The organism is Nocardia sp. NPDC050406 (genome assembly GCF_044459025.1).
In the GTDB taxonomy this organism is placed as follows: domain Bacteria; phylum Actinomycetota; class Actinomycetes; order Mycobacteriales; family Mycobacteriaceae; genus Nocardia.
In genome coordinates this window covers 1089199-1144196 of the sequence record NZ_JBITIM010000003.1, presented here as the reverse complement: position 1 = coordinate 1144196, position 54998 = coordinate 1089199, and the positions used below count along the sequence as shown (strand labels likewise).

Genomic DNA, 54998 nt, shown 5'->3' with positions numbered 1-54998 from the left:
CGGGCTTGTTCTTGGTGGGGGAGATCGAGCCGATGACGGAGTTCAGCTCCGATCGGAATGCGCCGAAGCGGCAGCAGGTGGACTACGACCGGGAGGGCAACGGCACGGGGAAGCTGTTGTGGAAGGGCAAGATCATGGACCCGTCGGGCATGGGCGCCAAGAACGCCATGTTCGATGTGACGTTCGTGTCGGACGTGCGGCCGGTGCCCTCGACGCAGCCCATCTCGGATGGCGTGTACCCGGTGGTCCTGGAGGGCTTGCGGGTCAAGCCGAAGGTGATCGGTAACGGCGAGTTCAAGTCGATCGGCTGGAACATCCGGGCGACCGGCATCAAGGGCGATACCTCGGGGGCGAAGCAGCCTCCGGCCGATGTTCCGGCGTCGCGTCCGACCCGCGGTGAGAAGGCGGTGGCGTGATGTCGCGATTCACCGTATCGGCGGAGGCGAAGGGTCTCAGCAAGGTCGAATACCACCCGTCCTACATCTGGGAATCCACCAGCGGGTGCCAGTACCAGATTCCCGCATCGGTGTGGGTCGTGTTCGACGGCAGCGATGTTCGTATGTCGCTGGATATCGCCGACGCCGATGCGTTGATGTCGGCGCTCGCGGTGGCCCTCGTGGAACACGCGGTGGCGCAGCGGGGTTCGAGCTCGGGTCCGAAGGCGGTGGCGTGATGGCCACCATGGAGCAGCGTGCGCGGGCACGTAAGACCCGCAAGACCGGTGACGCGGCGGTCGATCAGGGCGTGAAGCCCTCGCGTCGCCAGATCTCCGGGAAGGGCCGCAAATCCGTCCTCCGGGACATTCCCTCGATGTGGCGGTGTGAGGGACAGCTGTCGATGTTCGATGACGAGCAGGGTGAGCACGATGCGTAAGTTCGTGGCCCGCAAGGGTTCTGACCCGCATTTCGTTGCCGAACGTTCGTGCGCGGGAATGGATACCGAACTGTTCTTTCCGCTCACTCACAGTGACGCCGCGCAAGCCCGGCAGACCTGCGGGGACTGCCCGGTGCTGGCCAAGTGCGCTGGCTGGGCGTTTCGGGCGGGTGTCACCGATGGGGTGTTCGCCTCGGTGTGGCTGCCCGGGGACGGGCATTCGGAGTTCCGCCGCGCGCGCTATGCCCTGTCGCGGGTGGCCGCGACCGGTCGCCCCTACGACGGCGGTCTCGATGACGGATTGGTGGCGGCGTGATGGACACCAAACCCGTGAACGGGTGGCTCGTGATGGCTGCGGTCGTGTCGCCGGTGCTGATGGCCCCGGTCATGTTGCTGGCGTTGGCGTTCGGCGACCGCCCCGACACCGTCGAGGTGGCCCCGGCCGCCCCGGTGGCAACCTTGGTAGCCGCCGAACCGACGACGTCCGGCTGCGTGATGTTCTGCGAGACACCGACTTCCACGGCAACGGACCCGCCTCAACCCGCGCTGGATGCCGACGCTCTGTGCCCGCCGTTCTGCGCCTTCGAGGAGTGGTAGCGATGACTTCGATCAACGCACGCCCGCGTCACAACCGGATCGGCTATGGCGCGATGTCGGAACAGCCTGCGGACGAGTCGGTGATGCGGCAGGCCGAGAACTACTGGGTGCCGCGCGATGACAACATGTACGCGCGGTACACGATCCCGGTCCTCGCGCCGCGCAACCCGGATGCCCGAGAGGTGTTGAACGCCTGGGGCGTCAAGGGGTGGGGAACGCCTGCGGTGCGGTATCGCCACGAGATCGACGGCGCCATGCGCCAGATCATGATGGTCTTCGGGGGCCTGCACTCCTCGGCCCCGGAGGTCCGGTCCCCGGTGGTGTGGATGGACCTCGACACCGCCGAGGAACTCGTGGAGATGCTCCAGGCCGCCATCATCGACGGCCGCCGCGCGAACGGCGCACCGGATGAGTCGATCCCGTTCCGCGACATCACCCTCGAGCCGTGCCGGTGCAACGTTTGCGGCGACTCGGCGCGGAGGTGATCGGCGATGACGCACAAGGCCACGGTCGTGCTCGCGGTGCGGGTGCTGGCCGTGGCCGCCATCGTCGGCGTCGCGGCGGCTGCGTTTCGGCTGTCGTTCGTGGCGCTGCGTGAGTTGGCGGTGGCGGCTCATATCCCTGCCGGGGATGCCTGGCTGTTCCCGGTGATCATCGACGTGTCCACCGCGACCGCGGCGGTGACGGCGCTCCTGGAGGCCGAGCCACGCGCACGTCGCTGGTTCTTCGGGGTGCTGGTGGTCGGCACCGTCGTGTCCATCACCGGGAACGCGGTGCACTCGTTGATGATCGGCCCCTCGGCGCTCGGCTGGGGTGCGGCCGTCGTGGCCTCGCTGCCGCCGGTGGCGCTGTTGGTCGAAACCCACGCTCTGCTGCTGTTGTTCCGCATCGGATCACGTCCCGCCGCTGCGACCGAACCCGTTGCCACTGAAGCCGTTTCGTCCGTCGTGGCCGATGAGGTGACCAAGGAAGCGGTACCGAAGCCCGTGCGGCGGCCCCCAGTGCCCGTCTCATCGGCTGTTGCCGCGACTCCGACTCCGCCGCCCCCTCCGGCCGCCCCTGTCCTCGTTCCCGCCCGTCGCGCTCCGCTGCGCGCTGTTCCGCCTGCGGTCTCGGTGCGCTGAATTCCATTACACCCCATTGCTTTTCGATCCGTAGGAGGTCGCTATGTCGTTGTCGTTCATCCTTCCTACCGTGGTGTCCACGGCGGCCGGTCTGGGCTTCCTGGCCTGGATCACGCCCGGGCCTTGGCATCGCGAAACTCTGTGTGCCACATCGCCCGAAGCGATTGCCGCCGACGCACCGATGGAGTTGCGGACCGCGGTGTTGATCGTGGCCAATCCGGCGCACACCGATCTGATGTTCGCCACGCTCAAGCTCGGCTCCTTCGATTCCGGGGTGCCAAGGGTGGAGGGCTGGGACTACGACTCGTTCGGCCTGCACATCGACGTGCTGATGCTGGGCGGGCAAAGCCTCGAGGATTGGAACAACGACACCACCCGGAGCAGGTTGGCCGCCTATCTGGGTGTCGAGCGGGTGACGGTCACCTCGCCCGCTCCGGCCTGGGTTCGTCTCCACGTGAGGGTCTATGACACCCTCGCCGCGTCGGTAACGATGCCGCGCGCGGTCCCCAATGATGTGGACCTGGAGGCGGTCCCGGTCGGCGTCCGCGAAGACGGGTGGCCGTGGCTGCTGCGCATCCTCTACGCGCACGTGCTGATCGCGGGCGCGACCGGTTCGGGCAAGGGCTCGGTGCTGTGGTCGATCCTGGCCGGGCTCGGCCCCGCCATCCAGTCCAAGCTCGTGGCCGTGTGGATGGCAGACCCCAAGGGCGGCGCGGAATTCGGGCGCGGAGCAGACAAGCTGTTCACCCGGTTCGCTGCTGACGCGGCCAACATCCTGGGGATGCTCACCGAGGCCGTGACCGAGTTGGACGAGCGTCTGGCCCGGATGCGCTCGGCCGGTATCCGCAAGCTCATCCCCAGCGTGGACGAGCCGCTGATCCTGCTCGTCATCGACGAGGCGGCGTCGCTGTCGTCGTACGCCAGCCGCGAAGAACGTGACGAGTTCCGTCGCCTGTCGGGCCTGCTGTTGTCCAAGGGCCGCGCGGCGGGCATCACCGTGGTCTCGGCGTTGCAAGACCCCTCGAAGGAGACCATGCCCAATCGGCAGCTGTTCCCGGTCCGGGTCGGGCTGCGCCTGGATGAGCCGACCCAGAACGCCATGGTCCACGGCCAAGGCGCGAAGGACCGCGGCGCGCGCTGCGACGAGATCTCCGAGACCACGCCCGGCGTCGCCTACGTCGGGGAGGACGGCACCACCGAATTCGTGCGGGTCCGCGCCTTCTACATCAGTGACGAGGACGCCGACGCCATCGTGGACACCTACTCCCCAGCACCCGAGATCACCGGTCCCACCGAGGACTACAGCGACTTCGATCCTGATGACCTTGGCGATGAGAACCCCGAGGACGACGGCCTGGCGGGAGTGGCGGCATGAAAACCGGATTCCACACCGAGACCTGGGTGGCCGCCTACTGCCACGGCTGCGGCGAACCATTCCCCAACGAAGAGTGCGGCCCGGAGCTGTTCCCCTCCATCGAGACGGCCGTCCGTGAATTGACCGCCTACGGTTGGCAGACCGACGGCGACCGCATCACCTGCGACGGCTGCCAACTCGCCGCCCACTGTGCTGCTCATGGCCACGAGTGGACCGAGTGGGAGACCTGGACCGCTCCGCCATCCACCCACACCCGCCGTGGTCGTCTGCGCCTATGCCGACAATGTGACGTTCTCGACGGGGAGCACCAGCGATGACCAACACTGTGCGGCTGCGCCTGTCCGGCAACCTCGCCGACATCACGCGCGTTCTCGCGGCCCTGATCGGCTCCCACACGTTCCGCGTCACCGTGGACGAACGCACCTACCTCAACCGTGATGGCGGCGTGCGCGTCTACGCCGAACTGTCCGAGCTCGATCAGGAGGTGACCCGATGATTACCCACAACCCTCCCCGGCTGTTGGATCTGTGCTGTTGCGCCGGTGGTGCCGGGACCGGGTACCGGCGAGCGGGTTTCGAGGTCGTGGGCGTCGATATCGTCGCTCAACCGCGATACCCGTTCACCTTCCATCGCGCCGACGCCATCGAGTTCCTGACCGCTCACGGGCACGAGTTCGACGCCGTGCACGCCTCCCCGCCGTGTCAGGAATACACCCCCTTGCACGCGCTGCATCCGGAGAAGACCTATCCCGATCTCGTCGCCGCGACCCGAGACGCCCTGGAGGCGCTCGGCAAGCCGTACGTCATCGAGAACGTCATGTCCGCCCCGCTGCGCAAGGACCGCTCGATCACCCTGTGCGGCGGCATGTTCGGGCTGCGCACCTACCGACATCGCCGATTCGAAAGCAACATCGGCCTCCGCGCCCCGTCCCATCCCGCGCACGTGGCCCGCACCGCGACGTCCCGACGTAGGGAGCGGTGGGCGCAGGGCTGGCATATCTCGGTCACCGGCGATGTGGGCCGCTATGTCGGACCCGAGGCGATGGGCATCGACTGGATGACCGGAGACGAGTTGTGCCAAGCGATCCCGCCCGCCTACACCCACCACATCGGCCGACAACTACTCACCGCGATCAACCGAGACGCCGTGGAGGTGGCGTGATGACCGACAACACCGAACCCACCCGGACCCCCGGGAAGCAGTCCGCGGCGACCCGTCGCGCGATGCCGGACCTGCACGATATCGCCCAGGCCGCGGCCGAGAAATACGACGTGTGTCGCCGCCCGGTCGCCATGCGGGTCTTCGATCCCGAGACCGGGACGGTCCGCTACGAGGGCGCACCGTGCAAGGCCACCATCGAATCGGTCTGCCCGGCGTGCGCGAAATCGGCTCGGGCCCTGCGGATTCAGCAGTGCCGCGAAGGCTGGCACCTCGACGCCGAACCGGTGGACCCGAACCCGGAACCCACTGCGGCACAGGTCGATATCCTCGCTTCCCGCGCGGAGATGGCCGATGCCTACCGCACCGCGAAGGAGACCGGTGACATCGAGGCGGCCGACGCTATCGCCGAAGTGGTCGCGGACCTGGATCGTGAGCTTCGTGAATCGGGAATGCGTGGACGGCTGCCCGCGCTGGACGCCACCGCGAAACCGCGCCGGACTCGTTCGACTCGACGCCGCCAGGACGCACCGAACCTGCCGCGCCGCAAGGTCACCAAACGCACCATCGGGCAAGTGTTCGCGGGCAAGTACGCCCCCGGCATGATGATCACCCTCACTCTGCCCTCCTACGGCGCGATCAACCGCGTGGGCGCGAAAGACGCTGAGGGCAAGGTGTGTTCGGACGGCTCCCCGCGTGACTGGCGCACCTACGACTACGCCCGCGCCGCCCGTGACACCATTCACTTCGCGGCGTTGTTCGATCGGTGGGTCAAGAACATGCGCCGCGTCATCGGCTACGACATGCAGTACTTCGCCGTGGTCGAACCACAGAAGCGTGGTGCCCCGCATCTGCACGTCCTGGTCCGTGGCGCGATCTCGCGCGAGTTGGTCAAGCTCGTCACCGAGGCCACCTATCACCAGGCGTGGATGCCGCACTTCGACCACGCGGTCTACACCGACGACAACATGCCGGTGTGGGACGGCGTGACGTTCGTGGACCCGCGCACCCGGCGACCGCTGCACTCCTTCGATGACGCACTCGACGTGATCGGCTCCGTGGACGACATCGAACCCGCCCACACGGTGCGGTTCGGCGCGCAGGTCGATCCGCGCCACATTCAGGGCATCGTGCCCGGCGACCAGGCGAACAAGGCGGTCCGCTACGTCACCAAGTACCTGACCAAGGCTGTGGGTGAGGTGCTGCGCTCCGATTCCGCCCGGGTGCTCGCGCATTACGACCGGCTGCATCAGGAACTGAAGATCACACCGTGTTCGCCGCGGTGCCCGGTGTGGCTGCGCTACGGCATCGTCCCGCGCGGTGCCGGGGAGAAAACCGTCCCCGGGCACTGCAAGGGCAAAGCACACCGCCGTGACACCCTCGGCCTGCCCGGTCGACGGGTCCTGGTCTCGCGTCGCTGGACCGGCAAGACCCTGCCCGACCACCGCGCCGACCGCGCAGAGTTTGTTCGGCAACTCCTGGCCAAGGTCGGCATCCTCAAACCCGACACCGGCCACCTGCGTATCCGCCCGGTGCAGCCCGGCGACGAGGACCGGCCGCTGCGTGAGCACCTGATCATGAGCGCCATCGCGAAACGCACCGCGTGGCGTGCCGAGTACCTACGAGCGCAATTGGCGGAATCTAGTGAGACACAACAGTATTCAGGTTCGGCAAAGGTAGCGTAGGGGGTGGATCGTGAGCACGTTCATGACAGTCCAGGAGGCGGCGGACGAGTTGAAGGTCAGTCGGTGGATGATCTATCAACTGATCTGGGCCAATGAGGTGCGGTCGGTCACCGTGGGACGGTGCCGTCGGATCGTGCGGAAGTCCTTCGAGGACTATGTGTCCGATCTCATCGAGGTGGCGTGATGGCTGCGCGGAAACCGCGGGGGAAGAATCCGAACGGCTCGGGCACCATCGGCGCGCGCAAGGACGGCCGCTACGAGCTCAAGTTGTTCGTGGACGCCCCGGACGGCCGCCGCAAGCGCATCAGCGTCTACGGTGCGACCTGGGAGGAGGCCGACGCCGAACGGACTCGGCTGAAAGAGTTGCAGCGCAAGGGAATACCGGTCGATGTCACCACCATGTCCGTTCGGCAATACCTCGAATACTGGTTGCGGGAGATCGTGCGACCGAGCGCGCGGCCCAAGACCTACGAGACCTACGAGCTGCTGGTGCGGCTGTACATGGTGCCGGGGCTTGGCAAGCGCAAGTTGCGGGGCCTGGAGGCGCGCCATGTCCGTGACTGGCTCAACACCGTGGCCGACCAGTGCCAGTGCTGCGCCCAGGGCAAGGACGCGCGTCGGGCCGCGAAGAATCCGGCCAAGGCCCGCTGCTGTGCCCGGAGTCCTCGGCGATGCTGCGAGCAATTCCCGGGCGTGGGCACTCGCAAGGCGTTGTTGCGGACACTGCGCGCCGCGTTGCAAGACGCCGTGGACGAAGAGGTGTTGTCGCGCAACGTCGCTCGCAACGTGAAGATGCCGACCGGACGCCAGCGCAAGGAGAAGCCGTGGACGGCCGCCGAAGCGGCGACTTTCCTGGAGGCGGCCCGCGATCACCGGTTGTACGCGCTGTGGTCGGTGGGGTTGGCGATCGGCCTGCGTCGCGGGGAGGCCCTCGGTCTGCGGTGGACCGATGTCGATCTCGTCGGCGGCACGGTGGACATCGCGACGGCGCTGTACCGGATCGGCGGCACGCTCGCCCTGCACGAGGTCAAGACCGAGCGCTCGGAATCCACGGTGCCGCTGCCCGAGGAGCTCGTCGTGATTCTTCGGCAACGTCGACGGGACCAGTTGCGGGACAAGGACATCATGCGCGCTAACACCCTCGGGCTGGTGTTCACCAGCCGCACCGGGACACCCTTGGAGCCGCGAAACGTGAACCGGGCCTTCGATGCTCTGGTGCGTCGCGCCGGTGTTCGGCCGATCCGGTTGCACGATCTGCGACACAGCTGCGCGACCTTGTTGTTCGCTCAGGGAGTGGAGGCGGCGACGGTGCAGCGGATCCTGCGGCACTCCTCGATCTCGGTCACCACGGGCATCTACATGCGGGTGATCGAACAGGTGCAGCGGGAGGCCGTTGCGGGCATGAATGGGTTGCTGCGTGGCCCCGGGTTGTCGTCAAACGATGTCGTCAACGAGTAAGCGGAAGGCCCTCTCGCACAGTGCGAAAGGGCCTTCTACCTGCTGCGCGCCCGGAGAGACTCGAACTCCCAACCTTCTGATCCGTAGTCAGATGCTCTATCCGTTGAGCTACGGGCGCAGGATTATTCATTTGTGGGCACCCGGCGAACCGGGCTTGGCGGAGGCGAGAGGATTTGAACCTCCGGTCCCCGTGAAGGGACAACTCATTAGCAGTGAGTCCCATTCGGCCGCTCTGGCACGCCTCCTGGATGCCCCTCTTTCGAGGGTGCCGGTCCTTTCGAACCGCCGGGGCAAAAGATTACACACCACGCGACCAGTAAGCAAAACGGCTGGTCAGCGGGGGTCAGCGGAGGTGGCTGTCGAACCAGTCGAAGATTCTGGTCTGCGCGTCGATGACCGAATCGTCGTCGAGGGCCGAGGGGTCGAAACCGGGTTGGTCGGGGCGGTGGTGCAAGCCCGGATAGGTGACGACGAGGGTGGCGGTGGCGGCGCGGGCGGCGGCGTCGCGCAGGCGCTCGATCTGTTCCACGGGAGTGTTCGGATCGTCGGCTCCGTAGAGGCCGAGCCAGGGGGCCTTGAGGTGTGGGGCGGCGCGGGTGAGGGCATCGGCCTGCGGGCTGATCGGATCGTCGATGCCGGGTGCGGCGATACTCACCGCCGCGCCGACGGGCCGGTTGGTCGCCACGAGCAGTGCGGCCGTGCCCGCGGAGTCGAAGCCCAGGACACCGATGCAGTCGCGGAACACCCCGCGCTGGGTGAGCCAGTCGAAGCAGGCGTCGAAATCGGCGAACAGGTCCGCGCCGAACACCTTGTCGGTCTGGGTGCCGTTGCAGCGGTGGAACAGGTCCGGGGCCAGCACCGTCCAGCCGTCGGCGGCCAGCGACCGCATCAACTCCAGCAATGGATCGGTGAATTCTCGTGATTCGTGCAGCACCACGATGCCGCCACGCGCATGACCATCCGGTTCGATCACGGTGAGCGGCACTCTGGTCGTGTCGTGTACAGGGGCCAGATCTCGGTAAACGCCCGACATAAAGCCAGAGTAGTGAAGCTAGGTAAAGTTCCGGATAAATCCTGCGGCGGACCGGGGCAATCCACAGAAATTTCGGCAACGGCCCGCACCCGGGCAAACCCGACGACACCAGCGGGCATACCGGATGGCCGTCCCACCTAAGGTGGAGGGCGTGAGCGCGCACATTCGTCCGGACCTCGACGCCATCCCGGCCTATATCGCCGGGCGCAGCCTGCCCGGGGTGGTGAAACTGGCCAGCAACGAGACCACCTTCCCGCCGCTGCCGTCGGTCGCCAAGGCCATTGCCGAGGCCGCCGAACAGGCCAACCGGTACCCGGACATCCATGTGAGCGAATTGCGTGCCGCCATCGCCGAATTCCACGATGTGGCGATCGAGCAGGTGGCGGTCGGCTGCGGCAGTGTGGCGCTGTGCCAGGAGATCGTGCAGATCACCTGCGGCCAGCCCACCGACGAGGTGCTGTTCGCGTGGCGGTCCTTCGAGGCGTATCCGATCGTCACGCAGGTCGCCGGGGCGCGCGCGGTACAGGTGCCGCTGAACAGCGAATACGCCCACGATCTCGACGCGCTCGCCGCGGCCGTCACGCCGAACACCCGGGTCGTGTTCGTCTGCAACCCGAACAACCCCACCGGCACCGCGCACCGCCGCGCCGATATCGAGCGCTTCCTCGACGTCGTCCCCGACACCGTGCTGGTCGTCCTCGACGAGGCGTACTACGAATACCTGCGCTTCCCCGCCGACGAGCACCCGAACGGCGTCGAGCTGGGCCGTGGGCGGCCGAATGTGCTTGTGCTGCGCACCTTCTCGAAGGCGTACGGGCTCGCGGGCCTGCGCGTCGGCTACGGCATCGGCGATCCGGCGGTGATCACCGCGCTCATGAAGGTGCGCGTCCCGTTCAGCGTCAACCGCATCGCCCAGGCCGCCGCCATCGCCTCCCTGGAGGCCCGGCACGAACTGCTCGAGCGCACCGATGCCGTTGTGGCCGAACGCGATCGCATGCGCGATGCCCTGGTGGCGGCGGGCTACCGGGTCGCCGCGAGCCAGGCCAACTTCCTGTGGCTGCCGCTGGGCGAGCGCAGCGCGGAGTACGGCGCGGCCAGCGCCGAGGCCGGAGTCCTGGTGCGCCCCTACGGAACCGACGGCGTGCGCGTCACCGCGGGTGACTCGCACGAGAACGACCTCTACCTGCGATTCGCCACCGATCCGGCGACCGTGGAGCGCTTCCTGAACTGATCCGGCCCGAGCGGTCGCGGTCGCGATCGTGATGCCCCCGAGTCGGCTCGGGAATTGAATCGTGTCCGCTTCCCTCGGCGATCGTGCTGTCCGCCCGGTGATAATCGAGCTGCTTCCTGCTTCGGGACATGGGGGGGCCTCAATGGCGGACAGCGGAATGGCAAGGTCGGTAGGCGATTTCGTTCGTCGCCTCGGTATCGGCCTCGCGGGGGTGGTTCTCCTGGGTGTATTCCTGCCGGGGTGTGTGCGGGAAACCATCACCCCGCGGGATTTCTACCCGGCCGCATTGGCGCGGTTCTATACCCAAGTGCCGCGCTGGGGTTCGTGTCTGAGCATGAGCGAGCGCGAGGACCGGCTCAGCTCCGCGGCGCAGTGCGCGAGGATCAGCGTGCCGTTGGATTACGACCAACCCGACGGCCGCACCATCCTGTTGGCGGTCGCGCGCAAACCCGCCACCGGACCCGACCGGATCGGATCGCTGCTGATGAACCCCGGCGGCCCGGGCGTGCGCGGCATTCCGCTGGTGGGCACCGCCGACGGCACCGATCTGGCCCGACAGTTCGACCAGGTGGGCTGGGATCCGCGCGGGGTCGGCGCGTCGGAACCGCGCATCGACTGCGGTGCGGACGACGAGGCGGGCGGCGACTCCCTCACCGTGGCGGAATGGCGGCCCCACCACGAACAGCAGTGGCGCGACTACGCGGCCGAATGCGTGCGCGGCAGCGGCGCGGACCTGCTCGCCCACATCGGCACCCGGGAAACGGTGCGGGACATGGACGTCCTGCGCGCCGTGCTCGGCGACAAGCGGCTCACCTACCTCGGCTACTCCTACGGCACCCGGTACGGCTACGCCTACGCCGAACGGTATCCGCACCGCGTGCGCGCCATGGTGCTCGACGGCGCCATGGACCCCGATGCCGACCGCTACACCGAGTCGCTGGAGGAGGCGCAGGCGTCGCAACGGACCTTCGACGCGTTCATCGGCTGGTGTGTGCGGCAACAGAACTGCGCACTCGGCGGCGATCCTGCGCAGGCGCTGGCCAGATTCCACGTATTGGCGCAGCCGCTGGTCTTCGAACCGCTGCCCTCCCGCGCGGACCCCGATCGCGCCCTGTACTACGACGATGTGCTGGACGCGGTCGAGAACGCGCTGTACCACTGGCGGAACTGGACCGACCTCAACCTCGCGCTGAGCGCGCTGCGCGACGGCGATCCCGATCCGATTCTGCGGCAGTCGGAATCGGATTCGGGTCGCCAAAACGACAGCGACAACAGCGAAGCCGCGAAAACGGCCGTGCTGTGCGCGGATATGCCCGCGATCACCGACTACGCGGTCCTCGACCGGCTCTCCGCCGAAATCCGCAGGGTCGCACCTCTTTACGACGACGGAGCCCCGGAATTCCCGGCCCCGATGGGGGAGTGCGCGTTCTGGCCGGTGCCGCCGACGAGTCAGCCGCACGAGCTGGCCATCGCGAACCTGCCGACGGTCCTGGTGGTGTCGACCACCAACGATCCGGTCACGCCGCACGGCGCGGGCATCGACCTGGCGCGCCAACTGCGGGCGGTGCTGTTGACCTTCGAAGGCAATCAGCACGCGGTCGCTCTCAGCGGTGAATCACCCTGCGTCGACACCAAGGTCGTGGCGTATCTCGCCACGCTGGCCCTGCCGCCCGCGGAAACCCGCTGCGTGTGAAGTTCACTTCCAGGCGGACAGTTCCGGGATGTCCCCGGTGAGGTCGGAGCCGTCGGAGCGGCCGATGAGCCAGCTGGCCAGCGCGGCGGCGGTGCCGGAGATCGTGGTGACCGGGGCGGAGCCGACCGTCGCCGTGTATCCGGTGTCGGTGGCCGACACGGTGAATCCGGGCCCGTTGGGGTCGATCTTGCGGGCTTGATCGGCCACGGACTCCGTCAGCAGGCGATCGGTGAACGCGCTCGGCCAGTCGGTCGGGGAGTAGCCCCGGGCCAGGTCGACGTGGTGGATCTCGACCTCCAGCAGGCGCATCCACGGCACGCGGGTGGCCGGGATCTCGCCGCCCTGGCGGTTGCGGACCAGTGTGGTCCAGCGGTCCTCGGGCATGACCCGGGCCAGGGCCAGCCAGCGGTCGGCGGAGGCGCGCAGATCCTCGAGCTGTTCGCGCAGGGGGCGCGGGGCTCCGGCCTCGATATCGGCGTCGCGCAGGTAAGCGCTCGCGTACTGCGGGGTTTCGATGCCGGTGCGGGCCCACAGCAGCAGATTCACCAGGCTGTCGGCATTGCGGGACACATGGGCCAGAACGTGGCCGCGGGTCCAGCCGGGCAGCAGCGACGGCTCCACGAGGTCGGCGTCGGTCAGGGCGGCGGCGGTGTCGAGTAGGCGATCGGTCGCCGCGGCGACGTGGTCGAGCTGGGTGGGGATCTCGGTGTAAGCCGGTGCGTCGCTGGTCACATCACCCGACACTACCGAGGGTGGCGGCCGCTCGCCCGCTCTGCGACAGCGATCTGCGCACCCAGCGTCACCAGCCACAGCGACATCGCGCCCACCTGGATGCGCTGTGCGATGCCGAGGCCGTAGTCGCCGGAGAGATTGTCGGCGATGAGCATCCAGGCGGTGACGGCCGAGCCGATGACGAGAATCCACAGGCCGGTGTGCCGCAGGATCGGCCAGCGGCGGTACCGGAAGGCCGCGACGGTGAACGCCACCATGGCGATGAAGATCGAGAACACCGCCAACGAGCTTGTCAGCGCGTGCAATTGGTGCAGTTGGGGGACCAGGCCCTTGTCCGAGAGGCTGGTCGGGTCCTCCGGCTTCAGCGGGGCCTGCGCGTCGGCGATGGTCGCGGCTCCGAAGCAGCCCAGTGCGATCCATCCGATGGTCGAGTACCTACGCCGGGCGAATACCGTCAACCCGCCGACGGCCGCGATCACCAGCAACGCGCCCGATACGGTGTCGCCCGTGGTGAAGACCCAGCGGAACGGCGCGCCGTGTTCGGCCAGTTGGCTCAGGAACGAGGTCGTCGGGTCGATATCGATCGGTAGGACGAACTCGAGCACCCACGACGAATAGCCGATTCCGGCCAGCACGATGAGCACTGCGACGGCCCACCGAAGAATGCGGCGATAGCGCGGCGGGTCCGACTGGTCCGCACCCGTCACCCGCTCGTTCTCGGCTGGCGTCATTGCCATGCTCACTTTCGCCGCTGACTCGCCCGCTCTCCTGGTCACCTAGTGGTCACTAGCGCACCACGCGCCCGCCCTTGTGGCCGGATCGAACTGGTCGGATGGTCCGCCACCGCTCCATTGTGCCCGTGTAGCGCTACCCGGCACCTCCGAAACGCTGGCACCGCATGGCATACCTGGCGGGGTCGCTGCCTCACTGGATCCGCCCCAGCGCTCCCATCACCAGATCGGCTGCCGCATCGGCACTGTCGTGCTCCCACACGCGCACCACAGTCCACCCCGCCGCCGCCAACCGGGCATCGGTATCCCGATCCCGGACGACATTCGCGGCGAGCTTCTCCGCCCACCACCGGGCATTGTTCTTGGGCGACGTGGCGTGCTCCGGGCAGCTGTGCCAGAAGCATCCATCCACGTAGACCGCGACCTTGCGGCGCGGGAACACGATGTCGGCCCGGCGGCGCAGCCCCGCCAGCGGTGCCCGGTCCACGAAAAAGCGCGCCCCCCGCCGATGCAGTTCCCGCCGCAGCGCCACCTCGGGTTTGGTCCCCACGCGACGCTGCCGCGCCATCCGCGCCCTAGTCGCCGCGTCCGTGACCAGCCGCCCACCCCTCACCCCACGGTCTCCATCCATAGCGCCCCCCATTCTGCCCGCGCCACACGAGGGGGAACTGGTGGCGGCATCGTGCGAGAGATGTCCGCCACCAGTTCCCCCCTCGTAGGCGGGTTGGGGTTCAGGCGGCTTCGCTGGGGCGGCCGCCCATGCGGTCGAGGTGGTTTTCGACGTCGTCGATGAAGCCCGGGGGGAAGCGGAGGGAGCCCATGCGGGTGCGGCGGAGGAAACCGGCGGTGGCGCGGGCGGAGAGGAGGCGGGAGTCGTCGAGGAACCAGCGCAGATCCTCGTAGGGGGCGTGGACGGGCCAGGTGGAGACCGGGACGCGGTGGACCACGCCCTGGTGGCCCCAGGCGGCGGTGGGCCAGCGGTGGCCGGGGTCGAGGGGGGTGCCGGGGATGGCTTCGGGGGAGGGGGAGGCGAGTTGGCCGCCCACCCAGGTGGCCATGCGCACGGCCACCGCATTGCCGACGAGCTTCCAGCGGTGGCCTTTTCGAATGCCGGGGACCGACAGGGACGGGGCGGTCCAGTCGCGGTCGAAACCCTGGAGGCGTTCGGCGTCGGTGATGCCGGGGGTGACGATCTCGCCGGAGGGCAGGCGGATGGCGGGCGGGCTCGCGATGCCCAGGGCCGAGCCGCCTTTCAGCGTGGGCACCGCGTTCACCGCCCAGCCGAGGCCGCGGGTGCCCTCGGTCCAGTAGAAGCCGCAGGGGTCGTGCGCCGGATCGCCGACCACGCGCTCACCGGCGTCGGTGCCGAACAGCACGGGCCGCGGGTCGTCGGTGCGCGAGGCCAGCATGAGCACCCGTTCGCGGCGCTGCGGCAGACCGAACGCCCGCGCGTCCACCACCCGGTACGCCCACAGGTAGCCGAGCTCCTCCAGCGCCGCGGTGATGTGCCGCATGGCCGCGCCGCCGCCCAACTGCAGCATGAACGGCACATTCTCGATCAACAGCCAGCGCGGCCCGCGCTTGCGCCGCACCAGCCGGAACACCTCGTCCACCAAACCTGAACGCGCCCCGGTGATTCCGGCGGTGCGCCCGGCCTGCGACAGGTCCTGGCAGGGGAAACCGGCCGCCACCAGTTCGGTTCCGGCGGGCAGCGCGCGCAGCTTCTTCACATCGGAATGCACTGGGACATCCGGGAAATGGGCCGACAGCACCGCCTGCGCGCCGGTATCGATCTCGCACAGCAGTTCACTGCGCCAACCGTGCGCGGCGAGCCCGAGTTCCAGTCCGCCGATACCGGCGAACAGGCCCACCATCCGCGCGCTCGCCACAGCTGTCCTTTCACCCGAGTCTCATGTGCCGGTCAGCACGTTACTCGAGTCGCGGCGAACCGACCGTGATCAACACCGCGACGGCGGACCCGCGGGGGTGCGTACACCCGAGAACACGCCGGGTGAACTTCACACGCGCTGCCGTGTGTTCGCCGGGGCGCCACACCGTGGACGTACGGTAGAGGCGTGACGACGGACAACGGCGGCGAGGATACGACAGCGACGGGCGCCCGGTGGCCCTCGGTCATCACCTGGCGCGCGCACAACGGCTCCCGGATGGAGTCGGTCCGGGTGGTGCTCAACGGCAACCGGATTCGCGCGGCGGGTCGGATCATCGCCGGGGCGAATGCGGAGCACGAGGCGTTCAGCGCCTCCTACGACCTGGTCACCGACGAGAACGGCGTCACCAAGCGGCTGTCGCTGCGCAGCACCATCGCCGCGGGTGAGCGGCACGCCTCCATCGCGCGTGACGAGGAGAACTACTGGCTCATCGACGCCGGGACCACGCATGTGCGCTCCACCTTCGGCGGGGCGCTCGATGTGGACATGGTGTTGAGCCCGTTCTTCAATACGCTGCCGATTCGCCGCTACGGTCTGGCGCACACCTCCGAGGACATTCAGGTGCCGGTGGTGTACGTGCGCCTGCCGGATCTGCTGGTGCAGGAAGCCAGCCTCACCTACAGCAGCGGACCGGACGGCATCCACGTGCTGTCGCCGGTGTCGAGTGCGACGGTGACGGTGGACGCCGACGGGTTCCTACTGGACTACCCGGGTCTGGCCGAGCGCATCTGAGACCGCGAAATCCGGGGCTCAGTCCAGGTTTTCGAGGACCCCGCCGCGCCGCCCGGCATCGGCCAGCTTCGCGAGCCAGTCGTGATCGCCCGGCGTGATGCCCGTGATCGCCCACCGCTGGAAGGTGTCGTAGTCGTTGCGCCCGTCGTGCCCGGCCGCGGCGAGTTGGGCGATGGAATCGGTGTCGCGCAGGCTGTCTCGGGCCGCGGTGAGGACGCGCAGGCTGTCGTCGAGCACCTCGAGCAGCGCCTCGGCATTGGGTTCGCAGATGGCGCGGACCAATTCGGGTGCGGTGGCGGCGACGCGGGTGCCGTCGCGGAAGGAGCCCGCCGCGAGTCCGAGCGCCAGTGGCCCGCCGCCCGCGCCCGCGATGGCGAGCGCCTCGGCCAGGATGTGCGGCAGATGCGAGATGCGCGCGACCGCCCGGTCGTGTTCGGCGGCGAGCACCGGGACCACCACCGCGCCGCAGTCCAGTGCCAGTCGCGCCACCTGCGTCCACGGTTCGGCGTGTACGCCCGGGTCCACGCTCACCGCCCAGGCCGCGCCCTTGAACAGGGTGGGAGTGGATGCGGCCCAACCGGATTCACTGGTGCCCGCCATCGGGTGCCCGCCCACGTACTTCGCGCCGAGGTCGTGCCGGTGCACCGTCTTGGCGACGGGGCCCTTCACGCTCACCACATCGGTCAGCGCGCAGTTCGGTGCGAAGGTGCGAATATCGGAGAGCACGGCATCGAGGGCGGGCATGGGCACGCCGATCACGATCAGCGCATCGCTGTCCGCGGCCCGGCCGAGCACGGCCTCGACATCGCTGCGCACATCGAAACCGTCGGAGCGCGCGGCCTTCGCACCCGCCTCCGATCGGTTGAAACCCCAGGTCTCGTAGCCCGCGTCGAAGGCGGCGCGCAAGACCGAACCGCCGATCAATCCCGTTCCGAGGACACACACAGCTGGTTTCCGATGGCCCGTCATCGCACCAGATTCGCATACGACTTCAACATTTCCCCCGAAGCGGACTACCGTTGCGCGCATGGCAGCACAACGCTCGAGCGCGAATAGGGCGGCGTCGGATGATTACGACGACGTGGAAGGGTTCGCAGTGGCGGTTGTCCGCGAAGAGGCCACCTGGAAGGTCACCCCGTTGACCCAGGCGGCCCTGTCCAGTCTGTCCGAAGCCGAACGCGAGTTGCGCGAGTTGCGAAGTTCCGGCGCGGTCTTCGGCCTGCTCGACGTCGACGACGAGTTCTTCATCGTCCTGCGTCCCGCGCCGACCGGCAGCCGCCTGCTGCTGTCGGACGCCACCGCCGCCATCGACTACGACATCGCGGCCGACGTCCTCGAGGCGATCAATGTCGACATCCCCGATATCGACCCCGACGAACTCGACGATATCGAGCCCTGGGAGGAAGGCGACCTCGCCGTCCTCGCCGACCTCGGCCTCCCCGAGCCGGTTCTCGCCGTCATCCTCGCCGAAACCGACCTCTACCCCGACGAGCAGCTCGGCATGATCGCCCAGCGCCTCGGCTTCGCCAACGAGCTCTCGGCGGTACTCGACAAACTCCCGCGCTGACAGTGCGCGGACACAGTTCGCTCCCGGCGGCCGTACTTCCCACGGCCGCCGTTTCGCGCGTTGTCCCCGACCATCCACAGGTGCGTCATGGCTGACGTGCGCGAATCCTGGGCTGGCGGAGGCCCGTTGCGCTCCGACGAAGCCATGATCCGAGCCGCCATCGAGGCCGCCGCGGCCGCCGACCCCCGCGACGTCCCCGTGGGCGCGGTCGTCTTCGACCCCGAAGGCCGAGAACTCGCCCGCGCCGCCAATGCCCGCGAGGCCCTCGGTGACCCCACCGCCCACGCCGAAGTCCTGGCCCTGCGCGCGGCGGCGCGAGTGCTGGGCGATGGCTGGCGCCTGGAACACTGCACCCTCGCCGTCACCCTCGAACCCTGCACCATGTGCGCCGGAGCCCTCACCCTCGCCCGCGTAGGCCGCCTCGTCTTCGGCGCCTGGGAACCCAAAACCGGCGCCGTCGGCTCCCTCTGGGACGTGGTCCGCGACCGCCGCCTCAACCACCGCCCCGAAGTCCGAGCCGGAGTCCTGGAAAAAGACTGCGCCACCCTCCTCGAGAACTTCTTCCACCCCCACCGCCCCTGACCTCCCCCTCGAATCCGATTTCAGAATCCAACCCCCCATCAGGTAAAGTCACCGGCGGTGGCGTGTCCGAGCGGCCTAAGGAGCACGCCTCGAAAGCGTGTGAGGGGTAACCCCCCTCCGAGGGTTCAAATCCCTCCGCCACCGCTCCCAGCCCCGCCCCTGGAACCTTCCAGGGGCGGGGCTTTTTCTTCGCCGTGACACGGTCATCTGGTAACCGCTCGAGCAGATCGAACATGACCTCGATCACGTGATTTCTTGCTCGGGCGTGAGTGAACTGAGGCTGTCCCAATCCGGCAGCGCGATCTGGCTGACCAGTCCCACCGGATGAGGCTGCTTTTGCGCTCCAGGTGGTTCGTCAGTGACCATCCGCGAAAGCCGCCTAGCCCCTAGTCGCCGGATCGGCGGACACGAGGGCGGCGATGCCGTGAGCCGGGCACACTCGAAAGGGTGAATCCTGTTGTACAGCAGCTGCTTACGTTGCTCGCCGTGGTGTTGGGGGCTGGGTCGACGTTTGCCGCGACGACGCTGACGGAGCGGGCGAAGTGGCGGAGGAGTCAGGACACGCGGTGGGATGACAAGCGGTTGGCGGCCTACAGCGAGTACGCGAATGCGTTGAAGCAGTATGTGCAGGTTTCGTATCGGCTCGCGGCGGCGCGGGGGTATCCGGCTGTGGCGCAGCCGATCGAGACCGAGGCGGGGTTGCGGGCCCTCGCCGACGCGGAGGCGGAGAAGACCATCAAGTGGGAAGCCGTGCTGCTGCTCGGCTCGCCTGAGGCCGTGGCGGCGGCGCGGGCGTGGAATCGGGCGGCTTGGGACCTGGGATGGCCTGCCAGGGGGCATGCCGTCGAGCATGCGGAGTACATCCGGATGTACGCGGAGATGGGGCGGCGGCGGAACGAGTTCTACGAATGTGCGCGAGCGGATCTCGGGGTTCGCAGCGGTGAGCTGCCGCCGGGGGACCAGCCCTGGTTGCCGCCCGCGTCCGGCGAAGCCGCGCAACCGGAGGTCATATAGTTCGGAAACGAACTCGGCCCCCAATCCGGGGCCATTGCCCCGTACATGCGACAGCGCCTTAGCAGGTGGGCCATCGCTCAGACCGGACCCGATTCGTTAGCGTGTGAAATCAACGCCACATCCGGTCACGTTCTGCTTCGAGCCGTGCAGCAAGCTCCTCCGGGATAGCTATTTCGTTAGCATCGAAATTCACATCGTCCCAGGTCAAACCAGCAACGAAAGCGACTACGTCGCGGTGCAGCCTCTTGTGCGACGCCATGGTTTGCAGATCGAACTGCTTAAGGATCTCGTGGTCAACGTCGCGATCAGCACGGCGTTGCGCACATCCTGGTCATCGCTGGTCACTAACTCTTCAAACCTGGCCCTGCCGTCCTCGGACTCACGAAGATTCTCCAGCATGGTGACCATGTTTTGGTAGGGATCGTCCATCGGCCCGGCCGGGCTGAACAACGCGGACGGGTCGTATCCGTCCCGATGTCCTGCCACAACTGCCTCGGCGAAAACAACTTGAACGAAACCCACATAGAGACTGGATGTATCGCCTGCAATGCGTTCGACCTCCGACCAGGCATCGTTGAGCACCATCCCAGGCTTGGCGTTTGCTCGGATCGGAAGCACATACCGCCTCAGTACATGGGCGATCAGTTTGCGGAAGGACTCCGGCTCGATCATGGCCTGGCCGGACTCGAGCTTCTGGAAGAAGTTCGCATAACCGCCAACGGACGACGACAACTCCATCGCTGCGTTCTCCGCGACAGCACCCTGTTCCTCGGCGAGGCCGAGGACGTCGATGAGCATCAGTCTCACCAACTCGGCGTACAAGTCTGAGTAGCCGTCCTCGAGAAGCCCATCGCGCAGCGACTTTATGGCGGCACCATCCACGTCACCTAACGCGGTGTCTCCGAGTACGGGCTGCAAGGTGTCCGCGATGATGTCCCTCATCGCGACCATGAACAGGTCAAAGCCCTTCGTGTCTGTTCGGAAGTTACCAGTCTTCTTCGACGGCTTCTTCTTGCCCATGTCTCAGATCCGTTCTAGCCCATATGATTCCACAACCCCAGGTTGGTCGCGGTGACGTGCGTGGCGTGCCGGTTGCCCAGCGCGCCTCATCGTCGAGGCGAGCGCGAGGCCACTCGCAGCCACCGCTCCAGCGGGCGGGGCTTTCGGTCCCAACAAACCCGCTACGCACCGCGCGGAATGCACTTGTACGTTCGACGACCAGTGTGAACCTGAGCCGGGTTTCCATCTTGCTGTTCGCGAGAAATCGCCCGATAGTGCTGCTGCGGAAACGAGGATTCGCACTCCTCCGCCACCGCTTTTTCATGCGTACACCCCGAAACGGCGTCGGCCCCCCATCCGGGTGGATGGGGGGCCGAGGATTCAGGCGGTCAGACTCCTGCTGGTTCCTTTTCCAGTTCGACGGTTTCCTGTTCCGGCTTGGTGCGGAGGGCGGCTAGTTTGGCGCCTTCCACGTCGATGTCGGGGAGGATGCGGTCGAGCCACTTGGGGATCCACCAGGCGTAGGTGCCCATGAGGACCAGGAGGGAGGGGATGACGATCATGCGGACTATGAAGGCGTCGAAGAAGACGCCTGCGGCTAGGGCGAAGCCCATGGATTTGGCCACTACGTTGTCGGTGAGCATGAAGGCTCCGAAGACGGAGATCATGATCACCGCGGCGGAGGTGACCACGCGGGCGCCGTGGTGGTAGCCGCTGATCATGGCGTGCTTGGAGGACTTGCCGTGGACGTACTCCTCGCGCATGCGGGTGACGAGGAAGACCTGGTAGTCCATGGCGAGGCCGAAGACCAAGCCGATCAACATGATTGGTAGGAAGCTCACCAGGGGGTGCGGCTCCACCAGGTTGAACAGGCCCTTCTGGAAGATGAGCACTGTCGCGCCGAAGGTGGCCGCCATGGAGAGCAGGAAGCCCAAGGCGGCGGTCAGCGGCACCAGGATCGAGCGGAAGACCAGCACCAGCAGGATGAACGCCGCACCCGCCACCAGGGACAGGTAGGGAATGATCTTGCTGAGCAGGGCAGCCGACACATCCGCGTAGATGGCCGTGGTGCCGGTGATGCCGTACTCCATGCCGTAGCGGTCCTGGAATTCGGCCTCGGCCGCGCGGGCGTCCTCGACCAGATCCTTGGTGGCCTGATCGTTCGGCCCGGCCTTGGGCACGCCCGTGAAGAGCATGGCCTGGCCGTCCTCACTGGGCATGGCCACCGTCAGGTACTCCATGCCGGGGTAGCTCGCCAACCGCTCACGCAGCTCGGAGACGGCCTGCTCGCGCTCGCCGTCCGCCACCTTCGACAGGTCGACGGCCACCATCAGCGTGCCGTTGGAACCCTCGCCGAAGCCCTTGGTCTGCAACTCGTAGGCCTCGCGAGTGCTGCTGCCCTTCGGGTTCGAATCCCCGCCCGGCAGACCGAGTTCCAGCCCGGCCGCGGGCGCGGCCAGCAGTCCGAGCACCACCACGCTGGCGGCCAGCGTCAGCGCCGGGGCCTTGGCGATGAACCGGGCGACGCGCATGCCGTTGGTGACCGCGTTGTCGTCCTCGGGATCGTGCTTGGCCACCAGCGGCAGCTTCGGCTTGAACAGGAAGCGACCGAACGCGCCCATCAGCGCGGGCAGCAGCGTGATCGCCACCAGCACCGCGAAGGCCGCCGACACCGCACCGAAAATGCCCATGTAGGTGAGGAATCCGACGCCGACCATACTCAGCGCGGCGAGCGCGATGACCACGGTCAGACCGGCGAAGATCACCGCGGACCCGGCCGTGCCCACCGCGGTGCCCGCAGCCTCCTCCGGCGAATCCGCAACGCTCAGTTCGTGTTTGTACCGCGACACGATGAACATGGCGTAGTCGATCGACAACGCCAACCCGACCATGGACGCCAGAATCGGCGTGAAGGTCGGAATGGTCAGCCAGTGCGTGCCGAACATGATCACCGAAATGGCCGTGCCCAGACCGATGAGCGCCGTCAACACCGGCACGAAGGACGCCACGATGGCCCCGAACGCGATCGCCATGACCACCAGCGCCACCGCGATACCGATCAGCTCGGACGCACCGCCCGCCTCGGCCTCCTGCGCGATGGACCCGGTCAGGTAGACCTCGAGTCCGTTCGCCCGCGCCTCGGCCGCCACCTCGTCGGCCTTCTCGCGATCGGCCGGGGTGATATCGGAGAACTTCGGAATCGTGTACTTGACCTCGATGGTCGCCACCGACTCCGGTGCGTCCTTGCTCAGCACATTGAGCGGCGCGCTACTGCACAGCGCCGCGAAATCCGGCTTGCCCTTGTCGGTGAGGCAGTTGATACCGGCCTTCTCGCCCATCGCCTTGGTGTATTCGATGGGGTTGAGGACGGGCTTGTCCTTGCTCACGATGTCGAGCGCGCCCAGCTTGTCCACGAAGGCCTGGAGTGTGGCGGCATTGCGCGGATCGGTGAGCTTCTCACCCTCGGGCGCGCCGATCACGTAGGTCCCGCTCACGGCGTTCATATCGAAGGCCGCGGACATGCCGGGGAAGTGTTCGTCGAGGATTTCGGTGGCCCGCTCCGAGGGCAGGCCGGGCATGGTGAACTGATCCTGGAACGGTTTGGCGAGCGCGCCGCCCACGCCGCCGAGCAGAATCAGCAGGGTCAACCAGACGGGTATGACGATCCATTTTCTGCGGAAGGCGAACCTTCCCCAGCGATAGAGGTATACGGACACGAGGGGTCTCCTGGGCGATTGGCTTGCGTGTGCTGGTGCCGGGCTTCGCGTAGACAGCCGCTCTTGCGGCGCGCCATCGCGCGACCGCCTCCAGATTGACGTTTTCTGCCTACCGTGCGGTAGGTAGACTACCCAGGCTCTAACCGGAGGAACAACCTCCTTTCCGGGTGGCGCTGATCGCAGTACCAACGCGTGGTGAGAGGATCATCCGATGACCGGCCGACAAGCACCCGGGGCAGTAATCGCAGGTAGAAGCACGAAAGACGCTATTCGCGAGGTTGCACTGCGGCTGTTCTCGACCAAGGGCTTCGAACTCACGAGTCTGCGCGAGGTCGCCGATGAGGTGGGAATCACAAAGGCGTCGCTCTACTATCACTACGCCTCGAAGCAGGACCTGTTACTGGCCGTCGTCGACCCGGTCTTCGAGGATTTGCGCGAGATGACCGCCGATCTCGACGATCTGCAATACAGTCGCGACGCCGCGCGCGAAGTCCTCACCCGCCAACTGCACTCCATGCTCGCGCACCGCGCCATCGGCCAGATGTTCGTGAAGGACGGCGTCGCGGTCGGCCACGCCATCGGCAACCGCTACGAGGACATGATGGCCATGCACCGCAAACTGTGCCGCTGGCTGGCCGGACCCGACGCCGACAGCGAGGCCCAATTGCGCGCCAGCGCCGCCCTGGAAATCGCCAAAGTCGCACTCCTGTCGCAAGATCTCGCGCCGGATGCCGACGAAGAACTCGTCGAGCGAGTATTGCTGGACTCGGCGCTCGGAGTGCTGAACCCGACGCGCTAGATTCCTTTTCACCACCGATACCCAGGAGCTCCCAGTGCACATCACCGCGAAAGTCGATTACGCGGTGCGGACGCTCGTCGAAATCGCCCGGGCGCAATCGAAATCCGTGAAGGCCGACGTGATTGTCGCGGCCCAGGACATTCCGCCGAAGGTGCTCGAATCGGTGGTCGCGGAGCTGCGCAAGGCCGGACTGGTCACCAGCCGCCGCGGTCCCGAGGGTGGCTACCGCCTGGCCCGGCCCGCCACCGAGATCAGCGTCGCCGATGTCATTCGCGCGGTCGAGGGCCCGCTCGCCTCGGTGCGCGGACAGCGCCCCGAGGATGTCGTCTATCCCGGCGTGGCCGAGCCCCTGCAGCGGGTGTGGATCGCCCTGCGCGTCAATATCCGTTCGGTATTGGAACGCGTCAGCATCGCCGATATCGGCCACGACCTGCTGCCCCCGTTCATGGACGAACTGCTGCGTGACCCGGACGCTTGGAGCCGCCGCCCGCGCCCGCTGGACCCCGTCCCGCACGGCGAATGGCGTGACCTCGACCACCCCTGATCGTTAGCGACCCTTCAAAATGTTGAGGGCGTCGGCGGCATCTTGCCGGTAGCCTGCGAGACATCATGTTGCTCAGACTGCTTCGCACGTTCCTGGCCCCCTACCGGCAACAGCTGGCGGGCGTCGTCGTGCTTCAGCTGATCTCGGTCATCGCCATGCTGTATCTGCCCAGCCTCAACGCCGACATCATCGACAACGGCGTGACCAAGGGCGATGTCGGCTACATCTGGAACACCGGCCTGTGGATGATGGCCGTGACCGGTGTCCAGATCATTGCCCAGGCCACCTCGGTGTATCTGGGCGCGCAGGCCGCCATGGGCGCGGGCCGCGATATGCGCGCGGCCCTGCTGCACCGGGTCGGCACCTTCTCCGCGCGCGAAGTGGGCATGTTCGGCGCACCGTCGCTCATCACCCGCAATACCAATGACGTGAATCAGGTGCAGCTGCTCATTCTCATGAGCGCCACCATTCTGGTGATGGCCCCGATCATGTGCGTGGGCGGCATCATCATGGCGTTGCGCGAGGATTTCGGCCTGTCCTGGCTGCTGCTCATCGCGGTGCCCGCGCTGGCGCTGTCCATGGGTTTCATCATCACCCGCATGGTGCCCGGATTCCGGCGCATGCAGGATCGCATCGACGCGGTGAATCGCGTACTGCGCGAACAGATCACCGGTATCCGGGTGGTCCGGGCGTTCGTGCGCGAGCGGCAGGAGACCTGGCGTTTCGGGGTCGCCAATTCCGAGCTGACCGAGCAGTCGCTGTATGTCGGCCGCTATATGGCCATGATGTTCCCGCTGGTCATGCTGATCTCCAATGTGACCGCGGTGGGCGTCATCTGGTTCGGCGGCCACAATGTCGACAACGGGACCATGCAGATCGGTTCGCTCACCGCGATGCTGTCCTACATCATGCAGATCCTGACGGCGGTCATGATGGCGTCGTTCCTGGCCATGATGGCCCCGCGTGCGGCGGTCTCGGCCGAGCGCATCGGGGCGGTCCTGGAGACGGTGTCCTCGGTGCAGCCGCCGCCGCAGCCGCGACCTTTCGAGTCTGACCCGGGTTCGGTGGATTTCGCCTTCGCGGAGTTCAAGTTCCCCGGCGCGGAAAAGCCTGTGCTGCGGTCGATTAGGTTCCGGGTGGATCCGGGCACCACCACCGCGGTGGTCGGCGCGACGGGTTCCGGTAAGACCACGCTGGTCAATCTGGTGCCGCGACTGATCGATGTCACCGACGGCGCGGTCTACGTGGGCGGCACCGATGTCCGGCACGTCGATCTCGAGGAGCTGCGCGGCCGGATCGGCCTGGTGCCGCAGAAGGCGTACCTGTTCTCGGGCACCATCGCCTCGAATCTGCGCTACGGCAGGCCCGAGGCCACCGACGAGGAGCTGTGGCACGCGTTGGAGATCGCGCAGGCCGCGGAGTTCGTCCGCGAGATGCCCCAGGGGCTGGAAACGCCTGTGGCACAGGGCGGTACGACGGTCTCGGGCGGCCAGCGCCAACGCCTCGCCATCGCCCGCGCCTTGGTGCGCAAACCGCGCATCTACCTGTTCGACGACTGCTTCTCGGCGCTGGACGTGGCCACCGATATGCGCGTGCGCGAAGGACTCAAGCCCGAAACCGCGAATGCCGCGGTGATCATTGTGGCGCAACGTGTTTCGACCATTCGCGAGGCCGACCAGATCGTGGTCCTCGAGGACGGCGCGATCGTCGGACTCGGAACGCACGACCAATTGCTGCGCGACTGCACCGAATACCGCGAGATCGTGGAGTCGCAGCTGAGTCCGGAGGAGGCCAAGTGAGGCCCGGGGCAGCGAATCCGGGCGCTCCGGACGCGAAGGCGAAATCGTTCGGACCGTCCCTGAAGCGGCTGTTGCGGCGGCTCGCACCCGAACGGCTGTATCTGACAGTCATTTTCGTGCTCGCGGTCGCCTCGGTGGTGCTCAATACGCTGGGCCCGCAGATCCTCGGCAAGGCCACCAACCTCATCTTCGACGGTGTGGTCGGCAAGGAACTGCCCGCCGGACCCTCCAAGGAGGACGTGGTCGCGCAGCTGCGCGCCGAGGGCAACACCACCTTCGCCGACATGCTCGCCAGTATGGATGTGATTCCCGGTGTGGGAGTGGACTTCTCGGCCGTCGGCCGGGTGCTGGCCTGGGTACTGCTGCTCTACATCGGCGCGTCCCTGTTCGGTTGGCTCGAGGGCTACCTGCTCAACTCCGTCATCAACCGGACGGTCAAGCGGCTGCGCGCCGATATCGAGGAGAAGATCCACCGGCTGCCGCTGAGCTACTTCGACCAGCTGCCCCGCGGCGACCTGCTCTCCCGCGTCACCAATGACGTCGACAATGTGGCGCAGACCTTGCAGCAGACCATGAGTCAGCTGCTCATCTCCACGCTGACGGTGATCGGCGTGCTCATCATGATGTTCTGGATCTCGCCGCTGCTGGCGCTGATCGCGCTGCTCACCGTGCCGCTGGCCATCATCGTCACCGCGCAGATCGCCAAACGCTCCAAACCGCACTTCGTGGACCAGTGGAAATACACCGGCAAGGTGAACGCCCAGGTGGAGGAGGCCTACACCGGGCACGAGGTGGTCACCGCCTTCGGCCGCAGCCGCGAGGTGGGCGAGGAGTTCGACGAAACCAACGCCAAGCTCTACCGCGCCTCGTTCAAATCGCAGTTCATCTCCGGCCTGATCATGCCCGCCATCATGTTCCTGGGGAACCTGAACTACGTGCTCATCGCCGTGGTGGGCGGCCTGCGCGTGGCCTCGGGCAGCCTGTCGCTGGGTGAGGTGCAGGCCTTCATCCAGTACTCGCGCGGTTTCACCCAGCCGCTCACGCAGATCGGTTCCATGATCAATCTGCTGCAGTCGGGGGTGGCCTCGGCCGAGCGCATCTTCGAGATCCTCGACGCCGAGGAGCAGGTGCCCGATCCGGCGGTCGAGGATTCGCGCCCGGTGGACCGCGGCCATGTCGAATTCGACAAGGTGTCGTTCCGCTACGAGCCCGAGACCCCGATCATCGACGAGCTGTCGCTGGTGGCCGAGCCCGGACATGTGGTCGCCATTGTCGGACCGACCGGCGCGGGCAAGACCACCCTGGTGAACCTGCTCATGCGCTTCTACGAACTCGACGCGGGCGCGATCACCATCGACGGTGTCGACATCACCCGCATCAGCCGCGACCACCTGCGCGAACGCATCGGCATGGTGTTGCAGGACACCTGGCTGTTCGGCGGAACCATTCGGGAGAACATCGCCTACGGCAACACCGCCGCCAGCGAGGAAGACATTCTGGACGCGGCGCGCGCCGCCTTCGTGGACCGGTTCGTGCACGCCCTGCCCAATGGCTACGACACCGTCATCGACGAGGAGGGCTCCGGCGTCAGCGCCGGTGAGAAGCAGCTCATCACCATTGCCCGCGCCTTCCTGGCCAAGCCGTCGATCCTGATTCTGGACGAGGCCACCAGCTCGGTCGACACCCGCACCGAACTGCTCGTCCAGCACGCCATGGCCGCACTGCGCCGCGATCGCACGAGTTTCGTCATCGCACACCGCCTCTCGACCATTCGCGACGCCGATCAGATCGTGGTCATGGAGAAGGGTCGGATCGTGGAGATCGGCACCCACGAGCAGCTGCTGCTGGCGCGCGGGGCGTACTACCGCCTCTACAACGCGCAGTTCGCGGCGGCCATCACCGACGAGGATGTGGACGAGCCCGACGAGGACGCGGTGTCGCTCGGCAAGGTCTGACCCGTCACACCGGCCGGGACCCGCACCCGGCGGCGCGGGTCTCGGCTGGGAGGATGTCCGGGTGTCCGCTCCCGAGTCCTTCTCCTTCAAGGTCGGTACCCGCCTCGACGACCGCCACGGTCGATCGGGCGTGATCAGCACCCCGCACGGCGATATCGCCACGCCCGCCTTCATTCCGGTGGGCACCAAGGCGACCGTGAAGGCGGTGCTGCCCGAGGCCATGAAGGAACTCGGCGCGCAGGCGCTGCTGGCCAACGCCTACCACCTGTACCTGCAACCCGGCCCGGACATCGTGGACGAGGCGGGCGGGCTGTCGAAGTTCATGAACTGGCCCGGACCGACCTTCACCGACAGCGGCGGCTTCCAGGTCATGTCGCTGGGCGTGGGCTTCAAGAAGGTGCTCGCCATGGAGTCGGTCGGCGTGCAGAACGACGATGTGATCGCCAAGGGCAAGGAGCGCCTGGCCCATGTGGACGAGGACGGCGTCACCTTCCGGTCGCACTTGGACGGTTCCAAGCACCGGTTCACGCCCGAGGTGTCCATGGGTATCCAGCATCAGCTGGGTGCGGACATCATGTTCGCCTTCGACGAGCTCACCACGCTCATGAACACCCGTGGCTACCAAGAGGAATCGCTGGAACGCACCCGGCGCTGGGCGCAGCGCTGCCTGGACGAACACGAGCGGTTGACCGAGGCCCGATCGCATCGCCCGTACCAGGCGCTGTTCGGTGTCATCCAGGGCGCGCAGTACGAAGACCTGCGGCGCAAGGCATGTCGCGATCTGGAAGCGCTACGAGGTGCTGCCGGAACGGAATTCGACGGCTACGGCATCGGTGGGGCACTGGAGAAACACAATCTGGGGACCATTGTCGGCTGGTGCTGTGACGAGCTGCCGGAACAGAAGCCGCGCCACATGCTCGGCATCAGCGAGCCCGAGGATGTCTTCGTCGCTGTGGAGAACGGGGCCGACACCTTCGACTGCGTGAACCCGTCGCGGGTGGCGCGCAATGCCGCCATCTACGTGGACGCGGGCCGATTCAATATCAATACCAGTCGTTTTCGCCGGGATTTCACACCCATCGACGAGGACTGCGACTGCTACACCTGCCAGCACTACACCCGCGCCTATCTGCATCACCTGTTCAAGGCGAAGGAGATTCTGGCGGCCACGCTGTGCACGATTCACAACGAGCGCTTCACCGTTCGGCTCGTGGACCGTATTCGCGGCAGTATCGAACGCGGTGAATTCGACGAATACAAGACCGAATTCCTGGGGCAGTGGAAAGGCCGCATCAAAGCACCGGGGCTGTAGGCGCCGGGGCTGTGGATACGGCCCCGCCACTTCAGCTTTCGAGCGCGGGTGCCTTGCTCGGCGCGTAGGACGGTTCGTGCTTCTTCAGATAGCCGATCACCGCGTAGGTGACGGGCAGCACGAGGACCTCCGCGAGGGTTTTCCACAGGAAGCCGATGATCACGTAGTTGATGAACGCGCCCCACGAGTCGATGCCGATGGCCGTGGCGGCGATGGAGCAGAAGATCAGCGTGTCACCGAATTCGCCGACCACGGTGGAGCCGATGAGCCGCGCCCACAGGTGCTTCTCCTTGGTCTTCTCCTTGATCATCACCAGTGTTGCCGAATTCAGCATCTCACCGATGAAATAGCCGCACAGACCCGCGAGCACCAGCTGCGGCGTGGTGCCGAGCACGCTGCGGAAGGCCTCCTGGTTCTCGTAGAACCCGGCGGCGGGCAGCTCGATGGCGATCTTGAAAGCCACCACCATCAGCAGCAGGATGCCGAAACCGTAGTAAATCGCCCGGCGGGCCGACTTGAAGCCGTACACCTCGCTGAGGACGTCACCGATGATGTAGGCGAGCGGGAAGAGGAACCACGCGCCGTCGGTGGTGATCGGGAGAATCTCGATCGGCCCGAGCGTCAACGAGTGGTCGGTCAGGAATTGAACACCCTTCGTGGCGCAGATGTTCGAAATGATCAGAACTGCCGTGAACAGTGCCACGACCGGTGTGTAGTAGCCCCCCGCCGCCTTCGCGAAACTCGCGTGTTCGGTGGCGGGGCGTCCAGGTCCGACCGTTTCGGCCGGTAATGCATCACTCACGAAGTGAACAGGATACCCGTCACTCCTATCGGTGGAATAGGCTGGGCGAATGACGAATCCCGGCGATTCCGACGAGTGGTGGAAGCAGTACAGCGGTGAAGGCATCAAGCCCGACGCTTCCAACCCGTCGGTGCCGCAGCCCCCGGCCGCGGGTTACTCCTCCGCGCCGCAGTACCAAGCCCCGCCGGTGATGCCGCAACCGCAGTCGCAGTACCCGAGCTACCCTCCGCCGCAGCCGGATCCGGCCGCCTCGGCCTTTCCGCCGCCCGCCCCGGCTCCGGCCTACGGCTACCAGTCGGGTGGCCAGCCCATGCCGGGCTACCAGTCGGGCGGGCAGCCGATGCCGGGCTATCAGTCCGGGCCGGGTTATCAGCCCTACGGCTACGCGCAGCCGACGGCCGGGGCCAACGGTCTGGCGATCGCCTCGCTGGTCGTGTCGATCCTCGGCGCGGTGACGGTGTTCTTCTGCGGGTTCATCCCGGTGCTCCCGATTGTCGGGTTGATTCTCGGTGTGGTCGCGCTCAATCAGGTGAAGCAGACCCGCCAGGAGGGGCGTGGGCTCGCACTGGGCGGCATCTGGGTCGGCGCCGCGGGTGTGGTGATCGCCGCCGCGTTCTGGTTGATCCTTCTCATCAGTGTCGGGGTCGGCAACTAGCCGGTTCACGAACGACGGCGGGTGCGCATCCCTCGGGATGCGCACCCGCCGTTGTCGTTGTGGGGCTCGGGCTTTCGCCCGCGCTGTCGTCAGCCCTTGACGACCTGGGTGCCGCCCGCGAACTTGTCGTGCCAACCCTGCTTGTTCGGGTCCTGCTCGATGGTGACCGCGATGTAGATCGACAGGCCGAGGCTGACCAGCCAACCGAGGCAGTAGATGGCCATGGCCGGGACGAAGATGTTGCGCATGAGCGAGGTCTTCGGGTCGAGCTTGGCGGCGCCGCCCGGCGCGAGCACCCGCAGGCCCAGCAGCTTCTTGCCCAGGGTGGTGCCCTGGGTCGTCTCCATGAGCACGAAGTAGGCGGTGATCGCGAGATAGGCGAAGAAGACGCCGACGATCTGGCCGAAGGTGCCGCCGATCAGGGAGGTGAAGACGAAGGAGACCAGGCCCGCCGGGATGGCGCAGACCAGGCCGTCGAGCAGGCGCGCGGCGAAGCGGGTCCACAGATCACCCGGCTGCATGCCGCCGAAACCCGGACCGCCGAAACCCGGTGCGCCGTAACCCGGCTGGCCGTAGGGCTGCTGCTGGCCGTACGGATCGGGCTGGCCGTAGGGCTGCTGCTGCCCGAACTGGGGCTGCTGGTTGTAGGGATCGGACTGCTGACCGTACGGTTGCTGGCCGAACTGCGGTTGCTGGTTGTAGGGGTCCGACTGCTGACCGTAGGGCTGCTGCTGGCCGAACTGCGGCTGCTGGTTGTACGGGTCGGACTGCTGACCGTAGGGCTGCTGCCCATACGGCTGCTGCTGCCCGTACTGCGGCTGGCCGTACGGCTGCCCGCCGCCGGGGTTCTGCCCGTACGGCTGTCCGCCCTGCGGATACTGGTTGGGGTCGTACCCACCGCTTGTCATTGTTGTGGCCGTCCTCGTTCGATGTGCGTCCGGGTGGTCTGGTCGAGTGCGTACGTTACGGACCCGGGTTGCTCGCAACAAGCCGCGCGGGATCGAGTCGCCACGGTGCGCGTGGCAGGTCGGCGGGTCGGAATTCGGCGAGCAGTTCGGGGGGCGTGTTCGCCTGGTAGCCGAGGGACCGAGCCAGCAAACCGAACACCTGCTCAGGGGTTTCGCCGAGGGCGAGGCGGTCGCCGAGGGTCACCGCGCCATCGCGTTTGGCCAGGCGCTGGCCCTCGGTGTTGAGCACCAGTGGCACATGTGCGTAATGCGGCACGGGTAGGCCGAGCAGTGTGGCCAGATACGCCTGGCGCGGGGTGGAGGGCAGCAGGTCGTCGCCGCGCACCACCTGGTCGACGCCCTGGTCGGCGTCGTCGACCACCACGGCGAGGTTGTAGGCGGGCATGCCGTCGCCGCGCCGCAGCACCAGATCGTCGACCGCGCCGCGGTATTCGCCGTGCAGCTCGTCGGTGATGGTGAAATCGGTGACGGCGGACCGCAATCGCAGCGCGGCGGGCCTGCCCGCGGCGCGGCGCTCGGCGCGTTCGGCCGCGGTGAGATCGCGGCAGGTTCCCGGGTACGCGCCCATCGGGCCGTGCGGCGCGGTCGCGGCCTGCTGGATTTCCCTTCGGGTACAGAAGCATTCATAGGTCAGCCCCGCCGCGGTGAGCCGCTCGATCGCCGCCTCGTACAGTGCGAGCCGCGTGGACTGCTCGACCACCGGCGGATCCCACTCCAGCCCGATGGCCGCCAGATCCGCCAACTGCCGCTGCGCCGCTCCCGGCCGCACCCGATCGAGATCCTCGATGCGCAGGAGGAACCCGCGCCCGGTCGACCGCGCGAACAGCCAAGCCAACAGCGCGGTGCGCAGATTCCCCACGTGCAGATCCCCCGACGGACTGGGCGCGAACCGCCCCTTGCCGACGGTCGCGCCACCGCCGGTGGAGCGGTGCGCGGAGTGGGGCTGGACGGCTGACACGTCACCCGATCCTAGTTGCGTCGACGCGAGTCCTGTTCTGCTCGGGTGAGTCGCACCCGCAACCTCTCCTCCGCGATGGGTTCGCCGGTGTCCAGGTTTGCGAGGAGAGCGGTGGCGTGGGCGACGAGCCCGGAGCTGTCGATCCCGTACGGCGGTGGTCCGAAGGCCTCGAGGCGGGCCACGGAACGCTCGAGCAGCGTCCTCGCACCCTTCGAATTTCCGCGCTGAATGTGGGTGAGGCCAACGGCAAATTGGGCCAGGCCCTGCCACAGCATCCTTTCGGCGAACGGTCCGTTCTTCCAGGCCGCCTCGAGGACCTCATGGGCGTTGAAGGCGAGTCCGTCATCGAGCAGTCGTTGCGCGTAGGCGAGCGTTTCCGCAGGAGGCAACGAGAGATCGTCCGGTATGCGAGGTACGCCGACGCTGCCCATCGGCAGCGGGCGGCCAAAACGATCACGGGGGCGCGCATTACGCGCCCGTCCGGTCTCATCTCGGTCGCGGGCGCTGTCGTCCTGCGATGATTCGGCCATACCCCCATCATCCCGGACGGTCGGCTGTCCGGTTTCGCCCGCCGGTTCGCCGGTCCCGCGCGAATTGGACTCGCAACAAATATGCGGCTTCCGATATTCGGACGTATCGCATTCCTGCAATTATTCCGCAAATAGTTAGCCAGCAAACATTGCCATGCATTTGCTGATTGAATTCGAAAGAATGCGATCTCCTATTGACGAACGGTGCTAGTCTTTAGCGCGGGAACGGCCTCGGGGGCGCATTCCCATCGTGAAGTGCAGAGAAACGGGTTGCACACTCAGTTGCGCGCTTCCACAGGCGGACTGCGAGACCTGGCTTTTCGCCGGTCTCGAGTGTCACAGGAACGATGCCAGCAATACCTCATGCATGACGCAGCGAAGGAGCTACAACCGTGAAGGTGGATTTGGTAGGCGCCTCATGGCGCAAGAGCAAACATAGCGGCCCGAATGGAAACTGCGTGGAAGTCGCGTTTCTGCGGGACGGCAACATCGCGGTCCGCGACAGCAAGGACCACGGCCACGGGCCGATTCTGGCGTTCACCCCCGGTGAATGGGACGCGTTCGTGATGGGCGTCTCCGACGGAGAGTTCGGACGAGCCTGATCCGATGAAACGCCAAGCCCCGAGTCAGTGCGGACTCGGGGCTCTTCGCATGTCGGGGTGTGTGTCGGGCCGTACCCGTTTGGGCTGACGCCGTATCAGGGCCGGTGGCCGTTGCCGTCTTCCTGTGCACGGCGTAGGACGGCGAGCTGCTTGTGCTCCTCCTCGCGCTCCGTGGTGCGGTGCAGGTCGCGCTCCTCGGGCGGGTCGGCCCGGAAGAACGCGCCCGTACCGGGTCGTCCGGCGACGCCGAGCTCATTGAGTTTGCGCGGCACCTTCGCGCCCTGGTACTCCAGTGGGATCGGGTGCCCGTGCTCGTCCACCGGCCCGAGCGGCTGATGCAATTCGATGTACTCCCCGTGCGGAAGTCGGCGCACCACACCGGTTTCGATGCCGTGTTCCAGCACCGAGCGGTCGCCGCGTTGCAGCCCGATGCACAGCCGGTACGCGATGAAGTAGGCCAGCGGCGGTCCGAGCAGCAGCGCGATGCGGAAGAACCACGTGGTCGCGTTGAGCGAGATGTCGAAGGTCAGCGCGATGATGTCATTGACGCAGGCCAGCGTGAGAATGACGTAGAAGGTCAGCGCCATGGCCCCGATGGCGGTACGGGTGGGCACATCGCGCGGTCGCTGCAGCAGATTGTGGTGCACGCGATCGCCGCTCAGCCGTTTCTCGATCCACGGGTAAGCGATGAGCAGCGCGAAGATGAGCGGCATGACGATGGCGATGGAGAACGCGCCCGGCACCGTATGGCCGAAAATGTAGAGCTCCCAGGCCGGGAACAGGCGCAGGAATCCATCGGTCCACATCATGTAGAAGTCGGGCTGGGTACCCGCCGAGACCTGAGAGGGGTTGTAGGGGCCTAGATTCCAGATCGGATTGATCTGAAGCAGTCCGCCCATGATGGCGAGCACGGCCAGATTGAAGGCGAAGAACGCGCCCTGGTCCAGGGAGAACACCGGCACGATGCGGGTGCCGATGACATTGCGCTCGGTCCGCCCGGCTCCGGGGTACTGCGTGTGCTTCTGGTACCAGACCAGCGCGATATGGGCGACGATCAGCACCAGCATGATGCCCGGGAACAGCAGCACGTGGGCGATGTAGAGCCTCGGGATGATGATCTCGCCGGGGAAGTCTCCGGCGAACAGCAGCCAGTGCAACCAGGTTCCGATCACCGGCGCGCTCATGGTGATTCCGGCGAAGGCGGCGCGTAATCCGGTGCCCGACAACAGATCATCGGGCAGCGAGTATCCGAAGAAGCCCTCGAACATGGCGATGATGAGCAGCAGCGCGCCGATCACCCAGTTGGCCTCGCGCGGTTTGCGGAACGCGCCGGTGAAGAAGACGCGGCACAGGTGCACGATCATGGCGGCGGTGAAAAGCAGTGCGGCCCAATGGTGTATCTGGCGCACGAACAAGCCGCCGCGGACGTCGAAGGAGATCTCGAGCGCGGATTCGTAGGCCCGTGACATGGTGACGCCGCGCAGTGGCTGGTAGGAGCCGTCGTAGATGACCTCGGACATGGACGGGTCGAAGAACAAGGTCAAATAGACGCCGGAGAGCAGCAGAATGATGAAGCTGTAGAGCGCGATTTCACCGAGCAGAAAAGACCAGTGAGTCGGAAATACCTTGTTGATGGACCTTTTCAGAAATGCCGCGGCTTGATACCGCTCGTCCATGGCATTGGCTTGTTCGGCCGCTCGACGACCGGTGCGCGTCGATGTCGCGCGAGTTGACGTTGCCATTGTGCGGTCACCCCGCCCCCAGAGGAGAGTGATAAGGCTTCTACTACAGACGGTAGCACGCAGGCATTGCGCGCGGGCCGGAATTTCACACCCGTCCCCGCGCCGATATCGTCGTCGGGTGAACTCGCTCGCGCCCCGGGACGCGACCATGTACTGGCTGTCCACACGCACCCGCAACGACCTGTTTCTGCTGTACTGCTTCACCGACACCGGGTTGCCCACCGCGCGCCTGCGCGCGCGAATCGCCGAGCGCGTCAGCCACATTCCGGATTTGCTGCTGCGCGTGCGGGACGCGCCCGCGAATCTCGCGTACCCGGCCTGGGTCGCCGCCGATTTCGCTGAAGATCAATTCGTCGAACACGAGCTGCCGACGCCGACCTGGACGGCCGTCACCGCCGCACTGGGTGAAATCCTCGACACCAGCCTCGATGCCACGCACCGCCCGTGGCGACTGCATATCTTTCGTGCCGTCGCGCAGGCCCCGGTGGATCCGGACGAACCGGCGCTGGTGGCGGTGCTGCAACTCTCCCATGCCCTGGCGGACGGCCGCCGCGCCGCGGATATCGCGCGCGCACTGTTCAGTGAATCCGACAGTGGGGAACGTGGATTCGCAGGTGCTGCCGATGATTCCGAAGACGCCAGCGCCGCCGCCACGAGAGGGAGCGTTGCCGGGGCTGGGGGTGCGCCTGTCAGCGCGGCGGCCGCGAATGGGAGCGCCGACGAAGCCCGGAGTGCCGCTGCATCCGCTGCCTTCGGTTCCGTCCTCGGCCTTGGATCTGCCTTCACCAGCGAATTCGGGCGCTGGCTGTCAGCGGCCACCGCCGTACCGCTCATCCCGGTAGGGCTGGGCCGCACCATGATTCGCGGTGTCGCGGCCTATCGTGCCCAGCGCGCGCTCGCCGAACTCACCGACGCGGGTGAACTTCCGCCGCCCTCACCCGGCTATCCGCCGAACCTGTTGAACGGCACCGGCCTGCCCGCTGGCGCGAGCGGTCCGCCGCGGCACGAGGTGCGCATGCTGGTGCGATCGGCAACCGACACGCGAACACCCGGCTACTCCGTCACGGTGGTTGTGCTGACCGCTGTATCGCTGGCCCTCCAGCGCTATCTGACCGCGCGTGGCGAGGTCGCGCCGGAGCTGGCCGCGCAGGTTCCCATGGCGGTAGCCGGTGCGGCGGCGGGAGCGCGCAATCGCTACCGCGACCTTTCGGTGAACCTCGCGGTGGCCGAAGCGGATCCGCGACCGCGCGCCGAACGCATCGCCGCCGACCTGACCGCGCGCCGCACCCGCGCCCGCCATCCGCTGCACGGCGCGCAGGACGCTGTGACCTTCGCCATCCCGGCTCCCGTGCTGCGCAAGGACGTCCTGCACTATCCGATAGACGTTCTGCCCGACAGTGTTTCGGGTCACACCGTGGTGTCCAGCGTCGATCGCGGCCCCGCCGACCTGGTCTTCGGCGGCGGCCGCGTCCGTTTCACCGCGGGCTTCCCCGCACTCGGCACGGTGATGCGCCTCACCCACGGCGTGCACGGATTGGGCGGCGCCATCACGATTTCGGTCCACTCCGACCCGCGCATCATTCCCGACCCCGACGCGTACGCGAATCTCCTGGACACGGCGCTGAACGAGGTCGTCGCCGCGCTGCGTCGCTGACCACGGACCAATCCGACTGGTGCGCAACCATTTGCCACGAATTGTCGGATCGAGGTTTAGCCGTGTGCGAGCGGGTAGTGCGAACACGTGGACCGAGACAGCGAGTCCACAGTGATTCAGCGAACGAGAACGAGAAAGGAATGGTCGGAAATGGCTGATCCGAACAACCCCGGACAGTTCGGCAATCGCAAGGACACGGAACAGCAAGCCAGCCGTGGCGGCCAGGCCAGCACCGGTAGCTTCGGTGGGCCCAACGCCGCCGACCCGCACGAGGCGGGTCGCAAGGGCGCACAGGCCCAGCCGCAGGACGCGAAAGTCAAAGGCGGCCAACACAGCCACGGCGGTCATTAGTTGACCACCCTGTGGGGAAACAAAGCTCGGGCCGGAAGCGAAACGCTTCCGGCCCGAGCCTTGTGTGGCGGAGGATAGGGGATTTGAACCCCTGAGGGCGTTAACCCAACCCGCGTTCCAGGCGAGCGCCATAGGCCACTAGGCGAATCCTCCGTCGAGCAATATACCGGCTGACCCCCGGGTGGAGGCAAACCGGGTCGTCAGACCTACTTCTTCAGGCCGTCGAGGGCCTTCTGGACCTGTTGCTTGGCGACGGTGGCCACCTCGTCCTTGCTGACGGATTCGCCCTGGCCGCGGTCGAGGCTGATCTTCACCTTGACCGAGACATTGCTGTCCTGCACCGCCACGGTGTAGTCGAGGACGGAGAAGCTAGAGTAGTCGTCGACCTTGGAGCTCCAGTACCCCTGCTCGCCGATGCCGGTCACGTCCCCGGAGGAGCGGCCGCTGCCGGTGGTGCCGGTATCGGACTGCTTCCAGAAGTCGTAGTCGGGCTTGCTGTACTCGCTGTTGCCCAGGAACGAGACGTCGAGCGTGATGTCGGCCTCGTTGTCGTGGTATTTGCTGGCGACGCTGGGCTCGGTGTATCCGGCCTTGCAGTCGAGGCTGCCGCCGGTGTACTCGGTCGGCTGGGTCTCGGTGTGCTCGGGATTGCCCGAGGAGTTCTTGGCCCACTTGGTCAGCACCGACGGATCGATGAGCGAGCACGCGTTGGTGATGTTCTCCATCGAGTACTTGCCGTCGGCATTGGTCTTCGACTTCTCGTCGCCGCCCATCTTGATGGGATCGTCGCTGCTGGTGACCGCGACCACGCCGATACCGATGCCGACCAGCACCACCAGGCCGACAATGCCGCCGATGATCAGTCCGGTCTTGTTGCCCGACGGGCCGGGCGACTGCGGGTAGCCGCCGTAGCCGGGCGGCTGCATCGGCGGCGGGCCGCCCGGATACTGCGGCTGCGCGGGCCCGCTGGCGTAGCCGGGCTGGACCGGCGCGGGACCGCTGGCATAACCGGGCTGGACCGGCGCGGGGCCGCTGGTGTACCCGGCCTGGCCGTAGTTCTGCTGCCCGGCGGCCGGTTGTGGGGGAGGGGTGTAGCCGCCGCCGTAGTTCAACATGGTCGGATCCGGAACCTGTTGTCCCGGGTTGTAATTCAGCATGGTCGGATCGCCCTGCACCGGTTGGGAATCCGTTCCGGCGGGCGGCGTGGCCCACCATTGCGCGGTTTCCTGGTGGTTCCCCGGTTGTTGCGCGCCGCCCGGCGGCGGGTTTGTGCCTGTCACTGCTGTTTCCCCTCGGTGTAGAGCGGGCCACCCCCGCAATGTCGGTCAGATCGTAGCGACCCGGGGCGGCGGGAGTCTCGGTGAGCGGCTACACTGGCCGACGGATCCAGCGCGGCGCGCATCCTGTGAACTCCCCCAGGGCCGGAAGGCAGCAAGGGTCAACGGGCTCTGCCGGGTGCGCTGGGTCCCCTTTATTTTCCGGGTGGGGTCCCGGGGTCCGAGTATCGATATATAGCTGCCACTTCGGTGCCGTCCGCGAGTAACGTGGGGCGCTGGGTCCGCTACCGCGACCCTGACAAATACCCCACGCCGTTGGAAAGGCCTCGAGGATGCCCCGGCAGACGCAGATCGGTTTGATGAGCCATGCGGAGCTCGTGTCGGAACACGAGACGCAAAGCGCGAACTACGCGAAGCTCGAGACCGAGAAGTTGACGCTGGACATCACCCGCGGCAAGCCCTCGCCCGAGCAGCTCGACCTGTCGAAGGATCTGCTGTCGCTGCCGGGCATCGAGGACTACCGCGACGGCACCGGCACCGATGTGCGCAACTACGGCGGCCTGCACGGGCTGCCCGAACTGCGCGCCATCTTCGGTGAACTGCTCGGCATCCCGGTGGACAACCTGCTGGCGGGCAACAACGCCAGCCTCGAGCTCATGCACGATGTGATCGCCTTCGCCATGCTGCACGGCACCCCGGATTCGCCGCGGCCGTGGGCGCAGGAGCCGGTGCGCAAGTTCCTGTGCCCCGCGCCCGGGTACGACCGGCACTTCGCGATCACCGAGTCGCTCGGCTTCGAGATGATTCCGATTCCCATGCGCCACGACGGGCCGGATGTGCACGCCATCGCGGAGCTGCTGGCCGCCGATCCGACCATCAAGGGTCTGTGGGCGGTGCCCAACTACTCCAACCCGACCGGCATCACCTTCTCCGAAGACGTTGTGCGGGAACTGGTCTCGATGCCCGCCGCGGCGCCGGACTTCCGGCTGTTCTGGGACAACGCCTACGCGGTGCACCCGCTGACTGATACCGCCGATCCGGTGCTGGATGTGCTCGGTATGGCGGCCGCCGCCGGAAATCCCAACCGCCCCTTGGTTTTCGCCTCCACCTCGAAGATCACCTTCGCGGGTTCGGGGGTGAGCTTCTTCGGCGCCGCCTCGGCCAACCTGGACTGGTACCTGAAGTACGCGGCCAAGAAGAGCATCGGCCCCGACAAGGTGAATCAGCTGCGGCACCTGCGCTTCTTCCAGGATGCCGACGGGGTGCGCGCGCACATGCAGAAGCACCGCGCCATTCTGGAGCCGAAATTCAAACTGGTGCTGCGCATTCTGGAGGACCGCCTCGGCGCGTCCAAGGTGGCGTCGTGGACCGAGCCCAAGGGCGGGTACTTCATCAGCCTCGATGTGCTGGAGGGCACCGCGAGCCGCGTGGTGTCGCTGGCCAAGGCCGCGGGTATCGCCTTGACCCCCGCCGGTTCGTCCTTCCCGTACGGAAAGGACGTGGAGGACAAGAACATTCGCATCGCGCCGAGCTTCCCCAAGGAGGCCGAGCTGGAGAAGGCCATGGACGGTCTGGCCACCTGCGTCCTGCTCGCCGCCACCGAGAAGCTGCTCGAGGCCGGTAAGTAAGGCGCGTTCCGCGCGTACCGGAGCGGTGCGCGCGACCGCCCGACGCGCCCGGGAGCGCATCGGTCACACCGCACCAAATGTCGAGGCGCGCACCGGATTCCGGTGCGCGCCTCTTCGTTTGTCCTCTGTGTTCAGGCGGGTTTGTGGGCCAGGACGGCGAAAATGGTCACCGACAGGTGAATGTCACCCGAGGCGGCACCGACCTCCAGGTCGGCGACCAGTTGGTCGCGCTGCTCCTGGGTGATGGCGCGGCGGGCCACCGCCATATCGGCGACGCGGGCGACCAGGGCCCCGGCTCCGGCGCGCTGGTCCTGGATCAGGGCGTGCGAGCCGATGTCGTCGACCACCAGCCCGGCGTGGGTCAGCTGTCCGGCCAGTTTGCGTCCGGCGAAGGGGTTGGTGGTGCTGGCGATCATGGTCTCGATGACCTCGTGCACCACCTTGCGGTCGCCCGGATGGACGATCGCGGTGCCCCAGTCGCTGTCCATCACCACCACGCGCCCGCCCGGCTTCAGCACCCGGGCGATCTCGCCGACCGCGCGGGCGGGGGAGGTCAGGTGCTGGAACACCCGCTCGCACAGGGCCACATCGAAGGTGTCGTTGCCGAACGGCAGCCCGTAGGCGTCGCCGGAGATGAATTTGGCGGTGGAGCCGTGGTTGGCGGCGCGCCGCTCGGCCTTGGCCAGCAGCAGCGGATCGGGCTCCACGCCCATGGCCGTGCCGGTGGGGCCGACGCGTTCGGCGAGGGCCAGCACCTCGGTGCCGGTGCCGGAGCCGATATCGAGTGCGCTCTCGCCGGGCCGCGGGGCGAGCGCCTCGTGGGCCCAGCCGCGCAGGCTCCGGATTCCCGGTAGCGCGGCGCGCAGGTCGCGAACATCAACGAGTTGATCTTGGCCGTTCTTGTCGAACCGATCCGGAACCAGCCCGGACCGCGTGCCGTTATGCGGCACGGAGCCCACTGTGGGGAACGCCATAGTGTCAGGCATGCGGCCGACCATACCCCGGCTGCCCCCGCCATTTCTCTTCGAATGCGATGATGCTGTACATGGCGACCCGGAAGCTGTGTATCGCGCAGGACCCGAAAGCTGACGAACTGCTCTCCACGGACGATTTCGCATTGCTCGTGGGAATGGCCCTGGATCAGCAGTTCCCGATGGAACACGCGTTCCGCGGACCGCAGAAGATCGCCGAGCGCATGGGTGGCTTCGATATCCACCGCATCGCGCAGGCGGATCCGGCGGAATTCGAGGAGTTGGGGGCCACCCCTCCGGCCATTCACCGTTACGGGCGGTCGATGGCGCGCCGGGTGCAGGAATTGGCCCGCTACATTGTCGAGCACTACGACGGCCGTACCTCCGGGCTGTGGACCGACGGGAATCCCGATGGCAAGGAAGTGCTGAAGCGGCTCAAGGCCCTGCCTGGCTTCGGTGATCAGAAGGCGCGAATCTTCCTGGCGCTCTTGGGAAAACAGGGCGGTTTCGAGGCCAAGGGTTGGCGTGAGGCCGCGGGCGCGTACGGCGAGCGTGATTCCCGGCGCTCGGTCGCCGATGTCACCGATGCCGAATCCCTGGCGCAGGTACGGGAATTCAAGAAGCAGGCGAAGGCGGCCGCGAAAGCGGGATAACGCCCCGCTTCGGAATCTCGCTGGTTTTTACCCTCGAAGCGTCCGCGCATTTGCTCGATGCTGACCGCTGTCAGTTGTCGGACAGTGTTTTTCGAGGGAAGCGGTTCCATGAGGATGAGGAAGTTCGCCGCGGTCGCGGCGTTGGTGGTGGCGGCCCTGGGTGCGGCCACGGGTACGGCGGGCGCGGCCCCCGAGCAGACCGATGCTGGGGTGGTCAATTACACCGCCACCAATACCGAGCAGCACACCGTTATCAAGACCGATGCCGGTTCCCTGGCCGTCGAGGACGGCGTATTCAAGGTCAAAGCGGCCGACGGCACGGTGGTGGCCGGAACCGAATTGAACTTCCGCGTGGACGATTTCGTATTTCCGATCGCCGCCGAGATCAGCGGTCGCACCGCCACTTTGACCCCGCAGTTCGACGAGGCGCACGCACAGTACAAGCCGGTCGCGCTGCCCTTCGAGAACCAGGCCCCCTGGAAGTCGGAGTACGAGCGCGAAGTCGCCGCCTGGACCCGCCTGACCAGCACCATCAGCGCAGGTGCCACCATCGGCACCCTGGTCGGCGGCATCGGCGGCGCGGCCGTGGGCTGCATCGGCGGCGCACTGGCCGGTGCCGCCCTCACCGCCCCCCTGCTGACCATCTTCGGCTCCGGCCCGCTCGCCGGATGCCTGGCCGGTGCCGCCGCCTTCGGCTTCCTGGGCACCCTCGCGGGCCAGATCTTCGTCACCGCCCCGGTAGCGATCGCGGCCGCCGTCCAGTACTTCACCACGGTGAACACCCCCCTGCCCCCGAAGTGATCCGCGTCCCGCCCGGTGGCCTCAGCCCTGATTCCGGATCCTGAACTCGCCGGGCGGGAAACCATAGGCACGCCGAAAGATTCGCGTGAAATGAGCCGGGCTGGTGAACCCCCAGCGGGTGGCGATGGCATGCGCGGTGCGCCCACGCGCGGCCGGGTCGAGCAGATCGGCCCGGCACCGCTCCAGACGGCGCCCGCGAATCCACTCGGCCACGCCACAGCCCTCGGCACGAAACAGCTTGTACAGATACCGCGTCGAAATATGGTGAGCGGCGGCGATCATCTCGGGACACAGCTCCGGATCGCCCAACCGCTCGTCGATGAACGACTGGATACGCGGCAGCAGCGTGCGCTGCCCAGCCTCGGACCCGAGAACAAGCGCCGAATCGGTCCGCTCGGCCAGCGCCACCGACACCAGATCGACCACGGCGGAACTCAATCGGTCGGCGACCACGGCACTGTGCTCGCCGACCTGGCTCGGCAGCTGCCCGATCAGCCCGGACGCGAGAGCGCCGATTCCGTCATCACCGGGAATCCGGACAACCTCCAGCGGCCCGCGCCCGGCCCGCAGCGGCAGCGACCCGCCCCGGACCGCGCAAGTTCGGTCGATTCGAAACCGCGCCCGGGCTTTTCGGTGACGATCCCGACGGTGATGAGTGCGCGCAACAGTCGATACAGCGCGTCGGGGTCGGCATCGAGTTCGGCGGCGAGGGCGCGCACGTGGCGCGGTCCGTCCGCCAGCGCGTCCGCTACGCCGAGGTCGGCGGCCGTGCCGACGGCCTGTGCGATCCAAGATCCGAGCATCAGATCGAACAGTCGGGCCGGTGCGTCGGCCAGGTCGGGCTTGGTCATACCGTCACCTCGGTGAGTGCGGGGAAATCGTTTGTCGCTCACCATCTTCGGCGGGTCGGTGCGCGGATTCATTGCCCATGCGCGCACGACTATTGCCCGCCAGCGCACAAGTGCGCTGGCGGGCAGGTGTGGAGGTATGGGCGGTCAGCTGCTGGAGGCGGCGGCGAAGGGGGTGGCGGCGGGGCGGAGGGGAGTTTGGCGTTCCGGGTGCCATAGGCCGCGGCGGCGGAGGATGGGGAGGACGCCCTCGCCGAACCAATAGGCCTCTTCCACATGGGGGTAGCCGGAGAGGATGAAGTGGCGGAGGCCGAGGCGGGAGTATTCGGTGAGGCGGTCGGCGACCTCTTCGTGGGAGCCTACGAGGGCGGTGCCCGCGCCGCCGCGGACGAGGCCGACGCCTGCCCAGAGGTTGGGGGCGATCTCGAGGCGGGAGGTGTCGCCGCCGTGGAGTTCGGTCATGCGACGCTGGCCCTCGGATTCGCTGCGCGCCAGATTCGCCTGTACGCGTTCGACATCCGCGGGGTCGATACCGGCGAGCAGGCGGTCGGCCTCCGCCCACGCCTGCTCCGAGGTGTCACGGCTGATGACGTGGATGCGCAGGCCGTAGTCGAGCGTGCGGCCGTGGTCCACGGCGAGTCCGCGAATCCACTCCAGCTTCTTGGAGACCGCGAAAAGTGGTTCGCCCCAGGTGAGATAGGTGTCGGCGTACTTGGCGGCGACCGGACCGGCCGCCTGTGACGAGCCGCCGAAGAAGATCGGTGGCACCGGGTCGGGGTGATTGGTGAGCAGGGCGTTCTCCACCCGAATGTGTTCGCCCGCAACGCTGATGGGCTCGCGCGAATGCCAGAGCTGGCGCACCACGTCCAGGAATTCCCCGGTGCGCCGGTAGCGCTGCTCCTTGTCGAGGTGATCGCCGAAGGCGCGCTGTTCGTGGCTCTCGCCGCCGGTCACCACATTGACGAGCAGTCGCCCCTCGGAGTGCCGTTGGAAGGTGCCCGCCATCTGCGCGGCCAGGGTGGGGCTGATGAGCCCGGGGCGCAGCGCCACCAGGAATTTCAGGGTGCGGGTGGTCTCCACCAGCATGGCGGTGGTGAGCCAGGCGTCCTCGCACCACGCGCCGGTGGGCGTGAGCACGGATTCGAAACCGTTCTCCTCCGCCGCCCCCGCGATCTGGTTCAGATAGCGCAGGGAGGCGGGCCGGTCGCCCGACATGGGGGTGCCGTGCCCGCCCGCGACCAGGTTGCGGGAGTCACCGTAGGTGGGCAGGAACCAGTGGAACGACAACGTCATTCGGGTCTTCTCCGTTTCAGGCGGGCGGGTAGAGGTCGTTGAACCGGGTGTCGATGAAGTCGGTGATGGTGACCCGCTCGGGCACCAGATCGGCGTCGGCGAAGATGTCGGCGACGCGCTGTTCGGCGGCGATGGTGGCATCGTCGATCGGATGGTCCCGGTACGGCTCCCGGGTGACGGACTGGTGCGCCACCTCGTAGGGCAACCCGGTGAGCTGGGCGAAGGTGCGCGACCACGGCTCCGGATTGGCGTTCACCCAGGTGTGGGCGCGCTTGATCCGGTCCAGCAGATCGCGCAGTGCGGTGGCGGTGCCGGTCTTGCCGAGGGCTTTGTCACCGGCCACGTAGAAGGCGTCGCCCTCGACATAGCCCTTGCCGTCCACCAGGATTCGCGCCTGCGCCTGCTGCTGCGCCTGCGCGGTGTAGGGATCCCAGATGGCCCAGGCGTCGACGCGTCCGGTGGTGAGCGCCGCCAGCGCGTCGGCGGGTTGCAGGTATTGCGGCTCGATATCGTCGAAGCTCAACCCGGCCTTGTCCAGCACGGTCAGCAGGTGATGGTGGGCGGAGCTGCCCTTGGCCACCGCGATCTTCTTGCCGCGCAGGTCTTCCGGCGCGCGCAGCGTCGAATTCGGCGGTACCACGATGGCCTGTCCGCTGGTGCCCACCCGATACGCCGAGACGATCTTGATCTTCGATCCGGCCGCCGCCGCGAAGACCGGTGGGGCGTTGCCGACGCCGCCGATATCGACCGCGCCCGCGTTGATGGCCTCCAGCATGGGCGGCCCGGAGGTGTACTGCGACCACTCGATCCGGTACGGAATATCCTTCAGTTCGCCCGCGGCCTCCAGCAGCGCCTGGGTGCCGGTGCCCTTCTGATCGCCGATGCGCAGCGTCACCTTGGACAGATCCACGGTGCCGTCGGCGCGCACCGACTCGTCCACGGAATCACCACTGCCGCAGGCGGTTACCAGGGCGGCCGTGAGAGCGAGGGCGGCGGCGAGCAGTCGTCGCGACGTCATGCGGTTCCTTCCGGGGAGACACCGAGTTCGGTGAGCAGAGCGCGGCGCAGCGCGAGGAATTCGGGATGGTCGCGGTGGCGCGGGCGCGGCAGGTCGATGCGGATCTCGTGTGCGATCCGGCCGTCACCGAGGACCAGGGCGCGATCGGCCAACAGCAGCGCCTCGTCCACATCGTGGGTGACCAGCAGGACGCCGGGCCGATAGCGCGTCCACAGCTGGCGCACCAGATTGTGAATGGTGATGCGCGTCAGCGCGTCCAGGGCGCTGAAGGGTTCGTCCAACAGCAGCAGATCGGGTTCGCGCACCAATGCCCGGGCGAGCGACGCGCGTTGCGCCTCACCGCCGGAGAGGGTGAGCGGCCAGGCCTCGGCCCGCTCGCCCAACCCGACCTCCTCGAGCGCCGCCCGCGCCGCGCGCTTGGGATCCGAATGGCGCAGTCCCAGTGCGATATTGGCGAGCACGCGTTTCCACGGCACCAGTCGCGGCTCCTGGAACGCCACGGCGACCTCTCCGGAGACGACCAGTTCGCCGGTGTGCTCGCCGTCGAGCCCCGCGAGGGCGCGCAGCAGCGTGGACTTGCCCGAACCGCTGCGCCCGAGCAGTGCCACGAATTCGCCGCGCTGGATCTCGAGGTCGATACCGGTCAACACCTGCCGTTCACCGAAGGCCTTGCCCAGCCCGTGAATTCGGGCCACGGGCGGATGCGCGGGCGCGGCCGCCGCCTCCTCGGTCAGTTCAAGAATCCGCGTCGCCATGCGAGCGCTCTCCTTTCGATCAGCCGGACGGCCGCATCGGTGATCAGGCCGAGCACGCTGTAGACCAGCAGACCCACCACGATCACGTCGGTGCGCAGGAAATCCCGGGCATTGTTGATGAGGTAGCCGAGTCCGGCGTCGGCATTGACCTGTTCGGCGACGATGAGCGCCAGCCAGGCCACGCCGAGGGCCTGGCGCAGCCCGACCAGGGTTTGGGGCAGCGCGCCCGGCAGCACGATGTGGCGGACCAGCGCGGGCTTGCTCAGCCGCTGCACCCGGGCGAGCTCGGCGAGCTTGCCGTCCACGCCCCGGATTCCGGCAAAGGTGTTGAGGTACAGCGGAATCGACACACCGAAGGCGACCAGCGCGATCTTCGGCAGTTCGCCGATGCCGAACCACAGGATGAGCAGCGGAATGAGGCCGTAGAAGGGGAGCGTGCGCAGCATCTGCATGGGCGGATCGATGGCGTATTCGCCGAACCGGCTCAACCCGGCCAGGACGGCGAGCCCGATACCGGCGGTCGCGCCGATGACGAAGCCGAGCGCGGCGCGTTGCAGCGACACCGTGACGGCATCGGTGAGCGTGCCGTCGCGCAGCAGGTCGACGGTGGTCGCCACGACGGTGGTCGGCGCGGCCAACAGCCGCTCGGGCAGGACCCCGGTGGAGCTGGCCAGCTGCCAGGCCGCGACGAGGACGAGTGGACTCACCAGCCGCAGCCACGCGCCGCCGGGCCGGAACCCCGACCGTGGGACGGTGCGGCCGGTGTCGGGCCGTTGAACGAGTGCGGGCAAGGCGAAACCTCGGGGGAGATGCCGGATGGGTGACCCTCCGATGATCGGCGCTCGCCCGGGAACGGACACCGGTTGAAATCGCGATGATTCTGGCTCCCGACGAGCCGCGGGGCCGCGACCTGATGTAATTCCCTATTCACATCGTGTGGAGGAACTTTCACCAAGTGAACACGGCTGATAGTGAGCGAAAATTCACCGCCGCGTGGTAGAAATCACCGTAGTCACGAAGGGTGGATTCGTCATGGAACCAACGGCCGAGCAGCGCGCCGCACTGGGCATGATCTGCGATACGTTCCTGCCGGGCGACGGGCTGAGTCTGCCCGCGGCGACGGAGCTGGGCGCGGTCGACACGATTTTCCGGATTCTGGGCCGCAACCCGCGGGAAGCGGACAAGAAGCAGCTGGCCATGCTGCTGGGGCTGTGGGATTCGCGGCTGACGGGTCTGCTCACCGGCAACGGCCCGCGCAAGTTCTCCACGCTGTCGCCGGAGCAGCGCGAGAAGGCCCTGCTGCGGCTCGGCGATTCCGGGCTCGCGCCGGTGCGGGCCATCTTCCAGGCGCTCAAACAGGCAGCGCTGTTGTCCTACAACGTCACTCCCGGCCCCACCGGGGTGAACCCGCTGTGGAAACAGATCGGCTACCCCGCGCCCACGGGGCCGTTGCCGTCGGCTCCGCGGCCCGCGCTGACACCGACGCGCTACACCGAGAACACCACGCTCACTTGCGATGTCGTGGTCGTCGGCTCGGGTGCGGGCGGCGGCGCGGCGGCGGCCGTGCTCGCCGAGTCCGGTCTCGACGTGGTGGTGCTGGAACGCGGAAACTATTACGACGACCAGGATTTCGGCGCGGGTGAACTCGATGCGCTGACCAAGCTGTACGCGCCCGGCCCGGCGGGTTCCGCCGAGGGACAGATCACCCTGGTCGCCGGTACCTGCCTGGGCGGTGGCACGGTGGTCAACTGGAGCACCTCGTTGCCCACCCCCGACCATGTGCGGCAGGAATGGGCCGAGCTGGGCGCCCCGCAGTTCGCCGAGGACGAGTTCGGTGACGCGCTGAAGGTGGTGGGCGAGCGCATCGGCGTCACCGGGGACCGGTCGCCGCTCTCCGCGCGCGACAGCGTGCTCGAGCGCGGCGCCAAGGCGCTGGGCTGGGATGTGGATCCCTTGCCGCGCAATGTGTCCGACGCCTGCGACGCCGGAATCGAGTGCGGCCGTTGCGGTTACGGCTGTCGTCTCGGCGCGAAGCAGTCCGCGACCAAGACCTGGCTGGCCGATGCGGAGGCGCACGGGGCACGGCTGGTGGTCGACGCGAATGTGCGCAAGATCGAGATCAAGAACGGTCGCGCCGAGTCGGTCGCGGCGCTCACCTCCGAGGGTGTGGAGATCACCGTGCGGGCGCGCGCCGTGGTGGTGGCCGCCGGTGCCGTGCAAACCCCCGCCCTGCTGCACCGTTCGGGCCTGCGCAACAAGAACATCGGCAAACACCTGCGGCTGCACCCCGCCGCGGCGGTCTTCGGCGTCTTCGACGAGGAGATCCGGCCGTGGGAGGGCGCGCTGCAGGCCCGGATCAGTCGCCAGCACGCCGATCTCGACGGCAAGGGCTACGGCGTCATCTACGAAACCGGGCCGGTGCACCCGGGTTTGGCCACCGGCTTCATGAGCTGGCGCGGTGCGCAGAGCTACCGCACCACCATGCTCGATTTCGCGCGCACGAATTCGGTGGGCATCATCACCCGCGACCGCGACCCGGGTGTGGTCGAGACCGATCGCAGTGGTGAGCCGATCGTGAAGTACCGGCTCTCCGATTACGACGCCGCCCATTTGCACACCGGAATCGTCGGCGCGGCAAGCATTCTCGAAGCCGCGGGTGCGCGCCGCATCTTCTCCGGCCATCAGGCGGGCATCTCCTACGAGCCCGGCGTGCGCGGTTCGCGCGAGGAGTTCGACGCGGCCTGCGAGAGCGCGGGCTACGGGCCGGGCCAGTGCGCCATGGGCGCACTGCACATCATGGGCTCCGCGCGCATGGGCGGTTCGCCCGACGTATCGGCGGTGAATCCGGACGGGGCCACCTGGGACGTCGCCAATATCGTCGTCGCCGATGGTTCGTGCTTCCCCACCGCACCGGGCGTCAACCCCATGGTGACCATCGAGGCGATCGGCTACATGAATGCCAAACGACTTGCCGCCCAACTGAGTTGAGCGATGGCATCCGAGTGCCGTCACAGCGCTCGGATGCCCTCCAGCAGGGCGTGCAGCACACCCATGTCGGATCTGGCGCCGGTGGTCGTCGGCGGCGACCGGAAGATCAGCCGCCCGTCGTCGATGAGATCGCCGATGAGCACTTTGGTCAGGGTGAGCGGCAGACGCAGATGCGCCGAGACCTCCGCGACCGACAGCGGGGTGTGACACATCGCGACAATGGCGGCGTACTCCGGTTCGGTGCGCCGCATGGCCGCGCCCCGGTGGGCGTCGACCACCAGCGTCGCCATGTTCAGCTCGGGCCGTTGTGCCTGGCCGCGGCCCCGAGTCACCGCGTAGAGGCGGACGAGTGGGCCCGCGTCCTCCTCGTACCAGTGTTCGCGCCGGTCGTTCATGGCCGTTGCGGGACACCCGCGGTGGGTCGGGGGTCGACCGACAGGTGGGTGCCGACCCGCTGGACGGTTTGATTCATCTCGTAGGCCACCATGCCCATATCGGCGTTCTCCCCGGCCAACAGCGCGAGACAGGCATTGGTCCCGGCCGCCGTGATGAACAGGACGGCGTGGTCGAGTTCCACCACCGTCTGGCAGACGCCACCGGCCTTGAAATGGTGACCGGCGCTGCGGGCCAGGCTGTGCAGCGCCGAGGCCATCGCGCCGAAGCGCTCGGCGTCGGCGCGGTCCATTCCGGCCGAGAAGCCGAGCAGCAGGCCGTCGGAGGAGAGCAGGACCGACGACTGCGCGTCGGGCAGCCCGTTGACCAGTTCGTCGAGCAGCCAGCCGAGGTCGATACGCTGGGAAGTGGTCATTGTCGCCTTCTCGTCGAGGAGTTAATGGATTGGGGGCCAACCGTTGTCGGCGGGCTTGCGGCGACCCTGGCGGGTGCCTTGGGCGATCGCGCTGATGAGATTGCGGGCCTCCTCGGCGGTGCGCTGCCGGGCCGGGGCGGGCGTGGTGGGTTCGACGCTCACCTCCGGATCGGACTGGCGGCGTCGGCGCGGTAGCTCCGGGCGGTCGCCCTGGGCATGTGGCGCGGGCTGCACCGGTGCGGCGGGCGGTGCGAGGGGAGCCTGCGGCGTCACCCACGGCGGGGTGGGCAGCTCCGGCGCGCGCTCGGGCAACTCGGCCCGTTCGGCGACGTCGATCCGCTCCGCCACGTCGACCCGCTCGGAGACCCGTGTGACCGGCTCGGCCGCCCCGAGGCGCTCGGAAACCCGCCGCACGGGGAAACTCGGTTCGATGGGGTCCGGACCGCCGTCGCTCCCGGCGTCCAGTGCGGGGGTGTGCTCCATGATGGCGGTCGGAACCAGGACCACCGCGCGCACGCCGCCGTAGTCCGATTCCGTCAGTCGCACCGAAACACCATGGCGGGCCGCCAGTTTCGCGACCACGAAGAGCCCCAGCCGGGTATCGCTGGACAGCGTCGCCACGCTGAAGTCCGGTGGATCGGCGAGCATGGCATTGCGCTCGGCGAACTCCTCCACCGACATGCCCAGCCCCTGATCGGAGATCTCGATGGCCACGCCCCGGCCGACCACGACGGCGGAGACGCCCACCGGCGATTCCGGCGGCGAATAGGCGGTGGCATTGTCCATGAGCTCGGCCAGCAGGTGGATCACATCGGCCACGGCATGGCTGGAGACGCGCACTTCGGGCATGCGCCCGGTGGTCAGCCGGGTGTAGTCGAGGCTCTCCGCGACCGCGCCGCGCACCAGATCGATGAGCAGCACCGGATTGCGCCAGCGGCGGCCCGGCTGCTCACCGCCGAGAATGATCAGGTTCTCGGCATTGCGGCGCGCGCGAGTGGCGAGATGGTCGAGCTGGAACAGCAATTCGAGCTGATCGGCATTGGTCTCCTCGCGCTCGGCCCGGTCCAGCAGGGCGAGCTGGCGGTGCACCACCACCTGACTGCGGTGGGCGATATTGAGGAAGACCGCGTTGATGCCATTGCGCGTCTTGGCCTCCGCGACCGCCGCCGAGACGGCGGCGACGTGGGCGCGGTTGAAGGCGTCGGCCACGTGGCCGAGTTCGTCGGTGCCGAAGTCCAGCCGGGCCATATCGGCCTCGTTCTCGATACCCTCGCCCGCGCCCAGTCGGCGAATCAGGTCGGGCATGCGCTCATCGGCCAATTCCAGGGTGGCGCGGCGCAATTGGCGCATGCGGCCGATGAACCGGTTGGCCAGCAGCAGCGCCAGGACGAAGGCGATGGTGGCGATCAGCAGGACCGCCGCGCCGCCGAGCAGGGCGTTGCGGGTCGCCTCCGCCCCCTGTGCGCGGGCGATGTCGTGGGCGTCGCGGCTCTGGTCCTCCCACAGCTTCTGCAGCGCCGTGTTGATCTGCGCGGTGGCTTGCTGCCAGGTCGCGAGGTCCAGGGGGAGTTCGGTTTTCGGGTCGGACTTGGCGTTGGCGGACTTGGTGTCGGCCGTCTCGGCGCTCGCGCCGAAGACCCCGCGCAACAGCAGGGCATCCTGCATGGACGTGACCTGCTGCCAGGCCGGGCTGGTGGTGATGGCATTGAGCTGTTCGAGCCGGATGCCCTTCAGGACGGTCGCGGAATAGGCCACCTGATCGCGGAATTCACCGACGCGATGGGAGAATTCGAGCAATTGCGCGGCGGTGAACTCACCGGTGGTCAGGGCCACCGCGCCCATGGTGTCGGCCTGCGAGAGCGCCTCGGCGGCGCGCAACGGCTCGACGCCATAACCCAATTCGATGGCGACCGCGGCATCCGGGGCGACACGGGCGGCCAGCATGGAGGCCGAGATGATCGTTCCGATCACCGCCGTGAAGAAGCCGAAGACCTGATCGGCGGGCACCTGGACCGCGTCCACACCGCTGCGCAGCGTCGGGACCATATTGAAGAGTTTGTTGTAGCCCTCGATATCCGAGGCGGAGCCGTCCGGATTGAGTTTGCGGGCGGCATCGCCCTTTTCCATGACCGCGGCCAGCGCCGCATCCGAATTCTGGCGTGCGGCGACCAGATTCGGCACCACGTCGGCATCGCCCGCCAGGCGCAGCAGCGAGAGGCGGCGCTCCTCTTCGAAGGCGGAGACCATGAGGATGGCCGGACTGGTGGTACTGCTGGCCAGCTCGGCCCATTCCTTGGAGGCCTGTGCGTCGTCCACCAGATACACGGCCGCGCCGCCGCCGATGGCCAGCAGCGTGACGCTCGAGATGAGCACGATCGACAGCAGTCGCGTCCGGACGCCGATGCGTCCGCGCAGTCCGCCCGAAGATGATTGCCCGGCAAGAGTTTTGCGCAGGTTCTGCCAACCGCTCACAGTAGATCTTCCTGCTCCCGAACGCTGCCGCGCGCCCCGATCAATAGCATTTGGCTCTGAAATGAGCGCAATGTCACACTTTCTCGTCGAAAGAGTAACGGAAAGATCCCGACGCAACCAGCTATCCCGTTAACCGGGATAGCAGCGAATTCCAAGCAACTCCAACCGATTCGGGGTGGCCGAGCCAGCCCTGCCGCGAGGTTGCCGTCAGTGCCGAGTCAGGTCGTCGAACCGGCCCAGTTCCCGCCGCGAGGTGATGCCGAGTTTGGGGTAGGCGTTGGACAGGTGGTAGCCGACGGTGCGTGGACTCAGGAACAGGCGTGCGCCGATCTCCTTGTTGGACAGGCCCTCCGCCGCCAGCTGTACCGTCTGCAATTCCTGCGGCGTGAGGTGGTTGAGCGGGTTCGCATCCGTCTTGGCGGCGAGCGTCTCACCGGTGGCACGCAATTCGTTGCGCGCCCGGTCCGCCCACGGGCGCGCGTCGAGATGTTCGAAGGTCTCCACGGCGGCGCGCAGATGGCGGCGGGCGTCCGCGCGGCGCTGCTCACGGCGCAGCCATTCGCCGTAGAGCAATTCGGTACGGGCGCGGTCGAAGGCGTATTCCGAACTGGTGTAGTGGGTTTCGAGGGCCGCGTCGAAGTGTTGCGCGGCCGCCGCGCCGGGGGTGAGCAGGGCGCGGCAGCGCCGCGCGATGGCCCGCGCCCACGCGTGGCCCACGTGCTCGGCCCAGTTCTCGTAGGCGGCGAGAGCATCGCGCGCGGCGTCGGGGCGGTCGATGCGGTGGGCCGCCTCGATGAGATCGGGCAGGCTCGCCGTGGCGCCGTGGCGGTTGGCCCCCGACAGCATGGTCGAGAGGCGGTCGAAGGTCGCCTCCGGTCGACCCAGGCCGAGGTCCAGCACGGCCAGCGCCGTCTCGGCATGCACTGTGCCCGGGGCGATTCCGCGTGCCAGCGGCTCCGCCGTCAGCTGGCGGCAGGTCGCTTCGTCGCCGCGCAGGGCGGCGAGGTGGGCCAGGGTGGTGGCCTGATTGATCGCCACCACGCGGTGCCCGGTGTCGGCGGCCAGGCGCAGCCCCTCGGTGGCGGCGGCGGTGGCGCGGCTGAAGTGGCCGAGCAGAATCTCGGCGCGGGCACGCAGCCAGAGGGCGCGGCCCAGCACGCCGAGCGCGCCGTCGCGTCGGCAGTCCTCCTCCAGGGCGGCGGCGAGATCGCGAACGGTCGCGACCTCACCGAGCAGCAGATGCCAGTGCACCAGCTGCGCGCGATCGGCGAAACGGTCCGGCGCGACATCGCGCACGAGGGTGCGCAGGGCCGTCACGCCGCGGTGTTGGCTCCCGGGCTCCATATTGAGTGCGCCGACGAGGTCGGCCAAGGCCCGAATGCGTTCCGCGCCGGGCAGTCCGAGCCGTTCGGCCTGTGCCGCGGTCTGGCCGACGGTCGCCAGATCGCCCGCGCTCCACGCGGATTCGGCGGCCTGGAAGAGCAGGTATCCGGCGGTTTCCGGATCGCTCCCCGCGCTGGCGGCGGCGGCCGTGGTCAGGGTGCGGTACGCGACGCGGGGGCGGT

58 protein-coding genes, 4 tRNA genes and 1 other RNA gene (2 of these 63 only partly in view) are annotated in these 54998 nt (G+C 67.4%); 35 read left to right on the top strand and 28 right to left on the bottom strand.

What is annotated here, in order from left to right; genetic code table 11:
• The 14 genes in view from ACIBH2_RS28705 to ACIBH2_RS28640 are tightly spaced (at most 43 nt apart) and all read left to right on the top strand, a layout consistent with a single transcriptional unit that may run on beyond the window.
• Positions 1-416 carry the 3' portion of a hypothetical protein gene (locus ACIBH2_RS28705; RefSeq protein WP_397122932.1) on the top strand. The gene continues 49 nt to the left of window position 1, outside the view, so the window shows 416 of its 465 coding nt (coding positions 50-465); its start codon lies beyond the left edge, outside the window; it ends in the stop codon at positions 414-416.
• Positions 416-673, top strand: a complete 258-nt coding sequence (locus ACIBH2_RS28700) for a hypothetical protein (RefSeq protein ID WP_397122930.1) — start codon at positions 416-418, stop codon at positions 671-673. The genes ACIBH2_RS28705 and ACIBH2_RS28700 overlap by 1 nt, the downstream gene beginning before the upstream one ends.
• Positions 673-873: a hypothetical protein gene (locus ACIBH2_RS28695; protein WP_397122928.1), complete on the top strand. Its 201-nt coding sequence runs from the start codon at positions 673-675 to the stop codon at positions 871-873. Before ACIBH2_RS28700 ends, ACIBH2_RS28695 begins: the two co-directional genes overlap by 1 nt.
• Positions 866-1189, top strand: coding sequence for a WhiB family transcriptional regulator (locus ACIBH2_RS28690; RefSeq protein WP_397122926.1), 324 nt, complete (start codon positions 866-868; stop codon positions 1187-1189). The genes ACIBH2_RS28695 and ACIBH2_RS28690 overlap by 8 nt, the downstream gene beginning before the upstream one ends.
• Entirely contained in the window at positions 1186-1470 is a 285-nt protein-coding gene (locus tag ACIBH2_RS28685) for a hypothetical protein (protein WP_397122924.1), read from the top strand. The genes ACIBH2_RS28690 and ACIBH2_RS28685 overlap by 4 nt, the downstream gene beginning before the upstream one ends.
• Before the next feature lie 2 nt (positions 1471-1472).
• Positions 1473-1955, top strand: a complete 483-nt coding sequence (locus ACIBH2_RS28680; RefSeq protein ID WP_397122922.1) for a hypothetical protein — start codon at positions 1473-1475, stop codon at positions 1953-1955.
• Positions 1956-1961: 6 nt separating this feature from the next.
• Positions 1962-2594, top strand: a complete 633-nt coding sequence (locus tag ACIBH2_RS28675; RefSeq protein WP_397122920.1) for a DUF2637 domain-containing protein — start codon at positions 1962-1964, stop codon at positions 2592-2594.
• 43 nt (positions 2595-2637) lie between these two features.
• Positions 2638-3969, top strand: coding sequence for an FtsK/SpoIIIE domain-containing protein (locus tag ACIBH2_RS28670; RefSeq protein ID WP_397122918.1), 1332 nt, complete (start codon positions 2638-2640; stop codon positions 3967-3969).
• Positions 3966-4286 carry a hypothetical protein gene (locus ACIBH2_RS28665; RefSeq protein ID WP_397122916.1) on the top strand — a complete coding sequence of 107 codons (321 nt, stop codon included), beginning with the start codon at positions 3966-3968 and terminating at the stop codon, positions 4284-4286. The genes ACIBH2_RS28670 and ACIBH2_RS28665 overlap by 4 nt, the downstream gene beginning before the upstream one ends.
• On the top strand, positions 4283-4465 hold the full coding sequence (locus tag ACIBH2_RS28660; protein WP_397122914.1) for a hypothetical protein: 183 nt from the start codon (positions 4283-4285) through the stop codon (positions 4463-4465). The genes ACIBH2_RS28665 and ACIBH2_RS28660 overlap by 4 nt, the downstream gene beginning before the upstream one ends.
• Positions 4462-5130, top strand: a complete 669-nt coding sequence (locus ACIBH2_RS28655; RefSeq protein ID WP_397122912.1) for a class I SAM-dependent methyltransferase — start codon at positions 4462-4464, stop codon at positions 5128-5130. The genes ACIBH2_RS28660 and ACIBH2_RS28655 overlap by 4 nt, the downstream gene beginning before the upstream one ends.
• On the top strand, positions 5130-6812 hold the full coding sequence (locus ACIBH2_RS28650; RefSeq protein WP_397122910.1) for a replication initiator: 1683 nt from the start codon (positions 5130-5132) through the stop codon (positions 6810-6812). Before ACIBH2_RS28655 ends, ACIBH2_RS28650 begins: the two co-directional genes overlap by 1 nt.
• Positions 6813-6822: 10 nt before the next feature.
• The gene (locus ACIBH2_RS28645) at positions 6823-6996 is read left to right on the top strand and encodes an excisionase family DNA-binding protein (RefSeq protein ID WP_397122908.1); all 174 of its coding nucleotides are present in this window, start codon (positions 6823-6825) and stop codon (positions 6994-6996) included.
• Complete coding sequence (locus ACIBH2_RS28640; RefSeq protein ID WP_397122906.1) at positions 6996-8270, top strand: tyrosine-type recombinase/integrase; 1275 nt, start codon at positions 6996-6998, stop codon at positions 8268-8270. The genes ACIBH2_RS28645 and ACIBH2_RS28640 overlap by 1 nt, the downstream gene beginning before the upstream one ends.
• A gap of 45 nt (positions 8271-8315) precedes the next feature.
• Here ACIBH2_RS28640 and ACIBH2_RS28635 read toward each other — a convergent pair.
• The 3 genes from ACIBH2_RS28635 to ACIBH2_RS28625 form a co-directional block, all read right to left on the bottom strand.
• Positions 8316-8388 (bottom strand) — tRNA-Arg (locus ACIBH2_RS28635).
• 37 nt (positions 8389-8425) lie between these two features.
• Positions 8426-8515 (bottom strand) — tRNA-Ser (locus ACIBH2_RS28630).
• Positions 8516-8613: 98 nt separating this feature from the next.
• The gene (locus tag ACIBH2_RS28625) at positions 8614-9303 is read right to left on the bottom strand and encodes a dienelactone hydrolase family protein (RefSeq protein ID WP_397122904.1); all 690 of its coding nucleotides are present in this window, start codon (positions 9301-9303) and stop codon (positions 8614-8616) included.
• Between the two features lie 151 nt (positions 9304-9454).
• On the opposite strand from ACIBH2_RS28625, the gene hisC reads away from it, so the two are divergent.
• Together hisC and ACIBH2_RS28615 are read left to right on the top strand one after the other, a co-directional pair.
• Complete coding sequence (hisC, locus tag ACIBH2_RS28620) at positions 9455-10534, top strand: histidinol-phosphate transaminase (RefSeq protein ID WP_397122902.1); 1080 nt, start codon at positions 9455-9457, stop codon at positions 10532-10534.
• Between the two features lie 157 nt (positions 10535-10691).
• Complete coding sequence (locus ACIBH2_RS28615) at positions 10692-12227, top strand: alpha/beta hydrolase (protein WP_397122900.1); 1536 nt, start codon at positions 10692-10694, stop codon at positions 12225-12227.
• A gap of 3 nt (positions 12228-12230) precedes the next feature.
• Here ACIBH2_RS28615 and ACIBH2_RS28610 read toward each other — a convergent pair whose 3' ends face one another.
• The 4 genes from ACIBH2_RS28610 to ACIBH2_RS28595 form a co-directional block, all read right to left on the bottom strand.
• Positions 12231-12959, bottom strand: a complete 729-nt coding sequence (locus tag ACIBH2_RS28610; protein ID WP_397122898.1) for a maleylpyruvate isomerase family mycothiol-dependent enzyme — start codon at positions 12957-12959, stop codon at positions 12231-12233.
• Between the two features lie 11 nt (positions 12960-12970).
• Complete coding sequence (locus ACIBH2_RS28605) at positions 12971-13690, bottom strand: DUF998 domain-containing protein (RefSeq protein WP_397123089.1); 720 nt, start codon at positions 13688-13690, stop codon at positions 12971-12973.
• 193 nt (positions 13691-13883) lie between these two features.
• Positions 13884-14321, bottom strand: coding sequence for a very short patch repair endonuclease (locus ACIBH2_RS28600; RefSeq protein ID WP_397122896.1), 438 nt, complete (start codon positions 14319-14321; stop codon positions 13884-13886).
• A 100-nt stretch (positions 14322-14421) separates the two neighbouring features.
• Complete coding sequence (locus ACIBH2_RS28595; RefSeq protein ID WP_397123087.1) at positions 14422-15564, bottom strand: DNA cytosine methyltransferase; 1143 nt, start codon at positions 15562-15564, stop codon at positions 14422-14424.
• 201 nt (positions 15565-15765) lie between these two features.
• Here ACIBH2_RS28595 and ACIBH2_RS28590 point away from each other — a divergent pair, with 201 nt between their 5' ends.
• Positions 15766-16371 carry a putative glycolipid-binding domain-containing protein gene (locus tag ACIBH2_RS28590; protein ID WP_397122894.1) on the top strand — a complete coding sequence of 202 codons (606 nt, stop codon included), beginning with the start codon at positions 15766-15768 and terminating at the stop codon, positions 16369-16371.
• A gap of 18 nt (positions 16372-16389) precedes the next feature.
• Here ACIBH2_RS28590 and ACIBH2_RS28585 read toward each other — a convergent pair whose 3' ends face one another.
• Complete coding sequence (locus ACIBH2_RS28585; protein WP_397122892.1) at positions 16390-17340, bottom strand: prephenate dehydrogenase; 951 nt, start codon at positions 17338-17340, stop codon at positions 16390-16392.
• A gap of 58 nt (positions 17341-17398) precedes the next feature.
• Here ACIBH2_RS28585 and ACIBH2_RS28580 point away from each other — a divergent pair, with 58 nt between their 5' ends.
• From ACIBH2_RS28580 to ACIBH2_RS28565, 4 genes are all read left to right on the top strand, one after another.
• Positions 17399-17938 (top strand): tRNA adenosine deaminase-associated protein, encoded by a 540-nt coding sequence (locus ACIBH2_RS28580; RefSeq protein ID WP_397122890.1) that lies wholly within the window; start codon positions 17399-17401, stop codon positions 17936-17938.
• 87 nt (positions 17939-18025) lie between these two features.
• Entirely contained in the window at positions 18026-18520 is a 495-nt protein-coding gene (locus ACIBH2_RS28575) for a nucleoside deaminase (protein ID WP_397122888.1), read from the top strand.
• A gap of 56 nt (positions 18521-18576) precedes the next feature.
• Positions 18577-18664 (top strand) — tRNA-Ser (locus ACIBH2_RS28570).
• A 303-nt stretch (positions 18665-18967) separates the two neighbouring features.
• Positions 18968-19534 (top strand): hypothetical protein, encoded by a 567-nt coding sequence (locus tag ACIBH2_RS28565; protein WP_397122886.1) that lies wholly within the window; start codon positions 18968-18970, stop codon positions 19532-19534.
• A 225-nt stretch (positions 19535-19759) separates the two neighbouring features.
• Here ACIBH2_RS28565 and ACIBH2_RS28560 read toward each other — a convergent pair whose 3' ends face one another.
• Together ACIBH2_RS28560 and ACIBH2_RS28555 are read right to left on the bottom strand one after the other, a co-directional pair.
• Positions 19760-20554: a hypothetical protein gene (locus ACIBH2_RS28560; protein WP_397122884.1), complete on the bottom strand. Its 795-nt coding sequence runs from the start codon at positions 20552-20554 to the stop codon at positions 19760-19762.
• A 368-nt stretch (positions 20555-20922) separates the two neighbouring features.
• Positions 20923-23250 carry an MMPL family transporter gene (locus tag ACIBH2_RS28555; RefSeq protein ID WP_397122882.1) on the bottom strand — a complete coding sequence of 776 codons (2328 nt, stop codon included), beginning with the start codon at positions 23248-23250 and terminating at the stop codon, positions 20923-20925.
• 211 nt (positions 23251-23461) lie between these two features.
• Here ACIBH2_RS28555 and ACIBH2_RS28550 point away from each other — a divergent pair, with 211 nt between their 5' ends.
• The 5 genes from ACIBH2_RS28550 (at position 23462) to tgt (ending at position 29659) form a co-directional block, all read left to right on the top strand.
• Positions 23462-24049 (top strand): TetR/AcrR family transcriptional regulator, encoded by a 588-nt coding sequence (locus tag ACIBH2_RS28550; RefSeq protein ID WP_397122880.1) that lies wholly within the window; start codon positions 23462-23464, stop codon positions 24047-24049.
• Between the two features lie 34 nt (positions 24050-24083).
• The gene (locus ACIBH2_RS28545; RefSeq protein WP_397122878.1) at positions 24084-24593 is read left to right on the top strand and encodes an RrF2 family transcriptional regulator; all 510 of its coding nucleotides are present in this window, start codon (positions 24084-24086) and stop codon (positions 24591-24593) included.
• A gap of 65 nt (positions 24594-24658) precedes the next feature.
• Entirely contained in the window at positions 24659-26392 is a 1734-nt protein-coding gene (locus ACIBH2_RS28540) for an ABC transporter ATP-binding protein (protein ID WP_397122876.1), read from the top strand.
• Positions 26389-28347, top strand: coding sequence for an ABC transporter ATP-binding protein (locus ACIBH2_RS28535; RefSeq protein ID WP_397122874.1), 1959 nt, complete (start codon positions 26389-26391; stop codon positions 28345-28347). Before ACIBH2_RS28540 ends, ACIBH2_RS28535 begins: the two co-directional genes overlap by 4 nt.
• Before the next feature lie 61 nt (positions 28348-28408).
• Positions 28409-29659, top strand: a complete 1251-nt coding sequence (gene tgt, locus ACIBH2_RS28530) for a tRNA guanosine(34) transglycosylase Tgt (protein ID WP_397122872.1) — start codon at positions 28409-28411, stop codon at positions 29657-29659.
• Positions 29660-29690: 31 nt separating this feature from the next.
• On the opposite strand, the gene ACIBH2_RS28525 is transcribed toward tgt, so the two are convergent.
• Entirely contained in the window at positions 29691-30362 is a 672-nt protein-coding gene (locus ACIBH2_RS28525) for a queuosine precursor transporter (RefSeq protein WP_397122870.1), read from the bottom strand.
• A 148-nt stretch (positions 30363-30510) separates the two neighbouring features.
• On the opposite strand from ACIBH2_RS28525, the gene ACIBH2_RS28520 reads away from it, so the two are divergent.
• Complete coding sequence (locus ACIBH2_RS28520) at positions 30511-31116, top strand: DUF4190 domain-containing protein (RefSeq protein WP_397122868.1); 606 nt, start codon at positions 30511-30513, stop codon at positions 31114-31116.
• Positions 31117-31205: 89 nt separating this feature from the next.
• On the opposite strand, the gene ACIBH2_RS28515 is transcribed toward ACIBH2_RS28520, so the two are convergent.
• The 3 genes from ACIBH2_RS28515 to ACIBH2_RS28505 are packed head-to-tail and all read right to left on the bottom strand — an operon-like array spanning position 31206 to position 33572.
• Positions 31206-32024 carry an RDD family protein gene (locus ACIBH2_RS28515; protein WP_397122866.1) on the bottom strand — a complete coding sequence of 273 codons (819 nt, stop codon included), beginning with the start codon at positions 32022-32024 and terminating at the stop codon, positions 31206-31208.
• 55 nt (positions 32025-32079) lie between these two features.
• Entirely contained in the window at positions 32080-33042 is a 963-nt protein-coding gene (gene gluQRS, locus ACIBH2_RS28510) for a tRNA glutamyl-Q(34) synthetase GluQRS (RefSeq protein WP_397122864.1), read from the bottom strand.
• Between the two features lie 11 nt (positions 33043-33053).
• Entirely contained in the window at positions 33054-33572 is a 519-nt protein-coding gene (locus tag ACIBH2_RS28505; protein ID WP_397122862.1) for a DUF309 domain-containing protein, read from the bottom strand.
• Between the two features lie 392 nt (positions 33573-33964).
• Between ACIBH2_RS28505 and ACIBH2_RS28500 the strand changes: the two genes are divergently transcribed.
• The gene (locus ACIBH2_RS28500; protein ID WP_397122860.1) at positions 33965-34174 is read left to right on the top strand and encodes a DUF397 domain-containing protein; all 210 of its coding nucleotides are present in this window, start codon (positions 33965-33967) and stop codon (positions 34172-34174) included.
• Between the two features lie 95 nt (positions 34175-34269).
• On the opposite strand, the gene ACIBH2_RS28495 is transcribed toward ACIBH2_RS28500, so the two are convergent.
• Positions 34270-35916 (bottom strand): cytochrome bc complex cytochrome b subunit, encoded by a 1647-nt coding sequence (locus ACIBH2_RS28495; protein ID WP_397122858.1) that lies wholly within the window; start codon positions 35914-35916, stop codon positions 34270-34272.
• Between the two features lie 118 nt (positions 35917-36034).
• Between ACIBH2_RS28495 and ACIBH2_RS28490 the strand changes: the two genes are divergently transcribed.
• Both ACIBH2_RS28490 and ACIBH2_RS28485 read left to right on the top strand, forming a co-directional pair.
• Positions 36035-37570, top strand: a complete 1536-nt coding sequence (locus tag ACIBH2_RS28490) for a wax ester/triacylglycerol synthase domain-containing protein (RefSeq protein ID WP_397122856.1) — start codon at positions 36035-36037, stop codon at positions 37568-37570.
• Positions 37571-37720: 150 nt separating this feature from the next.
• Complete coding sequence (locus ACIBH2_RS28485; RefSeq protein WP_397122854.1) at positions 37721-37921, top strand: hypothetical protein; 201 nt, start codon at positions 37721-37723, stop codon at positions 37919-37921.
• 65 nt (positions 37922-37986) lie between these two features.
• Here ACIBH2_RS28485 and ACIBH2_RS28480 read toward each other — a convergent pair.
• Positions 37987-38074 (bottom strand) — tRNA-Ser (locus ACIBH2_RS28480).
• A gap of 53 nt (positions 38075-38127) precedes the next feature.
• A complete protein-coding gene (locus ACIBH2_RS28475; RefSeq protein ID WP_397122852.1) occupies positions 38128-39201 on the bottom strand; it encodes a hypothetical protein in 1074 nt (357 codons plus the stop codon).
• Between the two features lie 99 nt (positions 39202-39300).
• On the opposite strand from ACIBH2_RS28475, the gene ffs reads away from it, so the two are divergent.
• Together ffs and ACIBH2_RS28465 are read left to right on the top strand one after the other, a co-directional pair.
• An RNA gene (gene ffs, locus ACIBH2_RS28470) (signal recognition particle sRNA small type) lies at positions 39301-39395 on the top strand.
• A 135-nt stretch (positions 39396-39530) separates the two neighbouring features.
• A complete protein-coding gene (locus ACIBH2_RS28465) occupies positions 39531-40826 on the top strand; it encodes an aminotransferase class I/II-fold pyridoxal phosphate-dependent enzyme (protein ID WP_397122850.1) in 1296 nt (431 codons plus the stop codon).
• Positions 40827-40957: 131 nt separating this feature from the next.
• Here the strand turns inward: ACIBH2_RS28465 and ACIBH2_RS28460 are convergent, their stop codons facing one another.
• The gene (locus ACIBH2_RS28460; RefSeq protein ID WP_397123085.1) at positions 40958-41800 is read right to left on the bottom strand and encodes a methyltransferase domain-containing protein; all 843 of its coding nucleotides are present in this window, start codon (positions 41798-41800) and stop codon (positions 40958-40960) included.
• Between the two features lie 71 nt (positions 41801-41871).
• Between ACIBH2_RS28460 and ACIBH2_RS28455 the strand changes: the two genes are divergently transcribed.
• Together ACIBH2_RS28455 and ACIBH2_RS28450 are read left to right on the top strand one after the other, a co-directional pair.
• A complete protein-coding gene (locus ACIBH2_RS28455; protein ID WP_397122848.1) occupies positions 41872-42450 on the top strand; it encodes an HhH-GPD-type base excision DNA repair protein in 579 nt (192 codons plus the stop codon).
• A 108-nt stretch (positions 42451-42558) separates the two neighbouring features.
• On the top strand, positions 42559-43251 hold the full coding sequence (locus ACIBH2_RS28450) for a hypothetical protein (protein ID WP_397122846.1): 693 nt from the start codon (positions 42559-42561) through the stop codon (positions 43249-43251).
• A gap of 21 nt (positions 43252-43272) precedes the next feature.
• Here the strand turns inward: ACIBH2_RS28450 and ACIBH2_RS28445 are convergent, their stop codons facing one another.
• The 6 genes from ACIBH2_RS28445 to ACIBH2_RS28420 form a co-directional block, all read right to left on the bottom strand.
• Positions 43273-43704 (bottom strand): helix-turn-helix domain-containing protein, encoded by a 432-nt coding sequence (locus ACIBH2_RS28445; RefSeq protein ID WP_397122844.1) that lies wholly within the window; start codon positions 43702-43704, stop codon positions 43273-43275.
• Positions 43705-43742: 38 nt separating this feature from the next.
• Positions 43743-44102, bottom strand: coding sequence for a methyltransferase dimerization domain-containing protein (locus ACIBH2_RS28440; RefSeq protein WP_397122842.1), 360 nt, complete (start codon positions 44100-44102; stop codon positions 43743-43745).
• 144 nt (positions 44103-44246) lie between these two features.
• Entirely contained in the window at positions 44247-45392 is a 1146-nt protein-coding gene (locus ACIBH2_RS28435; RefSeq protein ID WP_397122840.1) for an LLM class flavin-dependent oxidoreductase, read from the bottom strand.
• 16 nt (positions 45393-45408) lie between these two features.
• Positions 45409-46410, bottom strand: a complete 1002-nt coding sequence (locus ACIBH2_RS28430) for an ABC transporter substrate-binding protein (protein WP_397122838.1) — start codon at positions 46408-46410, stop codon at positions 45409-45411.
• On the bottom strand, positions 46407-47165 hold the full coding sequence (locus ACIBH2_RS28425) for an ABC transporter ATP-binding protein (protein WP_397122836.1): 759 nt from the start codon (positions 47163-47165) through the stop codon (positions 46407-46409). Before ACIBH2_RS28425 ends, ACIBH2_RS28430 begins: the two co-directional genes overlap by 4 nt.
• Positions 47141-47956: an ABC transporter permease gene (locus ACIBH2_RS28420; protein ID WP_397122834.1), complete on the bottom strand. Its 816-nt coding sequence runs from the start codon at positions 47954-47956 to the stop codon at positions 47141-47143. Before ACIBH2_RS28420 ends, ACIBH2_RS28425 begins: the two co-directional genes overlap by 25 nt.
• A 241-nt stretch (positions 47957-48197) precedes the next feature.
• Here ACIBH2_RS28420 and ACIBH2_RS28415 point away from each other — a divergent pair, with 241 nt between their 5' ends.
• Positions 48198-50153 (top strand): GMC family oxidoreductase N-terminal domain-containing protein, encoded by a 1956-nt coding sequence (locus ACIBH2_RS28415; RefSeq protein ID WP_397122832.1) that lies wholly within the window; start codon positions 48198-48200, stop codon positions 50151-50153.
• 20 nt (positions 50154-50173) lie between these two features.
• On the opposite strand, the gene ACIBH2_RS28410 is transcribed toward ACIBH2_RS28415, so the two are convergent.
• From ACIBH2_RS28410 to ACIBH2_RS28395, 4 genes are all read right to left on the bottom strand, one after another.
• Positions 50174-50548, bottom strand: a complete 375-nt coding sequence (locus ACIBH2_RS28410; protein WP_397122830.1) for a DUF742 domain-containing protein — start codon at positions 50546-50548, stop codon at positions 50174-50176.
• Positions 50545-50961 (bottom strand): roadblock/LC7 domain-containing protein, encoded by a 417-nt coding sequence (locus ACIBH2_RS28405; RefSeq protein WP_397122828.1) that lies wholly within the window; start codon positions 50959-50961, stop codon positions 50545-50547. Before ACIBH2_RS28405 ends, ACIBH2_RS28410 begins: the two co-directional genes overlap by 4 nt.
• A gap of 21 nt (positions 50962-50982) precedes the next feature.
• Positions 50983-53433 carry a nitrate- and nitrite sensing domain-containing protein gene (locus ACIBH2_RS28400; RefSeq protein ID WP_397122826.1) on the bottom strand — a complete coding sequence of 817 codons (2451 nt, stop codon included), beginning with the start codon at positions 53431-53433 and terminating at the stop codon, positions 50983-50985.
• 207 nt (positions 53434-53640) lie between these two features.
• A protein-coding gene (locus ACIBH2_RS28395) for an AAA family ATPase (RefSeq protein WP_397122824.1) crosses the window boundary here: on the bottom strand, positions 53641-54998 show its 3' portion. It continues 1441 nt past the right edge of the window; 1358 of the gene's 2799 nt are visible here — the last part of the coding sequence; the start codon falls outside the window, past its right edge — the gene reads right to left on this strand; its stop codon occupies positions 53641-53643.

Bases quoted from the DNA above. Each gene is read 5' to 3' on its own strand.
- ACIBH2_RS28520 (WP_397122868.1), top strand. From the start codon at position 30,511: ATGACGAATCCCGGCGATTCCGACGAGTGGTGGAAGCAGTACAGCGGT.
- ACIBH2_RS28605 (WP_397123089.1), bottom strand. From the start codon at position 13,690: ATGACGCCAGCCGAGAACGAGCGGGTGACGGGTGCGGACCAGTCGGAC.
- ACIBH2_RS28640 (WP_397122906.1), top strand. From the start codon at position 6,996: ATGGCTGCGCGGAAACCGCGGGGGAAGAATCCGAACGGCTCGGGCACC.
- ACIBH2_RS28580 (WP_397122890.1), top strand. From the start codon at position 17,399: ATGGCAGCACAACGCTCGAGCGCGAATAGGGCGGCGTCGGATGATTAC.
- ACIBH2_RS28695 (WP_397122928.1), top strand. From the start codon at position 673: ATGGCCACCATGGAGCAGCGTGCGCGGGCACGTAAGACCCGCAAGACC.
- ACIBH2_RS28690 (WP_397122926.1), top strand. From the start codon at position 866: ATGCGTAAGTTCGTGGCCCGCAAGGGTTCTGACCCGCATTTCGTTGCC.
- ACIBH2_RS28550 (WP_397122880.1), top strand. From the start codon at position 23,462: ATGACCGGCCGACAAGCACCCGGGGCAGTAATCGCAGGTAGAAGCACG.
- ACIBH2_RS28625 (WP_397122904.1), bottom strand. From the start codon at position 9,303: ATGTCGGGCGTTTACCGAGATCTGGCCCCTGTACACGACACGACCAGA.
- ACIBH2_RS28465 (WP_397122850.1), top strand. From the start codon at position 39,531: ATGCCCCGGCAGACGCAGATCGGTTTGATGAGCCATGCGGAGCTCGTG.
- ACIBH2_RS28575 (WP_397122888.1), top strand. From the start codon at position 18,026: ATGGCTGACGTGCGCGAATCCTGGGCTGGCGGAGGCCCGTTGCGCTCC.
- ACIBH2_RS28700 (WP_397122930.1), top strand. From the start codon at position 416: ATGTCGCGATTCACCGTATCGGCGGAGGCGAAGGGTCTCAGCAAGGTC.
- ACIBH2_RS28435 (WP_397122840.1), bottom strand. From the start codon at position 45,392: ATGACGTTGTCGTTCCACTGGTTCCTGCCCACCTACGGTGACTCCCGC.
- ACIBH2_RS28455 (WP_397122848.1), top strand. From the start codon at position 41,872: ATGGCGACCCGGAAGCTGTGTATCGCGCAGGACCCGAAAGCTGACGAA.
- ACIBH2_RS28425 (WP_397122836.1), bottom strand. From the start codon at position 47,165: ATGGCGACGCGGATTCTTGAACTGACCGAGGAGGCGGCGGCCGCGCCC.
- ACIBH2_RS28505 (WP_397122862.1), bottom strand. From the start codon at position 33,572: ATGGCCGAATCATCGCAGGACGACAGCGCCCGCGACCGAGATGAGACC.
- ACIBH2_RS28660 (WP_397122914.1), top strand. From the start codon at position 4,283: ATGACCAACACTGTGCGGCTGCGCCTGTCCGGCAACCTCGCCGACATC.
- ACIBH2_RS28495 (WP_397122858.1), bottom strand. From the start codon at position 35,916: ATGGCAACGTCAACTCGCGCGACATCGACGCGCACCGGTCGTCGAGCG.
- ACIBH2_RS28440 (WP_397122842.1), bottom strand. From the start codon at position 44,102: ATGACCAAGCCCGACCTGGCCGACGCACCGGCCCGACTGTTCGATCTG.
- ACIBH2_RS28595 (WP_397123087.1), bottom strand. From the start codon at position 15,564: ATGGTGGGCCTGTTCGCCGGTATCGGCGGACTGGAACTCGGGCTCGCC.
- ACIBH2_RS28615 (WP_397122900.1), top strand. From the start codon at position 10,692: ATGGCAAGGTCGGTAGGCGATTTCGTTCGTCGCCTCGGTATCGGCCTC.
- ACIBH2_RS28670 (WP_397122918.1), top strand. From the start codon at position 2,638: ATGTCGTTGTCGTTCATCCTTCCTACCGTGGTGTCCACGGCGGCCGGT.
- ACIBH2_RS28405 (WP_397122828.1), bottom strand. From the start codon at position 50,961: ATGACCACTTCCCAGCGTATCGACCTCGGCTGGCTGCTCGACGAACTG.
- ACIBH2_RS28585 (WP_397122892.1), bottom strand. From the start codon at position 17,340: ATGACGGGCCATCGGAAACCAGCTGTGTGTGTCCTCGGAACGGGATTG.
- ACIBH2_RS28680 (WP_397122922.1), top strand. From the start codon at position 1,473: ATGACTTCGATCAACGCACGCCCGCGTCACAACCGGATCGGCTATGGC.
- ACIBH2_RS28540 (WP_397122876.1), top strand. From the start codon at position 24,659: ATGTTGCTCAGACTGCTTCGCACGTTCCTGGCCCCCTACCGGCAACAG.
- ACIBH2_RS28430 (WP_397122838.1), bottom strand. From the start codon at position 46,410: ATGACGTCGCGACGACTGCTCGCCGCCGCCCTCGCTCTCACGGCCGCC.
- ACIBH2_RS28655 (WP_397122912.1), top strand. From the start codon at position 4,462: ATGATTACCCACAACCCTCCCCGGCTGTTGGATCTGTGCTGTTGCGCC.
- ACIBH2_RS28460 (WP_397123085.1), bottom strand. From the start codon at position 41,800: ATGGCGTTCCCCACAGTGGGCTCCGTGCCGCATAACGGCACGCGGTCC.
- ACIBH2_RS28410 (WP_397122830.1), bottom strand. From the start codon at position 50,548: ATGAACGACCGGCGCGAACACTGGTACGAGGAGGACGCGGGCCCACTC.
- ACIBH2_RS28600 (WP_397122896.1), bottom strand. From the start codon at position 14,321: ATGGATGGAGACCGTGGGGTGAGGGGTGGGCGGCTGGTCACGGACGCG.
- ACIBH2_RS28560 (WP_397122884.1), bottom strand. From the start codon at position 20,554: ATGGGCAAGAAGAAGCCGTCGAAGAAGACTGGTAACTTCCGAACAGAC.
- ACIBH2_RS28675 (WP_397122920.1), top strand. From the start codon at position 1,962: ATGACGCACAAGGCCACGGTCGTGCTCGCGGTGCGGGTGCTGGCCGTG.
- ACIBH2_RS28650 (WP_397122910.1), top strand. From the start codon at position 5,130: ATGACCGACAACACCGAACCCACCCGGACCCCCGGGAAGCAGTCCGCG.
- ACIBH2_RS28665 (WP_397122916.1), top strand. From the start codon at position 3,966: ATGAAAACCGGATTCCACACCGAGACCTGGGTGGCCGCCTACTGCCAC.
- ACIBH2_RS28450 (WP_397122846.1), top strand. From the start codon at position 42,559: ATGAGGATGAGGAAGTTCGCCGCGGTCGCGGCGTTGGTGGTGGCGGCC.
- ACIBH2_RS28415 (WP_397122832.1), top strand. From the start codon at position 48,198: ATGGAACCAACGGCCGAGCAGCGCGCCGCACTGGGCATGATCTGCGAT.
- ACIBH2_RS28515 (WP_397122866.1), bottom strand. From the start codon at position 32,024: ATGACAAGCGGTGGGTACGACCCCAACCAGTATCCGCAGGGCGGACAG.
- ACIBH2_RS28485 (WP_397122854.1), top strand. From the start codon at position 37,721: ATGGCTGATCCGAACAACCCCGGACAGTTCGGCAATCGCAAGGACACG.